Here is a 55,710-nt window from a genome sequence, read left to right on the forward strand (position 1 = left end):
CGTTCGCGCCCACCACCTCGTCGGGGTCGCTCAGCTTGAAGGCCCCGACCCTCGCCCCCTCGGCCCGGTACAGGGTCAGCAGGTCGGTCAGGTAATACTCGCCCGCCCGGTTGTCGTTTGTGATGCGGAGGGCCAGCTTGGGCGCGTGGCCGTCCATCACGTACACGCCGGAGTTGAACTCGCGCACGGCCTTTTCCGCCGGGGTGGCGGCCTTTTCCTCCACGATGCGCTCGACGTTTCCCGAGGCGTCCCTGAGAATGCGCCCGTATCCCGTCGCGTCGGGCAGCTCGCCCGTCAGGATGGTGAAGGCGTTGCCGTGCGCGCGGTGGTCGGCGATCAGCTCGCGCAGCGTCTCGATTCGCAGCAGCGGCGTGTCGCCGTACAGCACGAGGAGGTCGGCGCCCTCCGTCTCTCCCAGTGCCTGCGCCCCCACCAGAAAGGCGTGCCCGGTGCCCAGCCGCTGCTCCTGCCGGACGAAGCGCACGCCGGAGCCCGAGAGCGCGGCCTCCACCTGTTCGGCCCCGTGCCCGGTCACCACCACGATGTTGTGCGCCCCCAGCTCCTTCGCGGCCTTCACGGCCCACGCGACCATCGGCCGCCCGGCGACAGGGTGCAGCACCTTGGGCAGCGCGGATTTCATGCGGGTGCCCTGCCCCGCCGCGAGAATCACCACGTCCAGCGGACGTTCCGTATGTGTCATTCCAATCACCTGTCCGGGGAGCAGTGTAAGGGAAAGTGGTCAGCTTTCAGCGATCAGCCGTCAGAAGAACGCGGCGGGCCTGGGGTGGCCGCGCCGCGCGGGGTGGAGGTCCGGTTAATCGCCGGGAACGGGCTGCTCCGGGCGCGTGTCCGGCCGCCGCCGAATCCTGAGCAGCATCACGAGGCTGATGATGATCAGCGGAAAGCTGATGAGGTGCGTATCGGTCCACAGGCCGATGCCGGGCGCGTTCAGGCCCTGGTTGAGGTACGTCTTGAGGGGCAGGGGGTTGAGGCGGAAGGTCTCCTCGACCCCGGCACGCAGGATGGAGTACCACAGCCAGAACTGCCAGAAGGCCCACCCCGCCTTGCGCGAGCGCAGCCAGAAGTACGCGGCGACCGCGAGGATGATCCCGATGATCACCCCGTAAAGCTGGGTGAAGTGGACGGGCGCCGTCATCACGAGCTGGCCGCCGACCTCCCGGCAATATTTCGAGAGGTCCAGGTCGGGGTTCGGGTTGGGAATGCACATGCCCTCGTGGAAAGCGCGGGCCGAGGCGGGCCAGTGGAAGCCGATGGGCCAGCCCGTCACGCGCCCCACCGTATCGGTGCCGTTCATGATGTTGCCGATGCGCCCGCCGATGATGCCGAAGGCCACGCCGGGCACCGCCAGGTCCGCGTACTCGTAGAAGTTGAGCCGGTAGCGCCGCGCGAAATAGATCAGCGTGAGGACGCCGCCGATGAGTCCCCCGTGAATCGAGATGCCCCCCGCCCGCAGGTTCACGATGTCGAGCAGCACGCGCGGAAAGGGAATGTTCTCAAACAGGTGCCAGGAAGTCAGGACGAACACCAGCCGGGCGCCCACGAACCCCCAGAACAGCATCCACATGATCATCCGCTCGAAGAGGTCCACATCCAGGCCGCGCCGCCGCGCCATCCGGGTCCCCACCCAGATGCCGAGCACGATGCCGAGCGTGATGAGCACGCCGTACCAGGCAATCGTGAAATTGCCGATTTTCAGGAAGACGGGGTCCATAAGTCGTGTGCAGTCTATGCCGATTGCAGGCGGAACACGCCGCAAGAAAACTCCCGGCCTGGGTGGACCGGGAGCAGGCGTGAGGAAAGGGTCAGGTGCCGATGGCGGGAGCGTCCTCGCTGGGAACGATTCGGAAGATGCGCGAGAGCAGCACCCCCAGCTCGTACAGCGCGTACAGTGGCACGGCCACCAGGAGCATGTTGCCGGGGTCGGGCGTCGGTGTAATGACGGCGGCGGCGACCGCCACGAGGACGAGCGCGAAACGCCAGCCCTTGCGGAGCATCACGTGGTTCACCAGCCCGATCCGGGTCAGGATCACCGCCAGGATGGGCAGCTCGAAGGCCAGCCCAAACGACACCAGGAAGGTGGTCACGGTCCCGATGTAATCCTTGAGGTTCAGCAGCGGCGTGACGGCCCCGGCCAGGAAGTCGAGCAGAAACCCGACCATCGCGGGCAGCACGAGCTTGTACCCGAAGACCGCTCCGGCCAGGAACGAGAGCCCGGCCCCGATCACAAAGGGCAGCGCCCACTTCCGCTCCTGGGGGTACAGCCCCGGCGCGATAAAGGCCCAGACCTGCCACAGGATGAACGGCAGCGCCAGCGCCAGCCCTGACCAGAAGGACAGGTTGAGCGACAGGATGAACTGATCCGTCAGCCCCTGGGTCACGACCGTGACTTTCCCCCGCTGGAACTGCTCGGAGGCGTGCAGCGGCAGCTTGATCAGCTCGATAAGTTGCAGGCGGTACTGAAAGGCGACGACCAGACCGACCGCCAGGAAGACTAGGCTGATAATGATGCGCTTTCGCAACTCCTCCAGGTGGTCGAGGAGGGGCGCGCTCTTGAGATCCTGGGCCTGCGACATGCCGGGGCCTGCCCTACGCGCGGTGGTCGCGCTCGGTGACAGTCGGGGCGGGGCGCCCGTCTGCCGTGCGGGGCACCTCGGGCGTCACGGGGTCGAGGGGGCGGGCCTCCACGTCGGTTACGGCCGGGTCGCGGACCTCCTTCTTGTACTCCTTGATGCCCTGGCCCAGGCCCTTGCCCAGTTCGGGCAGCTTGCGCGCCCCGAAGATCAGGGCGATGACGGCGACGATCAGGATAATTTCAAGCGGTCCGAGCGACATAGTGACTCCTCCTGGCAGCCCCGCCCCCAGGCGGGAGTTCGGCTGACCCCAGCGTAGCGCCCACATATGAAGAAGTTTGGTACTCCCTCACCGGGCCCCGCTGTCCTGTACCTATGCGCCCGCGCCAGGACTGGATCACCGCCCACCCCCATCTCCCCTTAAGGTGGGGTGGTTCAGATACCCCAGCCCCCGTCCACCAGCACCTCCTGCCCGGTGATGTACCCGGCCTCTGGGGTGGCGAGAAAGGCGACCGCCGCGCCCACCTCGTTCGGCTGACCGAAGCGCCGGGCGGGGATGCGGGCCAGCAGGCGCTCGGCCTCGGCGGGGTCGGCGTGCAGGGCCCTCAGGCGGTCGGTGGCGGTGTAGCCGGGGGCGACCGTATTGCAGGTCACCCCCTGGGCGGCCACCTCCAGCGCCAGCGTTCGCAGGTGGTTCGTCACGGCGGCGCGCATGGCGTTGCTGACAGGGAGGTTCAGGGCGGGCCGCCCCACCGTCAGGCTGGTAATGGCAATGATGCGGCCCCAGCGCCGTTCCCGCATCCCGGGCAGCACGGCGTCCGCCAGCCGCACGGTCGAGAGGAAGGTCGTCTCGAAGCCGCGCTGCCACGCCTCCCCGGTTACCCCACTGGGGAGGCTGGGGGGCGGGCCGCCCGCGTTGCTCACCAGGATGTCCACCGCGCCCGCCGCCTCCACCGCCGCGCGGACGCCCTCCGGGGTGCTCACGTCCGCGACCACGCAACGCACGCCCAGCGCGTCCGCCGCCGTCCGCAGCGCCGCCTCCCCGCGCGCCGCGATGGTCACGTTGGCGCCCAGCCGCACCAGGGCGTGCGCCGCCGCCAGCCCAATGCCCTTGCTGCCTCCCGTGACGAGCGCCTGCCTGCCGTCCAGCCTGAAAAGACCCATGCGGGCAGCGTAACAGGCGGGCGCCCGGCTGCCCTCAGTTCGCCACGTACCGCACGAACGCCAGCATGGGGTTCACGCACGGACTCGCATCGTACTGGGTGCTGCTGGCGGTGATCGTCCGCAGGCGCCCCTCGTCACTCAGGTAGAGCTGGCTGATGCGGTACAGAACGCCCCCTTCCTCGTGCGTGTAGGCGGCCAGGACGCCCCAGCCTCCGGGGCGGTCCACCGGCTGCGCGACGACCCCGCTGGCCCCCCCGCGGCCCAGGGCGTTCTGGAGACGCAGGGCGAACTGCCGGGCTTCCTCCAGGGTGTTGAAGCCCGGAAACGCCTGATCGTGCCGCTCCTCGCGCACCAGGCAGGCCCCCTGCGGATCGGTCCAGAGGTCGGCGTTGCCGTTCACGGGCGTCCAGCCCTCCAGCGGCACGACGAGCGCCCGCGCGGGCGTGGCGAGCAGGGTCCCCGCCAGGGCGAGGGCGGCCAGCGGGAGGCGAGGCAGGCGAAGGGCACGCATGGGGGTCAGTGTACCCGGCGGGATGTGGCAAGCACGGGGCGGGTTCTCATCCCGCGGTCAGGAAGTGGCTGGTTCGGAAGCGCGCTCCAGCCGGGCCTGCAACCCGGCCTTCACGGCGGGCCACTCCCCGTGCAGAATGCTGAACATCACGCTGTCGCGGGCGTAGCCGTCGGGCCGCACCTGATATTGCCGCAGCGTGCCCTCGCGCACTGCTCCGAGCTTTTCCATCGCGCGCAGGCTGCGGGCGTTGCGGGCGTCCACCTTGAAGTGGACCCGGTTGGCCCCCAGCTCCTCGAAGGCGCGGGTCAGCAGCAGCAGTTTGGCGCCGGGATTGGCGACCTTGCCCTGGGCGGCGGGGACGAGCATCGTCCCGATCTCCACCCAGCGGTCAGGCGCCCGCACCTCGCTGTAGCTGATGCGGCCCACGGCCTGCCCGCCCAGCAGCACCGCCCAGTTCACCCGGGCGGGCAGGGCATTCAGCCGCCCGATGTACTCCGCCCAGCCCTCCACCGTGCGCTGCTCCGGGCCGCCGCGGGCGAGCAGCGCGTAGGTGTCCTCGTCGGCTCCCAGGTGCAGGTCGGCGGCGTGTTCCGGCGTCAGGGGCACCAGCGTCACGTGCCGCCCGGTCAGCGTGACGGGCCGCAGCCACTCGTCGGGCCCGGCGGGGGGGAGGGGGTTGGAGGTCACAGGGCAACGGTAGCCCAGCCGTCCAGGAAAGCAAACGCCCCACCGAGAGGGGCAGGGCGGAAGAGAGGGTGGGTGGGAGCGGCGCCCCATTCATCCTGTTCGGAAAAAGCACGGCAGGAACGAGGTTTTTCTCCCTCTCTCCTCGTGAGAGAGGGCCGGGGTGAGGGGGCGTGTGAGCAGCTTTGGCAACTTCAAGACAGCCTGCCTCGTCCACTGGCCGCGCCGCAGGGCGTGCCCGTTCACCCCCACCCAGCCTCCCCCTGAAGAGGGAGGGGCAAAAGGCGCTGTCGAGGACGTGCCTTTTAAGCTTTCCCGATTGTGCCTACGAGAGAACAGCTGCTGTTCTAATGCGCCGAGGACGTCGGGGCCGCCCCGTCCTGCTCGTCCTCGTTGCGGCGGCGGGGGGGAGGCGGACTTTGCTCGCTCACCCGCCGCCGTCCGCTCAGGGCGCGGCCCAGGGTCACCTCGTCGGCGTACTCCAGGGCGCCGCCCACCGGGAGGCCGTAGGCGATGCGGCTCACGTCCGCGCCCAGGGGTTCGAGCAGCCGCTGGAGGTAGAGGGCGGTCGCGTCCCCCTCCACCGTCGTGCCGGTCGCCAGGATGACCTCCATACCGTCCTGCACGCGCGGCAGCAGCGGGCGGATATGCAGCCGGTCGGGACCTACGCCGTTCATTGGGCTCAGGACGCCGTGCAGGACGTGGTACAGGCCGCGGTACTCGCCGCTGCGCTCTATGGCGATCACGTCACCCGGTTCCTCGACCACGCAGATCATGTTCTGATCGCGCGAGGGGTCGCTGCACACGTCGCAGCGCTCCGCGTCGGTGATGTTGAAGCAGATCGGGCAGGTGTGCAGGTCGCGCTTGGCCTCCAGCAGCGCCCCCGCCAGCCGCTCGATGTCCTCACGGGGCTGCTCGAAGAGGTGAAAGGCGAGCCGTTGCGCGCTCTTGGGGCCAATACCCGGCAGGCGCGACAGCTCCCGGATCAGCGCGACGAGGGAGGGTGGATACTTCATGGCCGCCCCCTCTGAACGCTAACCGCTGACTGCTGATCGCTGCTCATCAGAACCCGGGCAGGCCCAGCCCGCGCGTCGCCTCCTGCTGCAGCGCGTCGGCCTTCGCCGAGGCGTCCTGCAGGGCGACGAGCAGCAGGTCCTCCAGCGCCTCCACATCGTCCGGGTCCACCGCCTCGGGCTTGATCTTGAGCCCAGTGACCTTGCCGTGCCCGTTCATCGTCACGGTGACGAGCCCGCTCGCCGTGCCCTCCACCGTCTGCGCGGCGAGGTTCTCCTGAATCTTTGCGGCAGCGACCTGCGCCTGCTGCATCTGCTTCATGAGCTTCTTCATGTCCATAGCTCCGGCCATTCTACCGGGGGCCGGGGACAGGGAACGTGGGGGGTGGAACGGGGTGGCCTCTTAAAACCAGCCCCCTACAGCGCCGCCGCCTTGGCCCCCTTCGCCCGCCGGTAGAGTTGCGCCGGACGCCCTACGCCGCTGCGTCGCTCGCCGCTGGGGGCCAGGATGCCCTGCGCGAGCAGCCGCTTGCGGAAGTTGCGCTTGTCAAGCTGGCGGTCGAGGATCGCCTCGTACACCCCCTGGAGTTCGGGCAGGGTGAAGGTGTCGGGCAGAAACTCCAGGGCGAGGTTGGCGTATTCCAGCCGAATCTGCAGCCGCTTGATCGCCCGGTCGAGGATCAGGACGTGGTCGAAGGCGAGACGGGGTGGGCGGTGAGCCGGGAACCAGTCGGCCCCCAGGGTGTGCCCGCCGCCCGTCACGCGCACGGTGCCGTGGGGCAGCACGGCGAGGTGGGCGACCGAGACGATGCGCCCGCGCGGGTCGCGGCTGGGCTCGCCGAAGGTGTAGAACTGCTCCAGGTGCCGGGGTTCGAGCTCGACCGTCGTCTCGGTCCGCAGCTCGCGCAGCGCCGCCTCATGCAGGGCCTCGCCGGGCTGCACGAAGCCGCCGGGCAGCGCCCAGTCGCGCGCGTGTGGCAGTTCGCCGCGCTGCACCAGCAGCACCCGCAGTTCGCCCGCGTGCATCGCAAAGGCCGCCACGTCCACGGCCAGGCCGACCTGGGTGGCCTGCGGCGGAAGCGAGAGTGTCCCCATGACACAAACTGTAGACTTTGTGTTCCCGGAACGTCAAGGAGTAAGTGTAGGCAGGCTGGTGGAAGAAGTGGCTGCTACACGGACTCTTCTGTCGCTTTTGTGGTCTTTTCCACATCCCTTTCCGCCCGGCTGACCCGCACGTGGGCACGCAGGAGTTCGGCCACGCTCCAGGCTTGAAAGGGGCAGCCGCCTGGCTTCAGGCTGTCCCCCGCGAAGACCTCGCTGACGTGGCCCAGCCCCGCCTCCCAGACGTGCCCGGACAGGCCGGTCAGGGCGGCCCGCGCCCGGCCCACCTCGCCCCGTTCCAGCAGCAGGTCGACAAAGGAGCCCAGCGGCCAGGGCCAGACCGTGCCCTGGTGGTACGCGGCGTCGCGGAGCAGTTGCGGGCCGCCGTAGTTGCCGCGGTAGCGCGGGTCCCGCGGGCTGAGGGTGTGCAGGCCCAGCGGGGTGAGGAGCTGCGCCTCAACCTGCCGCACCAGGGCCTCCACCTGGGCCGGGGTGCGCGGCGTATCCAGCAGCGCCAGCGCGATGGCCGCGTTGGGCCGCACGCTGGGGTCGGGGGAGCCGTCCCCACCCAGCGCGTCCGCGAAGGCCCCGCTCTCCTCCTGCCAGAAGGCCGCGAAGCTCGCCCGCGCCCGCGTGTACGCCTCCCCGAACTCGGGCGGCTCGCCCAGACGTTCCGAGAGCCGGGTCTCCGCGCCCAGTGCCCCCAGCCACAGCGCCTGCACCTCCACCGGCCTGCCGTGGCGGGGCGTGACCACCCAGCCCTCCACCTTCACGTCCATCCAGGTGAGCTGCACGCCCGGTTCCCCGGCCAGGAGCAGGCCGTCTGCCGGGTCCACCCGAATCCCGTGGTCAGTGCCGCGCACGTGCCAGCCCAGCAACTCGCGCAGCCGGGGCAGCGCCTCCCGTGCGAAGGTAAGGTCCCCGCTCGCCGCCACGTACCGCTCGAGCGCCACCGCGAGCCACAGCGCCCCGTCCACCGTGTTGTATCCAGCCCCCGAGCCGTCGTCATGAAAGTTGTTCGGCGTCAGGCCTCGCCGTAGCGAGCGCAGGAAGGTGCCCAGCAGGCTGCGGGCGTCTTCATACCGCCCCGTCGTGAGCGTCAGGCCCGTCAGCGCGATCATGGAGTCGCGGCCCCAGTCGGCGAACCAGGGGTAGCCCGCGATCACGCTCACCCCCTCCGGCCTCGCCCGCCGCACGAGGTAGGCGTCGGCGGCGAGGGCCAGAGTGGCGGTCAGCTCGTCGTCCAGCCCCGTCGCCCCCACGGCCCGCCGGATCAGGTCGCGGCGCCGGGTGGCCTCCTCCGCGTAAGCTGCCCAGGGATCGTCCATCCTCACGCCCGGCAGCCCCGAGACCACGAGGGCCACCCGTCCACCCCCGGGCGGCAGGGTCACGCGCCACAGCGCCGCCCCCGTCACCCGCTCGTGGTTCGGCTCCCCGCGAGCCTCGTCGTGTCGGTAATAGACCCGCTGGGCGAAGGGCTGAGGGGTGAGGACTTCCACCCCGCCATCCGGGGTGTGCAGGGTCACCCACGTCTCCCGCTCGCCACGTATCCTGACCTGCCTTCCCCCAGCCTCGAAGCGCAACTCCGGCGCCTCCCGGTGGACGGCGTGCATGTCGCGGTCGGCGAAGAAGCCCCCCAGCGTCAGGGTGACCGAATCCCGGGCGTCCACGTCGTATAGGAAGACCACCGTGCCCATGTGCCGGGGGGTGAAGGAGCGCCGCCTGACCCGCACCCCGCGCACCCACTGCTCCCGTTCGGGCAGGAGGTCGTGCAGGGCCGCGCCCGCCAGATGCGTCAGGCCTTCGCCCTCGAACACGCCGGGGGCTATCTCCAGCGCGTGGAGAGGCACACGCTCGTCGCCCACCTCCAGCGCCTCCAGCGGCGAGACGAGATGCTGCCAGCGGCGCACCGGGGGTTCGTGGCTCACCGCCAGGCCTGAGTAGCAGCGGGTGGGCACCCCCGCGAGGCTGGTCAGGGCGAAGCCGCCCAGCCCGTCGGTGAGCAGCACCTCCAGGTCGGGATCACGGGCGGCGAGCGGCCCGAACGCGCGGGAGACTACTAGGCCGGTGTGTGAGGGGAATGTCATGGGACCCAGGATGCCCCAGCGCCGCGATGAAGAAAGCCATCTCCCGGGAGGTGTGCCCCGCGTGGTAAAATAACTTGTCATGCCCCAAGGGGTGTACGAGCCGCCGACCCGCCAGCGTGTGGGCGGCGTGCGGAGGTGATAGACATAGCGAAAGAACACAAGGTCAACGACCAGATTCGCGTCCGCCAGATTCGCCTGATCGGCGCGGAGGGTGAGCAGATCGGCATTATCGACACGCGCGACGCGCTGGCGATGGCACGCGAGAAGAACCTGGACCTCGTGATGGTGAGCCCCCAGGCCGTGCCGCCCGTCTGCCGCCTGCTGGACTATGGCCGGTTCCGCTACGAGCAGCAGCAGAACGAGAAGGAAAACCGCAAGCGGGCCCGCGCTCAGGAAGTCAAGGCGATCAAGTTCCGCGTCAAGATCGACGACCACGACTTCAACACCAAGACCGGGCACGTGCGCCGCTTCCTGGAGGAAGGCCACAAGGTCAAGGTCACCATCATGTTCCGCGGCCGCGAGCGTACCCACCCGGAACTCGGCGAGCGCATCCTGCACCGCGTCGCCGACACGCTGTCCGACATCGGCACGCCCGAGGGAATGCCCAGCATGATGGGCATGGACATGAACATGATTATGGCCCCCAAGGCGGGCGCTGCTCCCCGGCGCGAGGCCGCTCCGCAGGCCGAGGCGCCCCGGCCCGAAGCTGCGGCCAACGCCTGATCGTCCCCTAAAGCCAGACGGCCCGCCCCCCGGTGGGCCGTTCGCCTTGCCCTTTCGAGGACGGTGTGAGCCACTTCACCTCTTCCTTTGCTTTATTTTGTAAACTGTGTGTAGGAGGTCCACCCATGATCAAGATGTACACGACGAGCTGGTGCCCCGACTGTCACGCCGCCAAGCGCGCCCTGAGCAGCAAGGGGATCGCCTTCCAGGAGATCAACATCGAGCAGGACGAGCAGGCCGCCGAGTACGTGATGAGCGTGAATGGTGGCAGGCGCAGCGTCCCCACCCTGGTGAGCGGCGACGTGGCCCAGAGCCTCAGCGGCTTCCGCCCCCAGAAACTCGACGCCTTCCTGGCCCAGGCTGGGCTGTAAAGGTCTTCTTGAAGAGGCGGCCTCCGCGTGGGGCCGCCCTTCTTATGACTTGCGGACCGTCTCGGTGTGAACCTCGTGCGCCGTGCTGTCCTGCGAGACGGCAAAGGCGCGGACCGTCAGCGCGTCGCGGCTGACCTCCAGCCACAGAAAGCCGGGCTGGTCAAGAATCTCGAACGTCGTCGGGCGGGAGCCGCTGCGGCCCGGCTCCACCTTCCCCGCGGCCCCGCTCACCCACTGCCGGGTGCCGGGGCACTCCGGCTGCGGCGCGAAGCCCATCAGGACGTGATCGTGCCCGCTCAGGATCGCGTCCGCCTTTCCGCAGACCACGCTGTACAGGGCGCGCACCCTGTCCCCCCGTTGCCCGGGGAGGGGCAGGCCGTCGTACTGTCCCGCGTCCCCGTGCTTGCCATTGCTGAAGAGGGGATGGTGGCCCAGCACCAGCCGCCAGTGGGTCTGACTGCTCGCTAGGGCACCGGCCAGCCATGCCCGCTGCGCCCGGTCCCGGGGGCCGCCCGGCCTCTCGTTCGCCTGAAGCGGAGGCAGATAGGCGGCCAGGGGAGAGGTGTCCACCGCGAAGAACTCCACCAGATCGCCCACGGCGGCGCGGTAGCTGCGGGCGGGCATCACCCACTGCGGGTTCAGGCGGGCGTAGGCCACCTCCGCCTCCGCTCCCCGCGCGTCCGCCCCGTCCCCGCCCAGGAGCCACGATTCATCGTGGTTGCCGGGTACCATTAGAAAGGGCACGCCCAGCGGGCCGTAGGGCTCGGCAAAGCGTTCCCGGAAGAGGCTGGACGCCGGGTCACGTGGCCCCGCCGGGTAGAAGTTGTCTCCCAGCCCCACGCCCAGGTCGCAGCCCTCGCGCTCGCACACGGCGTGCATAGCCGCCGCCACCCGCCACTGCACCTCCGTCCCGGTGCCTTGGTCGCCCATGACGATGACTCGCACACGGGCTGCATTTGCCGGGAGGGGGAGGGGGGCCACCACATCTGGCAGTGTCGGGAAGGGTCCGGTTGAAATGGGCGCGCAGGCAGCCAGGAGCACGGCGAGGCCAGGGGGCAGGAGGGGACGCACGGGGGGATGCTACCCCCATCGGGGGAAGCGAATCCGCGCCGCATCTCTCTCACAGATTCATTAGGCTGGTCTCACGCGCTCAGGAGCCGAGCTGGGCGGGGGAGGGCCTATGAACGAATACTTGAACGTCATTCGTAACCACTACGCCGACTTTTCGGGGCGAGCCCGCCGCCGGGAATACTGGATGTTCTCGCTGATCAACGCGGTCGTCGTGATCTTGCTGGAGCTTCCCCTGTTGTTCAGTTCCATGGGTGCGGCGGTGGCTGGACAGGAGGACTGGAATCCCGGCGGCTTGGTCATGCTTAGCCTGGTCCTGACAATTCTCTATGCCTTGTTCGTCTTCGTGCCCAGCCTCGCCGCCACCATTCGTCGCCTGCATGACACGGGCCGCAGCGGATGGTGGTATCTGATCAACTTCGTGCCGTTCGTCGGCGGGCTGGTGCTCTTCATCTTTCTGGTGATGGACAGCCAGCCAGGCGCGAACAAGTGGGGGCCGAACCCCAAGGGGATGCAGAGCGCGGGCGCCCCCGCCTGGTAAGACGGAATTCGATGCTCAGACCCGGTCTCGGCTGGGTCTTTTTTCATTCCTGGGCCGTCCGGCGCATCCACCGCCGCTTTCCGCCGGGGAAACGGTGAGCCCTTTCACGGCGTTCCGGCGTATCCCGGCGCCCGCACCACCCACCCCCTGCGCGGGTCCTGAGCCTTTCGGCGGGTTGCCCCACGTCCACCCTGCCCGCTATCCTGGATTCATGAAGCCGCTCGCCCATCACTCCGGTCTGGTGATGTGTGGCGGGCTGCCGAGGCAAATGCCCCTTCCCGGCCAGGTCACGCGAACTCTCAGCGCCTGAGAAGTCCCCACGCGGCTCTCAGGCGTTTTGCTGGATTTGCGGCCAGACCGGGTCAATTTTGCCCTCAAGGAGTTATCCCATGCACGTCACCTTGCCCGACGGTAAACAACTCGACCTGCCCCAGGGCGCCACGGCCCTCGACGCCGCCCGGGCCATCGGCCCCCGCCTCGCCCAGGACGCCCTGGCCGCCACCGCGAACGGCGACCTGGTGGATCTGATGTCGCCGCTCCCCGAGGGCGCGAACATCACGCTCGTCACGAAGAAGAACCCCGCGGACGCCGCCGCCGTCTTTCGACACTCGCTCGGCCACGTGATGAGCCAGGCGGTGGGCGAGTTCTACAAGGCCAAGGGCTACGGCCCGCAGGACATCAAGCGCGGTGTCGGCCCGGCCATCGAGAACGGCTGGTATCAGGACTTCGACCTGCCCGAGCCGCTGCGCGAGGAGGACCTGCCGGAAATCGAGCGGATCATGCGCGAGATCATCGGCCAGGGCCTCGACTTCTCCCGGCGGGAGGTGAGCAAGGAGGAGGCGCTGGCGCAGTTCGCCTACGACCCCTACAAGGAGGAACTCATCCGCGAGCTGCCGGACAATGAGCCCATCACGCTCTACCAGCAAGGCGACTACGTGGACCTCTGCCGGGGGCCGCACTTTCCGAACACGGGCAAGCTGCCGCCCGCCTTCAAGCTGATGAGTACCAGCGGCGCGTACTGGCGTGGGAACGAGAAGAATCCGATTCTCCAGCGCATCTACGGCGTGGCCTTCGCCACCCAGAAGGAACTCGACGAGTACCTGGCGCGCCTGGAGGAGGCCAAGCGGCGCGACCACCGCAGGCTGGGCAAGGAACTCGAACTGTTCACCATCGACCCCCTCGTCGGCAAGGGGCTCCCGCTGTGGCTGCCCAACGGCACGATTCTGCGCGAGGAGTTGACCCGCTTCCTGCGTGAACAGCAGTTCCAGCGCGACTATCAGGGCGTGGTGACGCCGAACATCGGCAACCTGGACCTGTGGCGCACGAGCGGGCACTATCCCTACTACGCGGACAGCCAGTTCGACCCGATCACCGTGGACGACGAGCAGTACATGCTCAAGCCCATGAACTGCCCCTTCCACGTGCGGATCTACGCGAGCAAGCCCAGAAGCTACCGGGACCTGCCCGTGCGCCTGGCGGAGTTCGGTACGGTGTACCGCTATGAACAGTCGGGTGAGCTCAACGGCCTGACCCGCGTACGCGGCTTCACCCAGGACGATGCCCACCTCTTCGTGCGGCCCGACCAGCTCAAGAAGGAATTCCTGGATGTGCTCGACCTGACGGTGCTCGTGCTGAAGACCTTCGGCATGAACGAGGTGCGTTTCCGGGTCGGCGTGCGTGAGCCTGGCTCCGACAAGTACGTGGGCGACGCGGCGCACTGGGAACAGGCCGAGCGCGAGATCATCGAGGCCGCCGACGAGGTGGGCCTGCCGTACACGGTTGAACCTGGTGACGCGGCCTTTTACGGCCCCAAGCTCGACTTCGTGGTGAAGGACGTGCTGGGCCGCGAGTGGCAGCTTGGCACCATCCAGGTGGACTACAACCTGCCCGAACGCTTCGACATCACCTACGTCGGCGAGGACGGCCAGGACCACCGCCCCGTGATGATCCACCGCGCGCCCTTCGGCAGCCTGGAACGCTTCGTCGGCATTCTAATCGAGCACTACGGCGGCGACTTCCCGCTGTGGCTGGCGCCCCGGCAGATCGTGATCATCCCCATCGCTGACCGCCACAACGCCTTCGCCGAGACCCTGGCGAACGAGTTCAAGGCCGCGGGCCTGCGCGCCGAGGTGGACGACTCGACCAACCGCATGAACGCCAAGGTCCGCAACGCCGAGCTGTCCAAAATCCCCGTCATGCTGATCGTCGGCGACCAAGAAGAAGCGCGGCGCGAGGTCAGCGTCCGCGAGCGCACTCCCGAGGGGCACAAGGAGCGCAAGGGTGTGGACTTCGCGGAGCTGTTGAGGGAATTGCAGGAACGCTACCGCACCCGGGCGTAAACGGCGGGGGAGGGGAGAGGGGCCAGTCACGTCGGCTGGCCCTCCTTTCAACTTCCCGTCCCCTCCGCAAGCACAGCTTTCAGCAGGTCGGGCCGGTTGGTGATGATCCCGTCCACTCCCATCCCGATCAGGCGGCGCATCTCGGCGGGGTCGTCAATGGTCCAGACCTGAACGGCCACGCCACGTGCATGCATCGCCCGGACAAAGCTGGGCGTCACAATCTCGATACTCCCCGAGCGCACCGGCACCTGCGCCACCTGGCCGGGAAGGGGGGCCAGCCGGGCGAGCCCCACCTTGCTCAGCAGCACGAGGGGCCGCAACTCCTTCTCCGTCATGCTTGTCACCACTTCCGGACAGGCCTCGCGGAACCCATTCAGGGCCGCGTCACTGAAGCTGGCGACGATGACGCGCCCCGTCATTCTGGCGTCCCGCAACGTCTTGCAAAACGGCGCGGCGATGCTGGGGGACGCCTGCTTGATCTCGATGGTCATCGGCATGGTGGGGAAGGCGGCCAGCACCTCCGAGAGTTGCGCCACCCGCACGCCTCGCCCCCGGAAGGGAAAGGTGACGCCGCCGTCCGGGGTGAACGCATACCCGGCATCCGCCGCCAGCACCTCTGCCAGCGTGAGGTCGGCTATGCGTCCCTTGGTATCCGTCAGCCGATCCAACGTCTCGTCATGCGAAAGCACGAGGACACCGTCGCGGGTAGCGTGCATGTCCATCTCCAGCATGTCCACGCCGAGTTTGGCGGCGCCCCGGTACGCGAGCATGGTGTTGCTAGGTGCCAGCCCCTCGCCCCCCTGGTGCGCGATGTTCAGGGTTCGCTCCTGGATAAATGGATTGGCGGGCTGTGCGGCGGGCGCACATGCCCCCAGCAGCAGCGCCAGACCGGCGGGCAGCATTCTGTTCATGACGCCTCAACTCTACGGCTCCCGGCGGGCTTTTCGCCTGCTTTACAGCCCCGGGGGGGCGTGCTAACATTCCCTCCGCTGGCAGAGGTTGAGCCCCCCAGCCGCCCCAAGGCGAATACAGCGGCGCTGTAGCCAAGTGGTAAGGCAGAGGTCTGCAAAACCTCCACCACCGGTTCGAGTCCGGTCAGCGCCTCCAATACCCCATCTAGGTTCAGAACCGTAGCTCAGGGGTAGAGCACTACCTTGACACGGTAGGGGTCAGGGGTTCAAATCCCCTCGGTTCTACCAAAAAGCCCCCGCTTGACGGGGGCTTTTCTATTGTGTTTTGAAAAGTACGTCCTCCTGTACCTGCCTGTTCATGCGATTTGGCTGAGGAAGATGGGCCTTTGTGGTTGGGGCTGTTGTGGATCAGGCGCTGAGTACAGATGCGTGGCAGACGTCTCGCCGGGAGCATTGGTGCGGGTATCAATCTATGAAGTCAGAAAAGGACCACTGGGACGGTAAGAACCGGTTAAATTGAATCAAATACAGTGCAGGTCATTTCCGCTTTCCTCAAGCAGAGAGCCGGAGTTTATGCTTGCCAAACGACTGCTAGACGCCTAAACCACCCTCTTAGGAAGCTTATTTTTAGCTGGTTCTCATTTTTCTCAACATGAGAGATAGATTGGTCCATATACTGTCGGAAATTCCACATTATGCAGAGGGAGGTGAATGTGAGGTTTACCCCCGTATGACGTGTCTGCGGCTGTTTGAGGTCTTTCTTCCGGAGGTGGTGGAGGTTCGTTGTTCGACAAGCCCTGACTGAACATTATTGACGTAGCGCTGGTTATGTCGCCTGTCTTGGCTGGGATCAGGCGTTGGAGAAAATTTGCGTGGACAGCCCTCGGAGGGGGAGTTCCCGTACGGATCGAGGGCGACAAGACCGAATCCCGTGATTCGGATGCATAGGCAGCCGCTTTCCCACCATTTCATCGGTTCGTCGCATACGAGCACGTGAAGGACGTAATCGCTGCTTCATCGGCGTTTGCGGAGGTTCATCTTCGCGTCACGAGATACTTAGAACCTTTAGGGAGATAGAGCATGAAGGGACTCAGATACGTCGGATTGGCTTTGACCGGTGCCCTCACTCTCGCCGCCTGCGGTGGTACCAACGCACCAGCGCCTGACACCAACAAGCCAGGTCCCGTTGCCGGTGGCGGCGGCGGTGGAGGCGGTGGCGGTGGAGGCGGCGGACAGCCGAACCCACAGCCCGCTACCTGCGCCAGCATCACCGTCAACCTGCAAAACGTCGCACCCGTGCAAGGCGTGGTCATGGCGCCCGTCAGCGTCAAGAACTCTGCGGGCAAGGTCGTCTTCACGGGCACGGCGATTAGCGGGCAGAAGCTCTCGACCCTGTTCGAAGCGGGCAGCTACACCGTCACTGCGCAGGAGATGCAGGGGTACAAGGCCGAATCCAACACCCCGCAGTCTGTGACGCTGGACTGCTCGGCGAAGACCAACGGTCTGGTCACGCTGTCTTACCGCACGCAGCAGGCCCAACAGCAACAGCAGGTGAGGAGTATCGGGTTCACCACCGATCCTGCCGTCACCGACAGCGTGGGCCAGGCCCTGCCCTTCAGCCCCGAAGCGAACATCAACAAGGATGTGCGGTTGTACGCCTCCCAGACGGAGGAGCCCGTCCTGGTGCAGATGGTCGTGCGGGACGCGGCCGGGGCGCCCGTCGCCGGGGCGCGCGTGAATGTCTCGGCCGACAGCGACGACGTGAGCATCATTGCGGGCCATGTGCAGTCCGGCACCTCGGCGTCGCCTCTTGGCATCCGCGCCCAGGCTGTTGCGGCTACCGCCACCGCCTTCTCGGACGCGAACGGCATCGTCCGCTTTACGGTGTACGCCACCAGCGCCCCGTCTCAGGGCACTCCCGTGAAGTTCGTGGTCAGTGCGTCCGATGCGTCCGATGCCCCCACCAGCTCCGCCCTCGCCGAGTTCAAGGTGTTCTTCACCAACATGAGCCACCTGTACTACAGTGGCAACACGAACTTCGGGGACAGCGGCTTGATCGGCAGCGGCCAGCGCCTGAACGGCAATGTGGGCTCGTTCGAGAACAACTGGTTCGATATGAACCAGCGCATCCACACCTTCAACACGGTCGCCTTTACCAAGCAGCCCCAGACTGGGCCCGCCCCTGTCGGCGGCGGCCAGACCTCCGCGTTCCCCGGGTACGTGACGTACAGCATCACGGGCGGTACGGGCAAGCTGTTCCTCACCACGAATTCGGGCGCCATCAGCGGCTCGGGCAGCGTGACGGTCAATGACGGCTCGTCGGTCTACCTGCGGCCCAACCTGGACGTGAGGGCGGAGGATCTGCCCCTGACGGCCAACGTCCACGCCGACTACTACTACCAGGTCCGCTACGGCAACACGGTCTACGACTTCCTGCTGAAGAGCTACAACTTCACGAAGACCTTCAGCGGCGCGATCCTCCAGATTGAGAAGACGGGTCCAAACATTCTGACGTGGACCGGGTTCCAGCGAGTCAGCCCGAACACCCCCACGCACAACCCCTACGCACCCGACGACGTGAACCTGCCCCCGCGCCTCGACCGCGGCACCAGCACCGCGACGACCGAGGACAACTTCACGGTCGGCAAGACCTACACCTACACGATCCGCGTCCGCAACAGCTCGACCACGACGACGGCGCGCGACGTGACGGTGCGCGACGAGCTGCCCGCCGAACTGGGCTACGTGCTCGGCAGCGCCCGCATCGTGAACGCGGGCGGCACCCCCACGGGCGGCACGCTGGATGCCGACTACGACCTCAACACCCACACCATCGACTTCAACACGGTGGGTGACCTCGCCCCCGGCGCCGAGCTGCGGATTGCCATCGACGTCTACCCGCGCCACAAGCCCGGCTACGCCTGGAACGACAACAACCGCGACGGCAACGCTGATCCTGCCACGGACCTCCGCGGTGTGTACGGCATCACGCCTCCTGAGACCGTCGCCAACCTCAACGACGAGTACCAGGACCCGTACGACATCAAGAACCGCGCCAAGGCCACGGCCAGCAACGCTGCCGAAGTCGATGCGTACAAGTACATCAACATCGTGCGTCCGGTCGCCCGCATCACCAAGACGGCGCTCGACAACGAGGTCGTCACGAACCAGCAGGCTCGGTTCCGCATCCGGGTCGACAACTTCGACCGCTCGGGGCTCGGCGAAACCGACGCGCGCATCCGCCAGGCCTACGGCCGCCTCAAGACCCTCTTCCCGAACGAGTACCCGCAGGAAGGCTTCCTGTACAACGCCCGGATCGAGGACACCTACGGCCCGGCCTTCAGCGGCCCGACGGCGCGCGACGAGAACGGCAACCTCATCACGCTGGAGCGCTCCGACCAGACGAACGGCGACCGCCGCGTCGGCCTGAACCTCGGCACGCTGCTCAACGGCACCTCACGCACGATCACGATGTCCCTGCGCGGTGAGGTCGTGGGCAACCGCAACCAGAACTGCGTGCGGCTGTTCGCCTGGAACCTCAACCAGATTTACCGCGGCAACCCGAACGAGTACCTCCAGTTCGAGGGCCCGGCGGGCACGATGACCAACCCGTACACCCTCGACAACGGTCGCAACTTCCTGGAAGACTGCGCCTACGTCGACATCGTGGGCAAGCCCGCCTGGGGCCACGACCTGTGGGACGTTCCGGGCCTCGTCTTCACGGAGCTCCAGCAGGATCAGGGCACCGACGCCTTCCCGGTCGGTTCGCAGTACTCGTACGACATGTACTACCAGAACGAGGGCACGAACAGCGCGACCAACGTGCTGATCGACGCCGGGCTGCCCCGGATGGCGAACCTGATCAACGATTCGAGCATCTACGGGATCTTCTGGAGCAACTACCCGAACGGCGCGGTGCTCCACCAGTTCGATCTGCGCAACCCCGCGACCTGGACCTTCACTGTCGGCGACTCGACCGTGACACTGATCCCGGCCGACGATCACCGCAGCTTCCGGTTCCACATCGACAACCTGGAGCCCGGCGAGCGTTTCGGCACCGTGTTCGGCGTGGTGGCGAGCCAGAAGGGCGACGACTTCTTCACCACCTCCATGGTGTGGGATCAGGGCAACGGCCGCACTGTGGTGGACAACGAGCACACCTACATCACCGACGCCCCCAGCATCCCCTGAGCCCTCACACCTAGAAGAAGCCCCCGCCGAGGTGCGGGGGTTTCTCTTGCCCAGTCAGGATGTTGACCTGAAGAACTAAGGAAAGGGGGCCGGTGAAAGCCCCCTCGTCCCGTTCAAAGTTCAGCGCCGACCGAAGTCCTGCGTCCAGTAGTAGCGGTAACTGCCCCCGGCGTAGTAGCCGACGCCGAGGTCGCGGTACCCGGCGTTCATGATGTTGGCGCAGTGGCCGGGGCTCTGGAGCCAGCCCGCCACGACCTGCTCGGGCGTGGACTGTCCGGCGGCGATGTTCTCGCCTGCGGAGGTGAAGTTCGTGTACCCGGCCGCACGCATCCGGGCAAAGGGGTCCAGCCCATCGGGATTGGTGTGGCTGAAGAAGTTGCGGACCGCCATATCCTTCGAGTGGTTGTAGGCGGCGGTGCGGAGGGCAGCGTTGTAGCTCAGGGGAGCGGCGGCGGGGAAGAACTGACTGCCACAGGTGCGGCCCTGCGCTCGGGCCTGGTTGGTGAGCTCCAGGACCCGCTGCTCGAAGGCGCTGGGGCTGGTCGTGCCCGTCGCCGGAGTGGGCGCTGGGGCGGTCGCCGTCTTCGTGACGTTGACCGGGAAATCCAGGAAGGTGGCTGGGTTGCTCCGCAGCGCCACCCGCACTGTCACCGTTCCTGCCCCCCTGGCGGTGACCAGGCCATACTGGTCCACCGTCGCCACCCCCGCGTTGCTGCTCGTCCAGTTGACGAGGGCGGGCGTGACGGGCTGCCCCCCGTAGTACACGTTGACCTGGTACGTCTGCCCCACGGTAAGGGCGATGGGCGTGACGGCGAGTGGGGTAACCCCCGCCGCCTCGGGGGAGGTGGAGAGACGCTGTTCCGCCGTGGGGGTCGCCGCCGTGGTGTTGGTGGTTCCCGGCGTCTGTCCGCAGGCTGCCAGGAGCAGCGTGGCCGAGCCGAGGAGGATAAGAAGTGACTGTGATTTCACGTAACGTAGACTAAGAATTCAGTCAGATAGAGGGATGAACTGGGCCTGAGTTGTTGCGGCGGGCGCTCATAAAAGTGCCCCCGCCTAGCTAGGGTCAGGCGCTCCCACCTCTGAATAACTGGTGTCTTACAGCGTTTGGTCCTACTGAAGCTCGTGTTCTCCCCCAAACCTCCTGTCTGCTTTAGACGGACACCGGTACGCGCTTGAGCGATTCGTCATGGTCATCGGCGCAGCGCTCCACCCAGCGTATGCTGCCCTTCTCCATTTCCCGGAGCCGCACCTTCAGGAGGTTTGGTATGACACGCGATGATCAGAGGGGTCAGAAGCAGCACGCGGAGGGCGACTTCCCCGCCGACGCCGAGGGGACGGACCTGACCGACAAGGAGATCGTGGACCTTCACGCCCGCGAGGGGCGCGGCGCCCGTCAGGTTCCCGGCGCCGCGCCGTCGGACGAGTACGTTCAGGACCACATCGAGGGTCCGGACGAGCAGGGACCGACCCTGCTTGACCCGACGACGAAGGACTACAAGAAGCCGGGCTGAATCCTCCAGCCTCCGCTTAGAGCAGCAATGGCACAGGCCCGGACATCACGCCCCGGGCCTGCTGCGTGGGAGTTCGCTTTAGCCCTGCGGCACCGTCATCGTGTGCCCGACCCCCAGACCGTGCCGGTAGACGAGCTGCCCGCCCAGGAAAGCGCCCACGCCACCCAGGGCCAGGGCCGTGCCTGACAGCGCTTTGCCCAGCCCGCGCCGCCCCCGCCTGCGCGCCAGCAGGGAAGCCGCGTTGAGCAGGAAGGCGGTTTCGTTCAGGGCACCGTGGATCAGCCCGGTGCGGCGCGCCTGCCCGCGCGAGTTTGACCAGTCGGTCCAGCCCGCCGCAATCGTGGGGATGGCCCCCAGGGTGCCGATCAGGAGGGCCGAATCGGCGGCATGTTCCCTCTCCGGGCTGCCTCTGCCCGGCCAGAAGTCGAGGATGCCCCCGACGATCCAGCCCCCCAGCGGGAGGTGAATCAGGATGGGGTGCAGGGGATGGCCGATGGGCTCGCCGTGCAGCAGGCTGATCAGCCCGTCCGGCAGGGCCTCCTCCGCGTCCTTCAGCCAGCCTTGCAACTGCCCGGACAGAACCTCCAGCGAGGGGTGATCACTCAGCGCGTCCTCGATAAGGTCATTGATCTGTGAATCCATACCCGCTCCTTGCTGTGCTTCCTGTCCACCCTAGGCAGTGCTGCCCCCTCCTCAGTGAGCCCGGCTTGCCCACCCCTTAAGACACCCGATGTGGGGGCGTGCTCCGTCATCCGGCGGAGGCATGGGGTGAGGTGGGGCCGCTACGCTCGGGTCGTGACCTCCGTGGCTGCTCTCGACGCCCTAGACGCCCGCATCCGCGCTGCCCTTGTGGTTGAGCTGGGGGTGCGTCATGCCCTCGCCTACGGCAGCCGGACCCAGGTGGGGCCGGACGGCATGCCCACGTCGGACGGGTGGAGCGACCTGGAATACTGGGCCTTTCTGGAGCCGGGGGCGACGCTGGACGCCCTCGCCTTCCTGCGGCCCCTGATGCCCATCGCCCTGGCGGTGGTCAATCCCTACGGCACGCCGAACGTGGTTACCCCCGACCTGATCCGGGTCGAACTACACATGGTTCCCGAGGATCAACTCGCCCAGGTCTCGACCTGGCCCAACGTCGGAACTTCACCCGACCGGATGCTGATCAAGGACGCGGATGGGCGGTTGCGAGCCCGGTTGGAGGAGGTCGCCGCCCACCCCCCCTTCGCGGCGACCCTGCCCGGCGCCCAGGCTCTCTACGATGGGGTGCTGAACGACCTGGTCTTCGGCTCGGCGGTTCTCGCCCGGGGCGAGGAGCTGCGGGCCTGGGAGCTGCTGACCCCGGTGCGCGGCGGCCTGCTGCGTCTAATCCGCGTGCTGGAGGGTCTGCCGCAACCTCCCGCTCCCACCCGCCGGGCGGAACGCGAGGTGCCGGAGGGATGGCGGGTCGCCCTGCGGGGAACGGTCTCGGGCGGGGCGGCCCTCGCCTACGGGCAGGCGCTCACCCTCTCCCGCCGACTGGGCATGGCCCTGCGCCTGGAGGAGCGGGCCGCGCTTCAGGAGGCGTTGGCGGATCGCCTGCGGGTCCTGTCCGGGCTGGACTCCCCGGCGCGGGATTCGGGTGGCGGGTGTTAAGGAGCGAGCGGGAGCAGAGGAGGGCATCTCTGAGGACGGGCCCACCCTCGCCCCTGGCGGGAGAGGGTCAGCGCTGGGGACAGGGGACACGCAGGCGGGATGACTGATCTTCACCCGCAGGCTCTGAGCCGGGCTCAGCCCTGATTGGAGCAGGCCCGGGCGGGGGTATTCCCGCATCCTTGGAAGCCCCCCGCCGTAAAAGGCTTCACAGCGGGCGCTAAAGGGGCGGGCGTATGATCTGACTCGTGGTCAGTGATCCCCCCCGTCCCGCCCGTGCCCGCAGCCCCGAGGAAAAGGGCCAGCGGCGCGACGACATCCTCCGCGCCGCGGAACGGCTCTGGGCCCATACCCCCTACGCCGACCTGAGCATGAACCAGGTGGCGCGCGAGACCAAACTCGCCAAGGGCACCCTCTACCTGTATTTCGACACCAAGGAGGAGCTGTACCTGGCCCTGCTCACCGAACACCTGGGGCGCTGGCTGGACGAGGTGACGGCCCTGCTCGACGACCGTCAGCCGAAGACGCCGGGCGAGGTCGCCGACGTCCTCGTCGCCTCCAGCCGCGGGCACGAGGCGTTGCGCCGACTTCTGATTCTGCTGGGCACCGTGCTCGAACACAACGTCGGCTTGGAACTGACGCTGAGCTTCAAGCGGGAGGTCCGCACCCTGCTTCAACCGGTGCTCGACCGGGTGCCCCTGCCGCAGGGCATCATGCTGCGGCTCCTGATGCACCTGTACGCCCTGTCGGTGGGCTGGCAGCACGTCACCGAGGAGTTGCCCTCTACCGGTCACCTGCGCCGTCAGCCCGAACTCGCCTTCATGTTTCCCTCCTTCGAGAAGGAACTGTCGTTCAGCCTGCACGCGGTCGTGGACCGACTGGTCGCGGAAACCGTCAAAGTCTAGGTCCGGCAAAAAGGAGGAGGCCCCGGGTACGCCCCCGGGGCCTCCTCTTTGGGGTGGAACGCGGTCTATTCCTTCACGCCACCTGCCACGGCCCCGCCCACGAAGTAGCGCTGGAAGCCGTAGAACAGCGCCACGATGGGGATTGCGCCCAGCGTCGCGGCGGCGGCGAAGACGCCCCACTTCGTCGAGAACTGGCCGCTGGTGAAGCTCAGCAGCATGATGCCCACTGTCCACTTCTCCACGCCGGTCAGCAGCACGTTCGCCAGGATGAACTCGGCGTAGGTGCCGATGAACTGGTTCAGGAAGATGAACACCAGGATGCCGCCCGACAGCGGCAGCACCACCCGCTGGAACGCCTGCCAGCGGGTCGCGCCGTCCACCATCGCGGCCTCCTCCAGCGACTCGGGCAGACTCTCGACGTACCCCTTGAAGATCCAGGTGTTGAACGCGATGGCCCCGCCCGAGTACGCCAGGATCAGGCCGGTGAAGGTGTTGCTCAGGCCCAGCAGCACCATCAGCGTGTACACGGCGACGAGCGCGAGAAAGACCGGGAACATCTGGATGAAGATGAAAAACAGCAGGGTCTGGAAGCGCCCGGGGAAGCGCAGCCGCGCCATCGCGTACCCGGCGGTTGTGGAGAGCAGGATCGCCAGGGCGCCTGTCAGGCCGGAGACGAACAGCGTGTTGCGGACCGACAGCAGGAATTTGCTCTCGTTCGTGCCGCCCGTGAACTGCGCCGGGGTCATGAAGATGATCAGGATCGCCAGCGCGGCCAGCAGGATGCGGGTGATCCAGGTGCGGGTGCGGTCCAGCCCCGCGCTCTCGCGCCCGAAGCGTTGCAGCAGCAGCAGGATCAGCATCGCCGCCAGGCCCGCCCCCACGATGCCCGCGAGCAGTACCTGCCAGCCGGGCATGGAGAAGCCCTCGAACAGTTGGCGGAAGTTGTCGTAGCTCAGGCCGCTGAGCTGGGGCAGCAGCCCCGTCTTGTAAAAGATGTTGGGATTCCCGAAGTCGGGGAACGCGAACAGGCTGTTGTTGGGGTCGAAGGCCGCCAGCAGCACGTAGAAGAGCGGATAGATGGCGATGAGCACCACCAGAATCAGGAACAGGTGCGTGAGCTGGTCGCCCAGCACGGCCAGGTAGCTGATGCGCCGTCCGGTGCGGACCTGACCGATCCGCTGCCCCACCAGGCTGGTGAGGGCCAGCAGGCCGCTCGCCGCAAGCAGGAACAGCAAGAAGCGCTTCCAGCCCCCCTCCACGAAGTAGATCGTGAAGCTCTTCTGGCTGTTCGCCAGGCTGCGAACCAGGAAGTAACCCAGGACAACCAGGCCGACCACCAGGGCTGCCAGGACCAGCCAGGGGAGCGCCCGGCGCAGCGGCCCGGGTTCCCGGTGGACGTACCCCCCCGGCGGCAGGGGTTGCGAGCGCGGAACGCCGCGCGGCGTCTGTGGATTCTGGGGAGCGACGGTCATCTGCGGGCCTCCTCGAACACGCCTGCGGCCTTGAAGTTCACCAGGCTAATGGCGAGCGTCAGGAAGAAGATGATCAGCGCGATGGCGCTGGCGAGCGCGAAGTTCTGCCCACCGCTGCTGGCGAAGGCCGTGTTGTACCCCCACGACAGCAGGATGTCGGTGCTCTGTGCGGTCGCCTCGCGGCCCTCCTGGGTGGGGCCGCCCTTGGTGAGCAGGTAGATGATGCCGAAGTTGTTGAAGTTGAAGGCGAAGCCCGAGAGCAGGATCGGCGTGAAGGAGGTCCGCAGCAGTGGCAGGGTGATGTTCTGAATCTGCTGCCAGCGGCTGGCCCCGTCGATGCTGGCGGCCTCGTACAGGTCCTCGTTGATGGTCGAGAGCGCGCTGATGGTGGCCGTCATCATGTAGGGAAAGCCCAGCCACAGGTTCACGAGCAGGATGCTGATCTTGGCCCAGAGGGGGTCACCCAGCCACGGAATGGCCGTGATGCCCAGCAGCCCCAGCGTCTTGTTCACGATGCCGAACTGCTGGTTGAAGAGCGCCACCCACATCTGCACGCTGATGACGGCGGGAATCGCCCAGGGCAGGAACAGCAGGGTGCGGTAGATGTTGCGGCCCTTGAGGCGCTTGTTGTACAGCAGGATGCCCAGGATCAGCCCCGCGACAGCGTTGATCACCACAGTCGAGAAGGCGAAGATCACGGTCCAAAGAAAGACCGGCCACAGCGCCCGGCTCGCCTTGGCGAAGATCTCGCGGAAGTTCGCCAGGCCCACGTACTCGTAGCGGTTGAGCCGGGTGGCGTTCGCCACGGCGAGCCCGGCGGGAGCGGGGGCGGCCAGCGTCACCTGATTGCCGCTCACGCTGGCGATCCTCGCCCGCACGGGGACGGCGGCCTCCTCGTCGAACAGGACGAGGGTGTCCCCGGCGCAGGTGGCCGTGCGGCACTTCAGGTACTCCTGAACGGTGTTCGCCTGTGGGATCTCGGCCAGGGTGACGACCCGGCGGTCGGGGCTGAGGGTGGCTGCCGTCCGCACCGCCGAATCCGGGCTGCCGCTGTTCACCGCGCTGTAGTTGGTGAAGGCGTAGTTCACCGTCAGCACGACGGGCAGCACCGTGAAGGCCGCCAGAAATACGATGGCGGGAAAGAGGTAGTACCAGTTCGTGATCCAGGGAACCAGCCGGGCGGTGAGCGGCATCAGCACCAGCAGGGCGCCCAGCGTGTAGACCAGGATCAGGTAGGGCGGCGCCGACGGCAGGAGGCGGGCGGTCACGCCGCTCAGGAGCCAGCCGATCAGCACCGAGACCCCCATCAGCAGCAGGAGGACCAGCACCGCCAGCATGACCCCACCCGCCCCCTCCGGTGGACTGGCCGAGCGCGGAGCAGAAAGACGCGGGGAGGCGGTCACAGTCATGGGTGGGGCTCCTTTCGGGCTGGGTTGTCCGCTGGCAATTACATCATGCTACGCCGTTCTGTCAACGGGAACCCTTGAGTGTTTGAACAGGTGGGGACCGGTGCGGTGCGGGAGTGCCGGGTGACCCGGGCCAGACGGGAGCGGAAGGAAAGGGGAGACGGACGGGAACGCCGCCCCGTCCGTCTCCACCGTTCAGGCCACGCCCCGCACGGCTTTTACTTGATGTTGCTGTTGATTTCCTGCACGGCCTTGTCGAGGATCTGCGTGTAGTTCTGGTTGGGCTTCTGTACGCTCTGGGCGATGGCGTTGCTCCAGGGGCCCCACACGGCGCCCATCTGGGGCACGTTGGGCATGGGGGTGCCCACGCTGATCGTCCGGCCGAAGCCCGCGACCACCGGGTCCGCCTTGAGCTTGGTGCGCGCCGAGAGGCTGACCGGGATGCGCCCGCCCGCCTTGTTAAAGGCGACCTGCGCGTCCGAGGAGGTGATCTGCTTGGCGAAGGCCGCCGCCGCCGCCTTGTTCTTGCTGTAGGCGTTGATCAGGGTGCCCTGCACGCCGACGAAGGGGCTCCACTTGCTGGTCGCGCCGGGAGGCGTGGGGAAGGGGACGATGCCCACGTCGAGGCCCGCCTTCTTGATGTCGGACATGTCCCAGGGACCCGTCAGGAACATCGCGAGGCGCCCTTGCAGGAAGGCGCTGCGCGCCGCGTCACCGCTCACGCCCTCGGGCACGAGGTTGTACTTGTAGCGCAGGTCGTTCAGGAACGCACTCGCCTTGTCCGCGCCGGTGTTCGCCAGGCCGATGTCCTTCGTGTTCAGGGTACCGCCGTTGTTCTTGAACACGTACCCGCCGTAGGCGTTGATGAACCCGTAGCCCATGTAGGCGTTACTCAGGTCGTACAGGAAGCCGAACTTGCCGTTGCCGGTGTTCGCCTGCGCGGTCTTCAGGAACTCGGCCCAGGTGGTGGGCGCCTTGGACACCAGCTTCTTGTTGTACACCAGCGCCACGGACTCGGCGAACATGGGGAGGCCCAGCAACTTGCCCTGGTAGGTAAAGGCGCTCACGGCCGTCCGGTCGAAGTCGGTGGTGGTGGTGACGTACTTGTTCAGCGGCTCGACCACGCCCGCGGCGGCCATCTGGCCCAGGCGATCCTGGGGCAGCGTGACGATCACGTCGGGACCCTGACCCTTGGGGGCGCTCTGGATGAACTTGTCGGGAATCTGGTCGAAGGGCACGCTGACGACCGTGACCTTGTTCCCGGTCTTCTGCTCGTAGGCCTGCGCCTGGCTCTTGAGCCACGCGAGTTCGCCCGTGCCGAAGTGGGTCCAGACCGTCAGGTTGGCGGCGCTGGCGCTTCCCAGCAGGGCGAGGGACAGAACGGTGAGAGCTTTTTTCATGCTTACTCCTTGGGGCGCGGCTGTTGAACCGCTTCCAGAGATTCGATACCCATCGGGCAGGACGAGCCGCACCGCCTCAGCGGGGTCGTCAGGCAGGGCTTCCACGGTGGGGAGGGACCCGGCAGACGGCATCTTCTCGTTGGCTCGCCTGCAAGTATAGGAGGCCGCAAAAACCTTGACAATCCCCTGCTACAAAGCTCTTTTTCATCCCCGGATCAGGTGACCCCTATCCGGCGGCCCCAGTTGCCGTGGCAGCGGCAATGGCCTCGTGTCCCTCCCCACCTACATCCGTCCCTGACCGATCGGTCGGGCGGGGGGTAGACTGGGGGCATGAGCGCCGCAACCCCTCCCCGCCGCGGGAGTCCCAAACTGATCCTGTTCCTGACCATTTTCGTCGCCATGCTGGGACTGAGCGTGCTGTTCCCGATCATCGCGCCGCTGGGGCGGCAACTGGGCCTCAGCGAGACGCAGATCGGCTGGTTCTCCACCGCCTACAGCCTCGCGCAATTCGTGTTCGCCCCGATCTGGGGCAGCCGCAGCGAGCGCACCGGCCGCAAGCCCATCCTGATTCTCGGCCTGGTCGGCTTCTCCCTGAGCTTCGGGCTGTTCGGGGTGCTCGCCGCCCTGGGGGTCAAGGGCGTGCTGGGCGGGACCGCGCTGTTCGTGCTGCTCGTCGCCGCCCGGCTGATCGGCGGGATGCTCTCCAGCGCCACCCTGCCCACGGCCCAGGCGATGATGGCCGACCTGACCGCCGAGAAGGACCGCGCTGCCGCAATGGGCTTGATTGGCGCGGCCTTCGGCTTGGGCGTGGTGTTCGGCCCGGCTCTGGGGGCCCTGCTCTCGGGCTTCGGGCTGACGGTACCCGTGTTCTTCAGCGCGGGGCTGGGCCTGCTGACCGCGCTTGCGGCTTTCCTCACCCTGCCCGAGACGCGCCGGGCGGGCGCCGGAGCGGTCCCCCGGGGCGAACGCCGCGCCCTGCTGCGGCAGCCCACCATCCTGCTCTTCCTGGCGGTCAGCGCCCTGTACACGCTCGCCTCGGTCGGGATGGAGCAGACCATCGCGTTCTACGTGCAGGATACCCTGCGCCTGGGGGCCGCCGAGACGGCCAAGGCGGTCGGTGGAATGCTCGCCGTGTTCGGCTTCCTCGCTGCTGCGGTGCAGGGAGGGGCAATGCGGCCCCTGAGCAAGAAGGTGGCGCCCGGCCCGCTGATTAGCCTGGGCCTGCTCGTGATGGGCGCGGGGATGTTCCTGCTGCCCCAGACACACACCTTCTGGGCGATCACCGCCGCGCTCGCCGTGATCGGCGTGGGGAGCGCCATTCTCGGCCCCAGCCTGAGCGCCGCGCTCTCGCTGAGCGCGGGGGCGGGTGGGCAGGGGGCCGTTGCGGGCCTGAATAGCAGCGCCCTCGCGCTGGGGCGCATGACCGGCCCGCTGCTGGGCACCGGCCTGTACCAGACCGCCGGGCACGCGGCCCCCTACCTGCTCAGCGGGGGCGTCCTGAGCGCGCTCCTGGTGTGGACCCTGATCGCGCGGCCCCAGGTGCGGCCCGCGGGGAGGGACGGGGGAGCGGTCAGGAGCTGACGGAACCTTTTTCCATCGGCCCGGGTCCTGCCGTTTTCCCCAGACGGCGAGCCCGGGCCGCTTCTGTCCCCGCCTCCGGCCTTATCCTGCCCCGGTGACTGCCCCCCGCCCCACCGCCAACCCGGCCCGCGTGCTGGCCGCACGTGTCCTGACGCGCGTGCTGGCCGGTGAAACCTTTGCCGCCCCCGCACTCGACGCGGCGCTGACGGAGGCGCGTCTCGCCGCCCGGGACGCGGGCCTAGCGACCCACCTCGTGTACGGCACCCTGCGCCACGCCCTCCGGTTGGAGGCGGCCCTCACGCCCCTGCTGCGCGGCGAGACGCATCCCAAGGCGCGCGCGCTGCTGCTCGCCGGGACCTTCGAGAAATTGGTTCTGGGTACTCCGCCCCACGCGGTGGTCAGCGAGTACGTGAACCTGGCACGTCTGGCTCGGCTGGCCCCGCCCGGCCTGGTGAACGCGGTCCTGCGCCGGGTGGAGCCGCCCGCCGAGACGGACGAGACCCGCTCCGCCCTTCCCGGCTGGCTGATCGAGGTGTTCCGCACGGCCTACGGCGAGCGGGCGGACGCCGTGCTGGCCGACCAGCTCCAGCCGCAACCCCTCTGGCTGAGCCTGTCGGACGCCGGGATCAGGAGCCTGGAGGCTGAGGGCAGCGCCGTCGAGCCCGGTCCGAACGGGGTGGACCGGGTAGCCCTCGCCCGCCCCTTGCGTGACTCCGCCGCATACCGCCAGGGGCAGGCCCAGCCCATCAACCCCGCCAGCCTCGCCGCCGTGGACGCGCTGGGCGACGTGGAGGAGGCGCGGGTCCTGGACCTCGCCGGGGGGGCGGGCGTGAAGGCTGCCATGCTGGCGGCACGGGGAGCGCGAGTGACAAGTGTGGATGTCGTCGCCCGCAAACACGACGCGGCGCGAGCGAACCTGAGAAGGCTGGGATTGCACGCCGATTTCCTGACCCATGACCTGACCACGCCGCTGCACCTGCCTCCCGCACCGTTTGTCCTGCTGGACGCGCCCTGCACCGGCACGGGCACCCTGCGCGCCCACCCCGAGATCAAGTTGAGGTTGACAAAGGAGACGGTGGGAGAAATGGCGGCCCTCCAGGCCCGGATGCTGCCGAATGCCGCCGCACTCGTCGAGCCCGGCGGTCTGCTCGTCTACAGCGTGTGCAGTGTTACTCCGCAGGAGGGGCCGGAGACTGTGCGGGATTTCCTGACCGCACACCCGGAGTTCACCCCTGAACCGCTCCCCGACTTGGACCTGCCCACCGTACCCGCCGGAGAGGGCGTGCTGACGGTGCCGGAAGGTGGCCTGGACGGCTTTTTCATCGTGCGCCTCAGGAGGGAGCGGGGGGAGTAGGCTGGGGCATGACGTCCGTCCCGCTCCGCTCGCTGCTTCCCCTGGCCGCTCTGCTCGTTCTCAGTGCGGCGCGGGCGCAGACACCCGCCAATTGCCCCCTCGCCAACGCGGTGGACGCGACCAGCTACGACCGCCTGACCATCGATCTGTGGAGTGAGGCCGACCAGGATAACGCGAGCTACAACTGGGCCGAGTGTCGAGCGGCGAAGTTGAGCGCGAGCCTGGCCGGGATGCCACAGCTGCGGGCGCGGATCGCCACGTTGCGGGGGCAGTTTCGCGAGTTGCGGGACCTGGAGAGTGAGCTGGCGGGCATCCGGGCGGGGGGCGGCACGATGTACAGCCACGCCGTTCCCCGTAGCTTCGCGCCCCTGGAAGATCAGCTTGCCAGTCTGGCCGCGCTCGCCAGCGGCCGCCTGGGCGCTCAGACGGGGCAGCAGTACGCCCGCACCGTCCAAGAGGCCCGGCAGAACAATGCCGAGTACATCAAAACCTTGCGGGCCTACAAGCCGGGGGCGGACGAGACGTACGGCCTGTACGATCCCAAGGAATGGGCCCGGATGGTGAACCGGTACGAGACGCTGAGCAAGGCGGTCATGCTCACGCTGGGGTCGCGGGGGGATGCGGCGACGGCGTTGGGGTACAGCATCTTGGTCGATCAGGTGTTCCCGGCGAAGGGGGAGTGAACGCGAGTGTTTATGGGGCAGGGGGTCTTGCTGCGGTTGGCCCCCACCCCCTCAGCCCCCTTCCTCCCAGACTCGCAAAGCTACGAAGCCGAGGGGGCAGGGGGGAGCGGCGCTGCGCTAGGCGAGGTCCCTACCCGTCGCGCCCGTGGCCGCTCTTTTTAACGCGCAAGGTTTGATCTTGCTGTTCTCTCAGTCACCCGCCCACCGTCTCGCTGCGCGAGCAAGGCGGCGTGAAGGCCGTGCGAGTGCGAGCTGAGGGGTAGAAATGGGCCGTTCACCAAGGACGGTTTTAATGAGCTAAAGCTTTGGCGCTCTTCCTCCTCCCCCTTGTGGGGAAGGTTGGGAGGAGGTGGCCGCCACTGGCCTGGCTTCCACAGGCTGGGACAGCCACACTTCACAGCAACGGGGTATGACCCGGTGTCGCCTTCAACCCCAGTCCCTACCCCCCTACAGCCCCAGGGCCGCATCCAGCGCGACCTCGATCATCCCGTTGAAGGTGGTCTGGCGTTCCTCGGCGGTCGTTTCCTCGCGGGTGACGAGGTGGTCGGAGACGGTAAGGATGGTCAGGGCCTTGACGCCGTGCTTGGCGGCGAGGGTGTAGAGCCCGGCAGCCTCCATCTCGACGGCGAGGACGCCGTAGGCTGCCCAGAGTTTGTACTGGTCGAAATCGTCGTGGTAGAAGGTGTCGCTCGACATGATGTTGCCGACGTGGGTGGTAAAGCCGCGTTCCTGCGCGATCTGGTGGGCGCGCAGCAGCAGGCCGAAGTCGGCAATGGGGGCGAAGTTTTTGGCCCCGAAGCGGATGTTGTTGATGTTGGAGTCGGTGCAGGCGGCCTGGGCCAGTACGAGGTCGCGCACATGCACGTCCGGCTGGTACGAGCCGCAGGTGCCCACCCGAATCAGGTTCTGGCAGCCGTAGTCCTGGATCAGTTCGGACACATAGATCATTGAGGAGGCGATGCCCATGCCGGTGCCCTGCACGCTGACGCGCTGCCCCTTGTAGGTGCCGGTGTAGCCCAGCATCCCGCGCACAGAATTGTGCTGCACGGGATGCTCGAAAAAGGTCTCGGCGATGTGCCGGGCGCGCAGGGGGTCGCCGGGCAGCAGGACAGTCTCGGCGATCTGGCCGGGTTCGGCATTCAGGTGGACACTCACGCGGGACAGGCTAGCAGGCGGGCGCGAACGCTGTCCCGCCATAGGGATACGCCGAGATGAAGGCGAATTCAACGGCCAGCCCCGATTTTTGCTCACGCTTCTCAGTAAGGGTGGGGCAGGAGGTCTCACCATGAATGAGGACGCTGTTAGAGAGGCCATCACCCGCGGGTACGCCGACCTGGAGGTGATCGAGTCGTCGGGCAACTTCTTTTTCCAGGTCCGGTCTGGACAGGAGGCTGGCCCTGACCGCTGGCTGCCCTTCGCCACCCTGGTCACGAACGACCTGTATGACCAGGCCTCCCGGCTTGACCGGCCCTCGGTCTTTCGGCTCAACGTCGGGGTGAGTCCGGAAACCTACCGCTCGCTGTTCGGGGCAGTGCCCCGCGGCAACGGGGCGTCCGTCATAGACACCGGGCACGACTACACGGCGCTGGACCGGCTCATGCCGCACCCCCTGTACGCGCCGATGGCCTGGGTGTGTGTGCTCAACCCCAGTGAGGCGACGTTTCAGGCGCTCCAGCCCCTGCTGAACGAGGCCTATACGCGGGCGACCCGTCGTGAGGCCACACGGGCGGAGCGCCGGGATAGGTAGGGTCCGGCAGTCATCCGGCCACCCAGTCCCCCGCCACCCACGCCGCGTGCGGCATCCCCGAGGCGAGGATTCCCCGCTGCACCTCCCCCACGCTGTAGGGGACGGCGCGGAAGATTACCTGCCAGCCTCCGCTCGTCTGATCGAGGAGCAGGTACTCGGCGCGGGCGAGGTTGACGTACTTTCCGTTCCGGCGTTCGAAGGGCAGGCCCACGCTGCCGGGATTGAGGAGGGTCCAGCCGTCCAGCGTTCGGAGCAGCGGCTTGTGGGTATGACCGCCCACCCAGGCCCCCTGCTGTCCGTGCGCGGCCCGTAAGTCCTCCAGTCGGTCCTCTGGTGTTCGCGCTCCCAGTTCCTCGTCATCCCGCGCCGGGCTGCCGTGGAAGCACAGGAGGTCGGGGAGGCTGACGGTCGGCGCGTAGGTTCGCAGCACGTCCCGGTCCACGTTCGTCAGTTGCGTGCGGCTCCAGTTGCCGATCTCCCACAACTCCCGCTCGTCGGGAAGGCCGCGTGGGGTGAAGGGGCCGGGCGCTTCCAGCATCTCCCAGTCCGCATTGCCCCGCACGACCGGACAGCCCAGCGCCGCCACCTCCGCCACGCACTCGCGCGGCCAGACGCCGTCCATCGCCACGTCGCCCAGGCACACGAACGCCTCCGCCCCCTGAGCCCGCATGTCCACGAGGGCCGCCCGCAGCGCCGGAAGGTTGCCGTGGATATCGCCGAACACCGCGATTCGCATGCCTCACTGTAGAGGTGGGCCCGGGTATCAGGCAGGATGGGGCATGACGGACCTGCCCGGCTCGGCCTTCCCGACGACCCGTGAGACGGCCCGGACGGAGCCCGTCATCACGCGGGTCAGCACGCTGGAACTGTTTCTCGACCTCGTGTTCGTCTTCACGGTCACGCAGCTCACCAGCCTGATCGTGGGGGCGCGGAACGGGGCGGATTACCTGAAGGCCGCCCTCGTGTTCATGACGATCTGGTGGATCTACAGCGGGTACGTGTGGCTCACGAGCAACGTGGGCACCGAGCGCACGAAGCACCGCCTGCTGATGTTCGCGGGGATGGCGGGCTTTCTGGTGATGGCGCTCGCCATTCCGACCGTGTTTGGTGCGGGTGGCGTGGCCTATGGGGTGGGGTTACTCGTCGTGACGCTGGTTCACGCTGGGCTCTTCACCCAGGCGCGGACGGGGAGCGCGCGGGCCATCCTCGGCATCGCCCCCTTCAACCTGGTCTCGGCCGGGCTAGTGCTGCTCGCCGGGTTCGTGAACCCGCCGTGGGACTGGCCCTTGTGGGTGGCGGCGGTCGGGGTGGTCGTGTCCAGCTCCTTTTTCGGGCGCGAGCGGGGCTTCACGCTCAGCCCGGCGCATTTCGTGGAGCGGCACGGGCTGGTGGTCCTGATCGCGCTGGGGGAGAGCATCGTCGCCATCGGCACGGGGGCACGTGGATTGCCGCCGAATGCCACGCTGGTCACGGCGGCGGCACTCGGGCTGGCCCTCGCCGGGGCGCTGTGGTGGACCTACTTCGACCGCGACGACCAGCGGGCCGAGCGCCGGATAGACGCGCTGCCGGACAGAGACCGGGCGAGGCTCGCGCTCGCCGGGTTCGGCTACGGGCACTACCTGATGCTCGCGGGCATCATCGTGCTCGCGGCGGGCATCAAGGGCGTGGTCGCGCACCCGGTGGGACACGCGACTCCACACGATGCCTGGTGCCTGGGAGGCGGCCTCGCCCTGTACCTGGCCGGGGATGTGCTGTTCCGGCGGTTGATGGGGCTGGGTCCGGGGCGCCTGCGCCTTCTCGCGGCGGTGGGGGCGCTGCTGACGGTGCCCGTCGCCCTTGTCGCCGGGGGCCTGGTGCAACTGGGCGGGTGCGTCGCGCTGCTTGTCGTCCTGCTCCTGGTGGAGGCGGGGCGCCGGGCGCAGACCGTTAAGCCCGGCCGGGGTTGACTTCGAGTGTACTCGAAGGCGTACGGTGCCCCTGTGCCCGATGCCTTCCCTCTGCCGATTCAAGAGGCCGCCGCGCTCCTGGGCGTCAGCACCCACACCCTCCGCTACTACGAGCGCGAGGGCCTGCTGACAGTGCCCCGCGCGGCGGGCGGAGAGCGGCGGTACACCGAGCGGGAACTGGAGATGCTGCGTTTCCTGCTGCGCCTGCGCGGCACCGGCATGGGCATGGCGGGACTGCGCGAGTACGTGGCCCTCGTCCGGCAGGGGGACGGCACCGTCGCCGCGCGCCGGGAACTGCTCGTCCGGCATGAACAGGCCGTCGTTGCCCGGCTGGAGGCCCTTCGGGCGGACCTGAACGCCATTCGCCACAAGATCGAGAAGTACGACCGGCAGCATTCCCCCGTGCTGCACAAGGAGACCGCATGACCACCACTTCCCTCCCCACCCGGCACCTGCGCGACCTCGCCGTCTCCGCCCTCGGCCTGGGCTGCATGGGCATGAGCGAGTTCTACGGCGGGGCGGACGACGCCGAGAATTTGCGAACGCTCGACCGCGCCCTCGAACTTGGAGTCACCTTCTACGACACCGCCGACATGTACGGCGTCGGGCGCAACGAGGAACTGCTGGGCCGCTGGCTGGTGGGCAAGCGGGACCGGGTGGTCCTCGCCACGAAGTTCGGGAACGTGCGCGGCCCGAACGGCGAGCGGCTGGGGATTAATGGCCGCCCCGAGTACGTGAGGTCGGCGTGCGAGGCCAGCCTGCGGCGGCTCGGGGTGGACCACATCGACCTGTACTACCAGCACCGGGTGGACCTCAACACGCCCATCGAGGAGACGGTCGGCGCCATGAGCGAACTCGTGCAGGAGGGGAAAGTCCGCTTCCTGGGGCTGTCGGAAGCCTCCGCCGAGACGCTGCGCCGCGCGAACACCATGCATCCCATCACCGCCCTGCAAACGGAATACAGCCTCTGGACGCGCGATCCCGAACAGGGCATCCTGCAAGTCTGCCGGGAACTCGGCGTGGGCTTCGTACCGTACAGCCCCCTGGGTCGCGGTTTCCTGACCGGGCAGATCAAGAGCCCTGAGGACTTCGCCCCGGACGACTTCCGCCGCCACAGCCCGCGCTTTCAGGGCGAGAACTTCCAGAAAAACCTCGATCTCGTGCGCGAGGTGGAGCGCCTGGCCGCCGAGAAGGGCTGCACGCCCTCGCAACTCGCGCTCGCCTGGGTGCTGGCGCAGGGAGAGGACCTCGTGCCCATCCCCGGCACCAAGCGGGTGAAGTACCTGGAGGAGAACCTGGGAGCGCTGGACGTGACCCTGACGCCGGAAGACCTCGCGCGGATTGACGCCGCCTTCCCGGTGGGTGCGGCGAGCGGGGAGCGCTACCCGGATATGAGCAGCGTGAACCGCTGAGCCCCTCCCTACACGCTCACCAACCCGAGCTGAATCCCCCGTGCCACCGCCCCTGCCCGGCTCTGCACCCCGAGCTTGGAATACACGGCCTGCACGTGGAACTTGATGGTGCTCTCGGTCACGCCGAGTTCCCGGGCGGCCCGCTTGTTGCTCAACCCCTCGGCGAGCAGGGCCAGCACGTCGCGCTCGCGGGGGGTGAGGGTTACGTCGCCGGTGGGAAGGGCGTTCTCCGTGTCCTCCCCGGCCTGACTTACCGGAACCGGGATGAGCGCGGGAGGTAGCACCGCCAGGCCCGCCGCCGCACCCAGCACCCCGGCGAGGAGTTCGGCGGGCGTGGCGTCGAGCGGGAGGGACGCCCAGCCGCCCGGCGCGAGTTCGGCCAGCACCCCGGCCCAGGTGGGCGAGCCGACCGCGACCACCCCCATCCCCTCCGGCCACATGTCCGCCAGGGCGTCCGGGTCGTCCAGCCAGCCATCGTCGAGGACAAGAACCTCGCCCCCCTCGGCCACCACGGGCAAACCCGACGCGAGGAGCAGGGCGCCCAGGCCCGCTCCCAGCAGCGGTGACCGGGCGCTGACCTGCACGCTGGGGAGCGAGGAGGCCGTCATGCCCGATGCTACCCGCCTTGCAGCCGGAACTGGGGCGGGTGAGTCCTGCCCACCGCCCCGCTCCGGCCTCCCGGTGGTGTTCAGCGGGTCCCCACCGTCACGGTGAGGTCGAGTTCCTGCCCGCCGCGCAGCACGCGCAGGCTCAGCATCTCCCCGGCCCGTTCGCGCACGCGCTCCAGCAGCTCGCCCGGGTGGCGGATGCTCTCGCCGTCGAGCGCGAGCAGCACGTCCCCGACGAGCATTCCGGCCTGTGCGGCGGGACTGCCCTCCTCGACCTGCACGACGGCCAGGCCGACGCGGCCACCGTCCCGCGCCCATCGTCCGTAACGGCCCCGGCGTGACCCACGCTCCGGCTCGGTGCCCTCGTTCGCCGGATTGGGGAAGCGCACGGGCTGCGTCGCCACGCCCAGGAAACCGCGCGGCACGCGGCCCTGGGCGGCCAGCGTCTCCGCCACCTTCAGGGCACGTGAGGCGGGCACGGCGAGCAGGGTGCCCCGGCTGACCCCTGCGTTCAGCACGCCGACCAGACCGCCCCGGGCGTCCACCAGCGCCCCGCCCGACACGCCCCGGAAGGGCGCCGCCCCCGCCTCCATCCACCCGCGCAGCGGCCCCCGCTCCGGCACACCCTCGCGCTCCATCAGGCCCAGGCCCACCCGCACGCCGTGGTTCGGGCGCCCCACCGCGAGGAGCAGTTCGCCCACCCGTGCCCCCACGCTGGGGCTCAGCGGCGGCACGCTCAGGCCCTTCACCCGCACAAGCGCGAGGTCCGTCACCGGGTCGCGGCCCGCCACCGTGCCGGGCAATTCGCGGCCGTCGGGGGTCCGCACCGTCACCTCGTCTCCGTGCAGGACGTGGGCGGCCGTCAGCACCTGTCCGTCGGCGACCACCGTGCCGCTCACCGGACGGCCCGCCTGCACCGTCACCACGCTCTGTCCTGCCGTTCGCACGGCGTCCGCCATTCCTGCCGAAAGGTCTTGAAAGGTTGTCATGGCCCCAGGGTGCGCCGCGGGCACCGAAAAGACGCCAGGCGAACGGAGGGGGACGTCCCCCTGACCGAACGGGGGGGAAAGGGGTTAGCCGGGTCGGTCCAGCCCGTACCGCACCACCTCCACCACCCTGCCCCGGTACACTTCCGGCTCGCCGCGCCCGACCTCGCGGAACCCCAGGCGGCGCATCAGGGCGTGAGAGCGGAGGTTGGGCGCGTGGACCTCGGCGGTCAGGGTGCCCAGTCCGAGGGGGCCGAAGGCGTGGGCCAGCAGCAGCCCTCCCGCCGCCGTGCCGATTCCCCGGCCCCACAGCGTCCGCTCCCCGATCTCGATGCCGAACTCGCCGCAGGTCCGGGTCAGGCCCGCCAGGTCCACATAGCCCACCAGCCGCCCCTCCCACTCGACGCCCAGCCGCAGGAAGTTCGGTCCCAAACTTGCCGCGACGCGCTGCCAGTGTTCGCGCACCTTGCGCGGGGCGAGCCCCACCGTCCACCCTGCCGCGAGGCAGAACTCGGGGTCGGCGGCCCAGCGCACGGCCGCCTCCTCGTCGCCCCGGCGCAGCGGGCGCAGGGTTACCCGTCCCATAACCCCGCCAGAAGCTCCGCCGCCGTGCCCGCCCGCCCGCGCCAGACCCCCTCGCCCGCCCAGAGGCTCAGGAACTCGGGGCGGTGCGCTCTGACGGCGGCTGACCGCAACTCGCGGGTCAGCGCGTTTTGCAACGGGTAGGGGAGGGGCCGCTGCACCTGTGCCGTCACCCGGTTGGCCAGGCCGCGGGCCATCCGGCCACTGAAGGCCCAGGTGAGCGTCGTTTGCCCCGGCCCCGCCGAGGCGAGCGCCCCACGGTAGGGTGCGGAGGTGCCCGCCTCGGCTGCCCGCAGAAAGGCCGTGCCGCACTGGGCGAGGCTGGCCCCGGCCTCCAGCGCGGCACGGACATCCGCCGCGTCCATCAGGCCGCCCGCCGCGATCACCGGGAGGTCCACCGCCGACGCAACCGCCCGGATGAGCGCCAGCGTGTCGGCCAGTTCGTCGTGTAGCCAGCCGCCCCGGTGCCCGCCCGCCGCGCCCCCTTGGACGACCACGGCGTCCACCCCGTCCAGCGCGAGGAGCCGGGCCTCCTCCACACCCGTCGCGGTGCCGATCACCAGTGTTCCCAGGCTCCGCAGGACGCCGATTTCCCTGATCCCTAGCCGTCCGAAGGCAAAGGAGAACACGGCGGGCCTGAGCTCCAGCACTGCCCGGAACTGCGCGCCGAAGTCCTCGCGCACTTGCCCGGGCAGTGTGGGCGGGGGCAGTCCCAGCTCCGAGTGGAGCGGCGCGAGTTCGGCCATTGCCGCCTCCACCTCCGCGTTCGTGACCTCTGGCAACGGTTCGGGGATGAACAGGTTGACCCCGAAGGGCCGGGTCGTGAGCGCCCGCACCGCCGCCCCCGCCTCCGTAATCTGACCGGGTGTCAGGTACGCCGCGCCCAGGCTGCCCAGGCCGCGCGCCTCGCTCACAGCCGCCGCGAGTTCCGGCGTCGAAGGTCCCCCCGCCATCGGGGCCTGAACCACCGGTGCCCGCAGGCCGAGCCGCTCCATCAGCGCGTTCATCCCGGAAGTGTACGGGAGTAGACCCCCCGGCCCCGACCTCAGCGCGTGGCGCGGTCGGCGCTCACCAGGCCACCGCCGAAAGCCTGCTTCTGCCCGATCTTCTCGGCCGTCGCCTTCAGGTGGGCGCGCAGCCGTGCGGCGTTCCAGTTCGGGTGCAGCGCCTTGACCAGGGCCGCGACCCCCGCCACGTGCGGGGCGGCCATGCTCGTGCCCGACAGGTAGACGTAGCCGGCGCTGCCGTCCTCGTGGATCATGCTGGAGAGGATCATGTAACGGTAGTGGTCGTCGGGAAGTTGGTAGGCGTTGCCGCTGGGCCCGTCGCACCAGCTCAGGTTGTTGTCCGGGTTGGTGCCGCAGTCGCCCCCCGGCGCGGCGAGGTCGGTGCTGGGACCCCAGTTGGAGTAGTAGGCGAGAACGTCCTGCCCCTTCGGCCACAGGGTGCCCTGCCCGTCGCCCTCCAGGTGGGTGGTGCCGGTCGCCGAGACCGACATCACGGCCGGGAGGTCGGAGGGCAGGTGCGCCAGCTTTCCCCTGGAACTCTCGGCGCTGTTGCCCGCCGCCGCCACGATCAACGCGCCTTTCCGTGCCGCGTAGTTCGTCACCCGGCTCCAGGCGTGCCACATGGCGTTGTGCTCCTTGTTCGAGCGGTCGAGCGTACTCGTCATGCTCATGTTGATGACCGCTGCGCCCCGGTCCACGGCGTCCAGGATCGCCGCGAAGACCGGCCCGTCGAACGCGCCGAGCTGGTCCTGTCCGTCCGCCGAGCGGTAGCGGTCGAAGACCTTATAGGCCGCGATCCTCACCCCCGGCGCCACTCCCGTGATGCCCTCCCCGTCCGCCCGGCCCCCGAGAATGCCCGCCACGTGGGTCCCGTGCCCCTCGTAGGTCGGGGTCGCCCCCTTGGTGCAGGCGTCGGCGGAGGGACCGCCGGGCGCGCCCGGGTCGAGGTAGGTGCGGTAGACCGGGTAGCCGCTCGCGCCACTCGGCCCGCCCGTCTCCCGGCAGTAGTTCGTGCCCACATTGAGGGCGAGGCGACCGCGCAGCTCGGGGTGGTCGTCCATCACGCCGGTATCGAGCACGGCCACAAGCACATCCTTTTGCCGCGCGCCTGCCCGGGCCGCGCCCACCCCGGCCCCGATGCGCCGCATGTCCCACTGCTGCCCCGAGAGGTCGTCGCTGCTCCTCGTCCCGGTGGACGTGACCTCCTGCACGGCGGGCAGGCTGAGGTGGCCCTCCGGCCCGACGGCCAGCACCTCGGCGTCGGCGGCCATGCGGCGCCCGAAGGCCGCGTCCCCGGTCGCGGTCAGCACGCCCACCCCGCTCAGGTTGCGGCCCAGCCGCCCCCCGGCCCGGGCCACCCGCCCGGCCGCGTCGGCGGGTCCTCCCTCGGTCTTGAACACCACGATGTACCGTTCGCGCCGGGCCGCCTGCGCCTGAAGGTCGGCGGAGGGGCCGGAGGCGGCGGGAGGTTGATCCCCCGTTGAAAGTTGGCCGCAGGCCAGAAGAGATGACGAAATCATGATGACGGCGAGCGACTTTTTGAGCATCCGGTTCTCCCACCCGCGCAAGTGCACAGCGAGCTGACCGCAGGGTAACTTTGGGGCTGTGATGCATCTGTGTGGGGTTGATGGGTGTGGACTGGCCGCATGTGAGAGGATTCAGGGCGGCCGATCGGCGGTGTCCTTTCTCTCGTGACTTCCACCTTTCCCCGCGCTTGGACGGCCTTTCGCCGCGCGGCTTACCAGGCTGGACCCCCACCCCGGCGCCAGTTCCTTCCCCGCGAGTTCCTGGAGGCGCTGCTCGTGGGGGCGGCCGCCCGGCTCCCGCTGCTCGACGCTCCCCGGCTGGACTGGGTGGACGCCGAGCGGGTGCATGACCCCGCCTACCTCGCCCGCTGGCGCCGGGGGGAGGTGACGCGGGCGGAGGAACGCGCCCTGGGTTTTCCCTGGAATCCGGCCGTGGTGGAGCGGGGCCTGCTCTCCAGCGGGGCGACGCTGGCGGCCACCCGCGACGCCCTCGCTCATGGCCTGGGCATCAACCTGGGCGGCGGCACCCACCATGCCTACCGCGACCGGGCCGAAGGATTCTCCTTCCTGAACGACGTGGTCATCAGCACGCGCTGGCTGCTCGACCAGGGCCACGCCCGTCGCGTCCTGATTCTCGACCTCGACGTGCATCAGGGGAACGGCACCGCGGCCCTGCTTCAGGACGAGGCACGGGTCTTCACCGTCAGCGTCCACGGCGCGAACAACTATCCCTTTCAGAAGGAACGGAGCGGTCTGGACCTCGCCCTGCCCGACGGCACGGGGGACGAGGTGTATCTCGCCGAGTTGGATGAAGTAATTGCTCCCGCTGTTGCCGACTTTCGGCCCGATTTCGCCTTTTACCTGGCGGGGGCGGATGTGCTGGAGGGGGATCAACTCGGGCGGCTGGCGCTGACGCCGGAAGGGGTTCGGTTGCGGGACGACCGGGTGTTTCGCTGGGCGGCCCGGGCGGGGACGCCGCTCGTGACGGTTATGGCTGGGGGATACAACCGGGACCCGCAGAAGCTGATCGAGACGCGGCTGGGGACGTTGGATGCGGCGCTGGCGGCTTTTGGGTGAGGAGTGGGAGGAGGCCGGGGCAGGAGGTCTTGCTGCGGGTTACCCCCACCCCCCAGAGAGGGCAAGGGGCGCGGCGCTGCGCTAGGCAAGGGGCTCGGCCCATCTCGCCTGTGGTCGCCTTCCTCCACGCGCAATGTTTGATCTTGCTGGGTTCTCAGCCGCGTGCCCACCGTCTCGCTGCGTGAGCAAGGCGGTGCGAGACCGAGCCATGTGTGGGAATCGGTCGTCAACCATTGACGGTTTTAGGAAGCAGGAGCTTTGGCGCTCTTCCACCTCCCTCCTTGGGGAGGTGGGGACTTGTAGAGCGGCTTGCAGAGGGGGTTGGTAAACAGCGCTTGCTCATCTCTCTTTCCACCCACGCGCCCAGAACGCCCCGCCCCCTCCTCTGCGCTATCATGACCGGATGACGCACCTCCTCCCGCCCCCGTAGCGCGAGTCGCAGGTGCCGCGTTTTGCTCTTTCATCAACCCATCGGGCCGCCGCTCCGGCCCGCGCAGGAGTTCCCATGACCACCCCCACCGCTTCACTTGAACACGAGATCGCCCGCAGGCGGACCTTCGCCATCATCTCCCACCCGGACGCCGGGAAAACGACCATTACCGAGAAGCTGCTGCTGTATGGAGGCGCCATTCAGGAGGCGGGCTCCGTTACTGCCAAAGAAGGCCGCTCGCACACCAAGTCCGACTGGATGAGCATCGAGCAGCAGCGCGGCATCTCCATCTCGTCCTCGGCGCTCACGTTCGAGTACGCCGGGCGGCACATCAACCTGCTCGACACCCCGGGCCACCAGGACTTCTCGGAGGACACCTACCGGACGCTGACCGCCGCCGACTCCGCCCTGATGGTTCTGGACGCGGCGCGCGGCGTCCAGTCGCAGACGGAGAAGCTGTTCGCGGTGTGCCGCAACCGGGGGATTCCGATCCTCACCTTCGTGAACAAGATGGACCGCCCGGCGCAGGACCCCTTCGAGCTGCTCGCCCAGGTCGAGGGCACGCTCAAGATCACTGCCGTGCCGCTGACCTGGCCCATCGGCGACGGCCCGGATTTCAAGGGCGTGTACGACCTGGGGACCGGGCAGGTCCTCGCCTTTGAGCGCACTTCGGGGGGCAAGCACCGGGCGCCCGTGCAGACGGCGGGGTTGGACGATCCCCGGCTCGTGGACCTCGTCGGCCCCGACCTTGCCGCCAAGCTGCGGGAGGACGTGGAACTCATCCAGGGCGCGATGCCGGAGTTCGAGCCGGAGGCTTTCCTGAACGGCGAACTCACGCCCGTCTTCTTCGGTTCGGCGATGAACAATTTCGGGGTCGAGCACTTCCTGGGCCACTTCGTGGACCTCGCGCCGCCGCCCGGCCCAGTGGAGACGAACGTGGGCGAGCGTGACCCGAATGCGCCGTTCGCGGGCTTCGTCTTCAAGCTCCAGGCCAACATGAGCAAGCAGCACCGCGACCGGACCGCCTTCATGCGGGTGATGAGCGGGCACTTCGAGCGGGGTATGGACGTGACGCACACGCGCACCGGGCGCAAGCTGCGGCTCTCGCAGGCCCACACCCTCTTCGCCCAGGACCGCGAGAAGGTCGAGGAGGCGTACCCCGGTGACATCGTCGGCCTCGTCAACCCCGGCGTCTTCCAGATCGGCGACGTGGTGAGTGTAGACCCCAAGGTAATGCTGCCGAGCTTCCCCCGCTTCACCCCGGAAACCTTCGCCACCCTCTCCCTCAAGGACGTGGGCAAGCGCAAGGCGTTCATGAAGGGCCTGACGCAGCTCGCTGAGGAGGGCGTGGTGCAGGTCTTCTATCCCACGGATGGGGCGCGTGACCCCTACCTGGGCGCGGTCGGTCCCCTCCAGTTCGAGGTGTTCCAGGCCCGCCTCGCCGAGGAGTACGGGGTGGAGGTGGAGATGCACGTGACCTCCTACCAACTCGTCCGCTGGCTGGCGGGCGACCCGGGCAGCGTGGCCCGTTTTGCGCGGCACGTGGAGGACGACCAGGGCCGTCCGGTCATGCTCTTCCGCTCCAGGTACGATCTCGACTACACCGCCGAGCAGCACCCCGAGATCGAGTTCCTGCCGCTGCCGCGTGACCTCACCCGGGTGTGACCGGATGCGGCTGGAGCGCGTCCCCCCCACCTTCTTTTCCATGCCCGCCGTCAGCGCGGCGTTGAACCTGAGCCCCAAGGCGGTCGGTGATCTGGAACTCACCCGCACCCGCTTCGGGTTCAAGGGGCAGTCGCAGGTCAAGGAGGACGGGCGCATCTACCGCCAGAACTTCCTGCTGAACGAGGCGGGCATCTTTACCGGCGGCGAGTGTGGTTGCGGGCGCAAGGGGTGCCCGCACCTCGCCCGGGTGCTGCTGAGCCCGGCGCTGGAGAGGGCGCTGGAGCAGGCGGAGGGGGAGACGGTGGAGGCGGCTCCGGCAGAAGTTCCAACCTCCCCGGAGGAGGACGCCCCCCTGCCCCCGCTGGCGAGCCCGCTGCGCGCCTGGTTGAGTGGGGCGGCTGACCTGGGAGGCTCGGCGGCCCGTCGGGAGGAGGAGCGGGAGACGCTGCGCTTCGACCTCAGCGTGACGGTGAGACCCCGTTCGGGCCGCGAGGTCCTCGCCTTGCGGGTGCGCCGAGCCGCCGAGCGCCGGGGCGAACTGCGGGGAGGCCCCACCTTCCCCCTGCCGCACACCCTGCGCTGGGCGGGGGGGCTGGCCGACCCCAAGGTCCTGCCCCGCTATGCCCGCCCCGACCGCGACCTGCTCCACCTCCTCGCGCTGGGGGCCGAGAGCGGCGTGCAGGGGGGCGAGGAGACGTGGTTCCTGGGCACCCACCCCCTCACTGACACGCTACTGGCCCGTCTGCTGGACACTGGGCGGCTGTACTGGGTGGGTGGGCGCGAGCCGCTGCGGCCCGGCCCTGGGCGCCAGGTCAGCTATGACTGGGAGATGGACGCGAGCGGGGTACAGCGGCCCGCCGTCACGCTGCCGGAAGGGGTGCGGGTCCTCCCGGTCTCGCCCCGCTGGTACGTGGAGGAGAAGGGGGGAGTGCTGGGCCGCGTCACCTCGGCGCTGCCCCCGGCGCTGGAGCACGCTTTTCTGGGGGTGCCCCCGGTGCCCCCCGCCCAGGCGGCCAGCTTCGCGCGGGCGCTGCGGCAGACCTTCCCCGACCTGGGGGACGCGCTGCCCACGCCCAGGCCCGTCCGCACGGTCCGCACGCCCCTGGAGTACCAGCCCGTTCTGACCCTGCGCGAGGAGGCCGTGGAGGTGAGCCGCGCCCAGGGCTGGCGGCGGACGACTGCGGTGGAGCGGCTGGGCGTCGCCCACCTCACCCACCTCTACGACGGCCTGCCGCTGGAGACAGGGCGCCAGCACTACGAGGACGGCGTCCTGCACCTCGCCTCCCGCGACCCGGCCGCCGAGAAAAGGGCCAGTGGGCAGGTCACCCGCACCGGCCTCAGGCGTCTCCAGACCCTGCAACCCCGCGGCGACCACATCCGGCACCCCGAGGCGAACGCACTGTACGCCTTTCCGCAGGAGGGCGACTGGCAACGCTTCCTGACCGAGGAGATCCCGAGGCTGGAGGCCAGGGGATTCCGGGTGGAGGTGGACCCCTCCTTCCCCTACCGCTTTGCCTCCATCGAGGATTGGTACGGCGAGGCCGAGGAGGAGGGCGGCTGGTTCACCCTCGAACTCGGGGTGGTCGTGGACGGTGAGCGCCACAGCCTGATCCCCATCCTCGTCTCGCTGATCGCCGAGCACCCGGACCTCTTCACGCCCGAGGCCCTGGCCGCGCTGGGGGACGAGGACATCATCAGCGCGCGGCTTCCCGATGGCCGCCGGTTGCCGCTCCCCGCCGGACGGGTGCGGGCGATCCTCAGCGTGCTCGTCGAGCTGCATCTGCGCGACCTGCCCGAAGGCCCATTGAAACTGCCCCTCCTCGACGCCGCCCGCCTGGCGATGCTCGACGAGGCGTTGCACGCGCGCTGGCTGGGGGCCGAACGACTCCTTGAACTCGGGCGCCGCTTGCGGAACTTCGCGGGCGTGAGGGAGGTTCCGCCGCCCACGGGGCTGAACGCCGACCTGCGCCCCTACCAGCGACAGGGCCTGAACTGGCTGCAGTTTCTGCGCGAGTACGACCTCGGGGGGATTCTGGCGGACGATATGGGGCTGGGGAAAACGCTCCAAACTCTCGCCCACCTCCAGATCGAGAAGGAGGCGGGCCGCGCCGACCGACCCAGCCTCGTCATCGCGCCGACGAGCGTGCTGGGCAACTGGCGGGCGGAGGCGGGCCGCTTCACGCCGGGCCTGAAGGTGCTCACTCTGCACGGCCCGGGGCGCAAGGCCGACTTCGGGCGCATCCCCGACCACGACCTCGTTCTCTCCACCTACCCGCTGCTGCCACGTGATATCGACCTTCTGCGTGAACACGAGTTCCACCTCCTCGTGCTCGACGAGGCGCAGAACATCAAGAACCCCAGGAGTGCCGCTGCCAAGGCCGCCGGGGCACTGAAGGCCCGGCACCGCCTGACCCTCACGGGCACGCCGCTGGAAAACCACCTCGGCGAGCTGTGGTCGCAGTTCAACTTCCTGACGCCGGGGCTGCTACACGATGAGAAGACCTTCCGGGAGCTGTACCGCGTGCCCGTCGAGAAACAGGGGGACCGCGTCCGGCAGGCCGCCCTCGCTGCCCGGGTCAAGCCCTTTATCCTGCGCCGCGAGAAGCGTGACGTGGCGCACGAGCTGCCGCCCAAGACCGAGATCCCGGTGCGCGTGACCCTAGACGGCGACCAGCGCGACCTCTACGAGACGGTGCGCGTGACCATGCTGGAGCGGGTGCGCGAGGAGCTGGACGCCCGGGGCCTGGCCCGCTCCACCGTCGCCATCCTCGACGCGCTGCTCAAGCTGCGGCAGGCCGTGACCGATCCCCGGCTGGTGAAACTCGACACCGCCCGGGGGGTGAAGGGCAATGCCAAGCTCGACTGGCTGACGGGGAACCTCCCCCAGATGGTCGAGGAGGGCCGCCGGGTCCTGATCTTCTCCCAGTTCGCCACCCTGCTGGGATTTCTGGAGGACACGCTGGTGGGCCTCGGGATCGGGTACGCCAAGCTGACGGGGCAGACGAAGAACCGGGCGGCGCAGATCGAGCGGTTCCAGGGGGGCGAGGTGCCCGTCTTCCTGGTCAGCCTCAAGGCGGGGGGCGTGGGTCTGAACCTCACCGCCGCCGATACGGTGATCCACCTCGACCCCTGGTGGAACCCCGCCGCTGAGGCGCAGGCGACCGACCGCGCCTACCGCATCGGGCAGGACAAACCCGTCTTCGTCTACCGGTTGATCGCGGCGGGCAGCGTGGAGGAGCGGATTCTCGACCTCCAGAACCGGAAGGCGGCGCTGGCAAAGGGCGTGCTGGACGGCGGCCTGACGAGCGCGACGCAACTGACGACGGGGGACCTGGAACGCCTGTTCGCCCCGCTGGAGGAGGACGAGCCGGAGCCCGTGCCCGGCTGACCTTGCACCCCCGTAACCCTTCCGTCAGAGGGGCTGGGGCATGCTGCCCGCGTGCGTTTTCTGCGTCCTCTCCTCCTCGCTGCGCTGCTCGGCGGTGCACAGGCGGCCCCGGCCCCCGCTCCGGCGGGCTACGTCCTCTCCGGCGTCCCCCTCGTCCACCAGACCTACAACGCCTGCGGCCCGGCGAGCCTCACGCAGGTGCTGGGGTATTTCGGGATCAACGTTCCCCTGGCCGACGTGAGCCGCCTGACCCGCCCCACCGAGCGGTCCTACATGACGGCCCAGGCCATCGTGGACTTCGCCCCGAAGGTCGGGATGGAGGCCCGGCTGTTCCGCGGCGGCTCGCTCCAGACCGTACGCGCGGCGATTCGCGCCCGGTTGCCGCTGATCGCCCTGCAATCGCACATCACTGAGACGAAGGTTATTCCCCACTGGCGGGTCGTGACGGGGTACGACGACGCCCGGGAGCAGGTCTACCTGATGGACCCCCTGCTGGGCTACGTCCTGATGAGCTACGCCGACTTCACCCGCGTCTGGGCCGACCATCAGGGGGAGTTCGCGGTGATGTACCCGCCGGAGTGGAGGGGAACAGTGCGGAAGGTGATCGGGTAGGCGGCCCTCAGCGGGGCCACTTCAGCGCCAGCAGGGCCTCCACCGTCTCCCCGCCGTTCTGCCCGGCGCTATCCACTATCGCCCACCCGGCCTCGCGGTAGGCCTCCGGCGACATCTGCGAGTGCAGGCCGTCGATGAGGGAAACCAGCGTGCGGGTGTCGTAGGACTTGTTCGTGCGCGCGCTGTTGCGGTCCTGCGCTACGGCCAACCCCGGCGCGAGTAGCACCGGGCGCACGTCCAACCCGGCCCAATGGGGGGCGAACAGTTCCAGATCGGTCGCCCACAGCACGTCGTCCACCGCCACCGTGAAGCCCGCGTCCGCGTACAGACGGGCCACCTGCGCGGCGGCGGTGCGGGCCAGCGCGAACTGCCGCACGGCCTCGGGTGGGTGGTCCAGCCGGGGCGGCGCGTGCCCCGACACCACGAAGTCGCGCAGGTCGTCCACCGGCAGATGCAGCCCCAGCGGAAAACGGCGCAGCAGGGCGCGGGCGGTCGTGCTTTTGCCCGCCCCGGGCAGGCCCGACAGCACCCAGACAGTTCTGTGGGAGTCGCCCATCAGCCGAGGAACTGCCCCCCCTCCTGCATCACCTCCCCGTCTAGGCTCAGGCGCCCGTTCCCGCGAAGATCGGTGATGAGGTCCCAGTGAATCGCACTTGTGTTCACCCCGCCCGTCTCCGGGTAGGAGCGGCCCAGGGCGAGGTGAACGGTCCCGCCTATCTTCTCGTCGAAGAGGATGTTTCCGGTCGGTGTCTGGATGCCGTAGTTCGTGCCGATGCCGAGTTCCCCCAGCCGCCGCGCGCCGGGGTCGGTAGCGAGAGCCGCGCGCAGCACATCCTCGCCCTCCTCGGCGCTCGCCTCCACGACCTCGCCTGCACGGAAGACGAGGCGGGCGCCGCGCACGACCCGCCCGCCGTATTCCGCCGGAACGGTAAAGGTCACCACGCCCTCGGCGCTGTCCTCAATCGGTCCGGTGAACACTTCTCCGCTGGGCATGTTGCGCTTGCCGTCGCTGTTCGCCCAGCTTCTGCCAGCCACACGCAGGGTAAGGTCGGTGCCGGGCGCCTCGATCCGTACCCTGTTCGCCTGGGTCAGCCGCTCGATCAGCCGGGCCTGCATCTCGCGTACCTCACCCCAGGCGGCCACTGGATCGGGGCGGTCGAGGAACATCGCCCGCATCACGAAGGTGCCGAATTCGGCCTCGGTCATCCCGGCCTGCCCGGCGGCGTGCGCGGTCGGGTAGAGGGTCAGGCTCCACTTCTTGCGGCTGCGAATCGCGGCGATCGGGGCACGGGCGGCCGTGAGGCGGGCGCGGCGCGAGGCGTCCCCCTCGGCTCCCGGCTCCGGCGTCAGAATCCGCAGGCTGCCGTCAAGCGCTTCCGCGTCCGCCAGGTCGGCAGGGTGGGCCTGGTCGAGCACCGCGTCGGCGGCGAGGTCGGCGAGGTCGTCATCCTGGCCGGGGTACTCCAGACGCACCACCGGGCGGGCGCCGCGCGACAGCAGGGCGCGGGTCACCTCGCGCACCAGGGGGGTGGCCGCCGTGCCGCCCGCGACGAGCAGCCGCTCGCCTTCCCCCGCACTGAGGCAGTAGTCGGCGAGCAGGGCGGCGTGGGGGAGGGGATCGTAGATCACGGGGAGGCCGGAGTCAGTGGTCTGCACGCCTCCGAGCCTACAGGGTGCCCAGCCGTTATCCTGCCCCGACATGACGGCCCCGTCCCTTTCCCCCAGACTCGACCCCCTGAACACCGCCGTGCTGACCATCACCTGCCCGGACCGGGGCGGCATCGTGGCGGCCGTGTCGCAGTTTCTGCACAACCACGGGGCCAACATCATCCACTCCGACCAGCACTCCACCGATCCCTCGGGCGGCACCTTTTTCATGCGGATGGAGTTTCACCTGGAGGGGTTGGACCTTGCCCGCGAGCCCTTCGAGCGCGCCTTCGCCAACGTCGTCGCCGCCCCCTTCGGCATGGACTGGCGGCTGAACTACACCACCGAGCCCAAGCGGATGGCGATTCTGGTCAGCAAGTACGACCACTGCTTCCTCGATCTGCTGTGGCGCAAGCGGCGGGGTGAGCTGAATGTGGAGATTCCCCTGGTCCTCAGCAACCACGAGGACCTGCGGCGCGACGCGGAGATGTTCGGTATCCCCTTCCACGTCGTCCCCGTCACGAAGGAGAACAAAGCGGAGGCCGAGGCCGAGCAGGTCCGGCTGATGGGGGAGGCGGGGGCCGATTTCGCCGTCCTCGCGCGGTACATGCAGATCCTCAGCGGGGACTTCTTGACGGGTTTCGGGCGGCCCGTCATCAACATCCACCACTCGTTCCTGCCCGCCTTCGTGGGGGCCAACCCCTACCGGGCGGCCTTCCAGCGCGGCGTGAAGCTGATCGGCGCCACCAGTCACTACGTCACCGAGGAACTCGACGCCGGGCCGATCATCGCGCAGGACGTGATTCCCGTGACGCACCGCGAGACACCGGAAACGCTGATGCGCCTGGGCCGCGACGTGGAGCGGCAGGTGCTCGCCCGCGCCGTGAAGGCCCACGTGGAGGACCGCGTTCTGGTCCACGGGAACAAGACGGTGGTGTTCTAGGAAATATTGTGTGGGCTGGATGGCAGAGGCCGCAGTACGCCGTTTCCCGCATGTACCCTGCCCGGAGCCCCCATTACACTCCGGTCCGAGGTGATGTCTGTGACGAACTTCAGACGACATAACGAACGACTTGCAGGAAAGTGGCTCCGGCCCAACCTGTACGCCGGGGGTCGTCACGAGCAGGGCGAATGCCTCCCAACCCTCGATTCCCTGAATCCACGAAGTCGCTGACGGCGTAGCCAGCCCCACCCGGCCTGCCTCAGCACGGGCCGGTTTTTTATGGTGGTGGTCGTCCAAAGGTAGGACGCCGCGCTGTGGCCGCGGAAATCCAGGGTTCGAGTCCCGGCCGTCACCCCAAATATTCTGGGGGCAGTTGCTTCGGGCCGAAGATCGACGGTTACCCTTTTACCCAAGGCTAAACACCCGTCGGTCACCCCTTGCCCGGAGCTCCACGGCTCCGTCGTTCAGTGGCATAGGACACCCGGTTGTCTCCCGGAAGATGAGGGCAGGGTTCCCTTCGGGGTCGCCAGTTGGTGCGGGGGCTGGAGGTTCAGGGTTACCTGTACGAGAGGAACGCACCCTGGGCCACCCCCTTGTCCCACTCCTCTGAATCGGTAGCGAGAGCGCCGGTCCGCGAAGCTGGAGGTCGCTTCCCTCGATTCCTGCCCGATTCGCCAAGCTCCTTCGGGCCGAAAGCCCAGGGTTATCTCACCAGCCAAGGCGCAGGAGCGTCCCGAAGGGGACGATGAGGGTTCGACTCCCTCCACCCGAGGTGGCGCCGATCCTGAGCAGCCCTTGCCCGTAGGTCCCCTCTTTTCCCACGTTGGACCGACCGTTCACGGTTCTCTTTTCCTGGTTGAACTGTCCCGCATTCGGGGCAGGGGGTTCGACTCCCCACGGCCGCAAAGCCACTCCGTGAACTCCCCTTGCCCACCCATCCCCTCCTGCCATCGTCCAGCGGTCAGGACCCCCGGCTTTCAACTGGGAAACGCCGGTTCGATTCCGGCTGGCAGGACCGACGCAGGTTTCGTCCAACAGCAAGACGCCGGTGTGCCACGCCGGAGATGAGGGTGCGAGTCCTTCAACCTGCTCCAACGCTTCGGTATCCCAATCGGCAGAGGAATTGCGTCGAGAGCGCGAGCAGTGCGGGTTCGAGTCCCGCCCGGAGCATCACGCGCCCGTATCCCAATCTGGCAGAGGAACGCGGTTCAGAGCCGCGACAGTGCGAGTTCGAGTCTTGCCGGGCGCATTCAACACGTGGGGCGGTAGCTCAGCGGCAGAGCAGGAAAAACATCCTCGGCACCCTTGCCCGCCGGGCCGAAGCCAGAGGGTTATCGACTCCTCATCGCCAGGTCGCCGGTTCGAATCCGGCCCGCCCCACCACCGCCGCTTCTCGCGGCAGCACGCGACCTGGGAACGGTGGCGGAGTGGTCAAACGCAAATGCCGCCGCTTGTCGGCGATCCCTCGGCGCCACCTCGCCTCCCGGGCCGACTGTTCGAGGGTTCTCGGATCATTCCTCGCAAGAGTTGGTGGGTTCGAATCCCACCCGTTCCCCTCCCTATGGGGGTGGTTTGCCCACCTGGCGGGCAGCAACCCTTCGGCACCCTTGCCCCCCGGGGCCGACACGCGAAGGTTCTCAGGTTCGACTCCTCGCCACCCCCCACTTCCGGCTGTTCGCGGCTCAGACCGCTCGGCAATCTCGCCCCGCAAAGGAGGGCAAGGCGCATGAAGAACTACCTCAAGGCGATTTCAACGAAGCACGCCACCCAGCGCGAGCGCCTCCCCGGGCGGCGCGATCAGGTCCGCAACCACGCGGGCGGCTTCGTGTTCGAGGTGAGCGAGGAGACCCGTTTCCTGCGCTTCCTGATCCTCGGCACCGAAGGCGGCACGTTCTACGCGGACGAGCGGGCGCAGACGAAGTTGGAGACGGAATTCGTTCAGCTTTTCGCCGTCGTGCACGGCTTGCGCGCCGTGGAGCTGATCGTGGACGTGGCGGAGCGGAACCGCGCCCCCAAGCCGGGCCCCTCGCTGCTCGCGCTCGCGGCGGTTGCCAAGCTGGGCGATCTGGAGGCCCGCAAGGCCGCCTGGAACGCACTGCCCCGGGTGGCGCGCACGGGCACGCACCTCTTCCACTTCCTCGCCTTCGTGCAGGAGTTCGGGGGCTGGGGTCGCCTGACCCGCGAGGGTGTGGCGAACCTGTACCTGAACGCCCCGGTGGAGCGGCTGGCACTGTGGGCCGTGAAATACAAGGCCCGCGACGGCTGGACCCACGCCGACGCCCTGCGCCTCGCGCACCCCAAGACGGAGGACGTGCGCCGCAACGCGGTCTTCAAGTTCATGGTGGACGGCGTGATGGGCGAAGGTGAGGCGACCGACGAGGCGCTGCGCCTGATCCGGGGTCACCTGCTGGCCCTGAGGGCGACGACCGACACGGACGCCGCGGCCCTGATGCGCGAGTACCGCCTGCCCATCGAGGCCGTGCCCACCCATGTGCGCGGCGCGGAGGTCTACCGCACGGCGCTGGAGACGAACGGCCTGACCTGGACCCTGCGCAACCTCGGCAACCTCGCCCGGGTCGGCCTGCTCGTGCCCGGCCAGTGGGACGTGATCTCGCGGGTCGTGGAGCGGGTGACGAATGGGGAGGGGCTGCGGAAGGGCCGCATCCACCCCGTCGACGTGCTCAAGGCCCTGCTGGTCTACCGCACGGGTCGCGGCGTGCGGGGCAGCGGCGAGTGGAAGGTCGTCCCGCAGGTCGTGGACGCGCTCGACCGGGCGTTCGCGCTCGCCTTCGGGGCGGTGGAGCCCGCGAACAAGCGCTTCGTGCTGGGCCTCGACGTGTCGGGCTCGATGGACGCGGGGCTGGTGGCGGGTGTGCCCGGTCTGACCCCGCGCCTGGGTACGGCGGCGATGAGCCTGGTGACGGCGCGCACCGAGCCGCGGTACACGGCCCTGGCGTTCTCGGCGGGCTCGGGGGGCTACGGCGGGCAGTGGGGCGGGGGCGAGCCCGGCCTGACGCCCCTGACCTTCTCGGCCCGCACCCGGCTCGACGACGCGGTGGACACCATGCGCCGTGTGCCGATGGGCGGTACCGACTGCGCCCTGCCGATGCTCTGGGCGGCGCGCAACAAGGTCGAGGCCGACGTGTTCGTGGTCTACACGGACAACGAAACGTGGGCGGGCCAAGTCCAGCCGGTCGTCGCGCTGCGCGAGTACCGCGAGAAGATGGGCATTCCCGCGCGCCTGATCGTGGTCGGCATGACCGCCACGCGCTTCACCATCGCCGACCCCACCGACGCGGGCATGCTCGACCTCGTGGGCTTCGACACGGCGGCCCCGCAGGTTATGACGGAGTTCGCGGCGGGCCGGTTCTGAGGAAGAACAGTTTGGGGAGCGGGGCGCCGGGGAGGACCTGGCGCCCCGCTTGCTGTTTTGCCTTTGTCAAGGTAGAGGAGAAGAGCGTGTAGAGCGATAAAAACTCCTCCCTCTTGAGGGGGGAGGTTGGGACTCGTAGGGCTGCTTGCAGGGGGGTGGGCGGGTATGGCGTCCCAGGGCCAGCCCGAATGTCCATGCTCTCTTGTGGCAACAGCCGTTCGGGCCGGTCACACGCTCCCTCACCCCAACCTCCTCCTGTGAGGGGAGAGGGAGTAACAGAGCGTCACTCCGCCGCCGAAAGTCGAAATCTACTCCTCCAACACCATAAATCGCAGGTCGAGATCGGGCAGCAACCGCACGAACTGATGCAGCAACTCCAGTGCCCCCTCCAGGTCGCGTTCGTCCAGCACCTCGACCGGGCTATGGGTGTAGCGGTTGGCAACGGACACGGCGCCCGCCGGAATCCCCTTGCCCGTGTGCTGCAACGCCCCGGCGTCCGTGCCGATGCCCCGCAGGAGTTCGTGTTGAACGTCGATTCCTCCCTCCTGCGCGGCGGCGAGCAGACCGCGGCGCACGGCGGGGTGCGACAGCGTCGAGAAGTCCATCACCTTGATCGTGGGGCCCTGTCCCAGCCGCAGATGCCCGCCATTCACTTCCGGCGTGTCGTCGGCGGCCGTCATGTCGAGCGCGAGGGCCACGTCCGCCTCATGGGCGCGGGCAACGGCCGTGGCGCCCCGCAGACCTACCTCCTCCTGCACAGTGAAGGCGACGATCAGGGTGACAGGGGGCGGCTCGTCGCGGTAGCGCTCCAGCAGGGCGAGCAGAACGGCGCACCCGGCCCGGTCGTCCAGCGCGTGCCCGGTGTAGCGCCCGCTGTCCCGCCCCAGCTCCGCGAGGTCGCCGACGAAGCCCACCGGGTCCCCGACGCGCACGCCCATGCCCGCGGCCTCGTCCGCGCTGCGCGCCCCAATGTCCACGTACAGCTCCGGGTACGGCACGACCCGCCCGCGGTCGGCGTCGGTCAGGAGGTGGGCGCTTTTCGTGCCGATCACACCCAGCAGCCGGTCCTTCTCCGTGCGGACCCACACGCGCTGGGCGGGCAGGATGCGGTCGTCCGTCCCGCCGACCTTTTCCAGCCGCAGGAAACCGCCTGGCCCGATCTGCCGCACCCGGAACCCCACCTCGTCCAAGTGGGCGGCGAGGATCAGGCGCCGGGCGTCCTCTGTCGCCTGACGAACGGCGATCACGTTGCCGAAAGCGTCCACCTCCACCCGGTCGGCCAGCCCGGAGGCGGCGCGGAACACGGCGCGCACGATGTCCTCCTCGGAGCCGCTGGGGCCGGTGAGGCCGACGAGGTGGCGCAGGTGGGCGATGACGGCGTTCTCGGCAGCTGACATGGGGACAGGATAGGGGGTGCCGACCCGCGCAACGGGGTTGTGATGGCCCCATGCTACGTTTCAGGTCCCCACCCACTGCAGGAGGTCCCCATGCGAACTCTCATGACGTTGACGCTCACGCTCGGCGC

The 55,710-nt window shown here is 68.6% G+C and carries 50 protein-coding genes and 10 tRNA genes (2 of these 60 running past the window's edge); 32 read left to right on the forward strand and 28 right to left on the reverse strand.

The window, feature by feature from the left end; genetic code table 11:
- From glmU to F784_RS0112285, 11 genes are all read right to left on the reverse strand, one after another.
- Positions 1–700, reverse strand: partial view of a bifunctional UDP-N-acetylglucosamine diphosphorylase/glucosamine-1-phosphate N-acetyltransferase GlmU gene (glmU, locus tag F784_RS0112235; protein WP_019587023.1) — the beginning only. The gene continues 749 nt to the left of window position 1, outside the view; 700 of the gene's 1,449 nt are visible here — the first part of the coding sequence; the start codon lies at positions 698–700; its stop codon lies beyond the left edge, outside the window.
- A 114-nt stretch (positions 701–814) separates the two neighbouring features.
- Positions 815–1,732, reverse strand: a complete 918-nt coding sequence (locus F784_RS0112240) for a prolipoprotein diacylglyceryl transferase (RefSeq protein WP_019587024.1) — start codon at positions 1,730–1,732, stop codon at positions 815–817.
- A 91-nt stretch (positions 1,733–1,823) separates the two neighbouring features.
- Positions 1,824–2,594: a twin-arginine translocase subunit TatC gene (gene tatC / locus F784_RS0112245; RefSeq protein WP_019587025.1), complete on the reverse strand. Its 771-nt coding sequence runs from the start codon at positions 2,592–2,594 to the stop codon at positions 1,824–1,826.
- Positions 2,595–2,607: 13 nt separating this feature from the next.
- Positions 2,608–2,853, reverse strand: coding sequence for a twin-arginine translocase TatA/TatE family subunit (locus F784_RS0112250; RefSeq protein ID WP_019587026.1), 246 nt, complete (start codon positions 2,851–2,853; stop codon positions 2,608–2,610).
- A 173-nt stretch (positions 2,854–3,026) separates the two neighbouring features.
- Complete coding sequence (locus F784_RS0112255) at positions 3,027–3,755, reverse strand: SDR family oxidoreductase (protein WP_019587027.1); 729 nt, start codon at positions 3,753–3,755, stop codon at positions 3,027–3,029.
- A 34-nt stretch (positions 3,756–3,789) separates the two neighbouring features.
- Positions 3,790–4,266: a hypothetical protein gene (locus F784_RS0112260; protein WP_019587028.1), complete on the reverse strand. Its 477-nt coding sequence runs from the start codon at positions 4,264–4,266 to the stop codon at positions 3,790–3,792.
- A gap of 57 nt (positions 4,267–4,323) precedes the next feature.
- Complete coding sequence (locus F784_RS0112265) at positions 4,324–4,953, reverse strand: GNAT family N-acetyltransferase (protein ID WP_019587029.1); 630 nt, start codon at positions 4,951–4,953, stop codon at positions 4,324–4,326.
- A 344-nt stretch (positions 4,954–5,297) separates the two neighbouring features.
- Positions 5,298–5,966 carry a recombination mediator RecR gene (recR, locus tag F784_RS0112270; RefSeq protein ID WP_019587030.1) on the reverse strand — a complete coding sequence of 223 codons (669 nt, stop codon included), beginning with the start codon at positions 5,964–5,966 and terminating at the stop codon, positions 5,298–5,300.
- A gap of 46 nt (positions 5,967–6,012) precedes the next feature.
- The gene (locus F784_RS0112275; protein ID WP_019587031.1) at positions 6,013–6,303 is read right to left on the reverse strand and encodes a YbaB/EbfC family nucleoid-associated protein; all 291 of its coding nucleotides are present in this window, start codon (positions 6,301–6,303) and stop codon (positions 6,013–6,015) included.
- 77 nt (positions 6,304–6,380) lie between these two features.
- A complete protein-coding gene (locus F784_RS0112280) occupies positions 6,381–7,058 on the reverse strand; it encodes an NUDIX hydrolase (RefSeq protein ID WP_019587032.1) in 678 nt (225 codons plus the stop codon).
- A 74-nt stretch (positions 7,059–7,132) separates the two neighbouring features.
- A complete protein-coding gene (locus F784_RS0112285) occupies positions 7,133–9,151 on the reverse strand; it encodes an amylo-alpha-1,6-glucosidase (protein WP_019587033.1) in 2,019 nt (672 codons plus the stop codon).
- A gap of 135 nt (positions 9,152–9,286) precedes the next feature.
- Between F784_RS0112285 and infC the strand changes: the two genes are divergently transcribed.
- Positions 9,287–9,874 (forward strand): translation initiation factor IF-3, encoded by a 588-nt coding sequence (gene infC / locus F784_RS0112290; protein ID WP_019587034.1) that lies wholly within the window; start codon positions 9,287–9,289, stop codon positions 9,872–9,874.
- 125 nt (positions 9,875–9,999) lie between these two features.
- Positions 10,000–10,245: a glutaredoxin domain-containing protein gene (locus tag F784_RS0112295; protein WP_019587035.1), complete on the forward strand. Its 246-nt coding sequence runs from the start codon at positions 10,000–10,002 to the stop codon at positions 10,243–10,245.
- 42 nt (positions 10,246–10,287) lie between these two features.
- Here F784_RS0112295 and F784_RS0112300 read toward each other — a convergent pair whose 3' ends face one another.
- A complete protein-coding gene (locus F784_RS0112300; RefSeq protein ID WP_245557853.1) occupies positions 10,288–11,229 on the reverse strand; it encodes a metallophosphoesterase in 942 nt (313 codons plus the stop codon).
- A gap of 196 nt (positions 11,230–11,425) precedes the next feature.
- Between F784_RS0112300 and F784_RS0112305 the strand changes: the two genes are divergently transcribed.
- Both F784_RS0112305 and thrS read left to right on the forward strand, forming a co-directional pair.
- Positions 11,426–11,854, forward strand: coding sequence for a DUF805 domain-containing protein (locus tag F784_RS0112305; RefSeq protein ID WP_019587037.1), 429 nt, complete (start codon positions 11,426–11,428; stop codon positions 11,852–11,854).
- 389 nt (positions 11,855–12,243) lie between these two features.
- Positions 12,244–14,193: a threonine--tRNA ligase gene (gene thrS, locus F784_RS0112310; protein WP_019587038.1), complete on the forward strand. Its 1,950-nt coding sequence runs from the start codon at positions 12,244–12,246 to the stop codon at positions 14,191–14,193.
- A 47-nt stretch (positions 14,194–14,240) separates the two neighbouring features.
- On the opposite strand, the gene F784_RS0112315 is transcribed toward thrS, so the two are convergent.
- Positions 14,241–15,104 (reverse strand): glycerophosphodiester phosphodiesterase family protein, encoded by an 864-nt coding sequence (locus F784_RS0112315; protein ID WP_019587039.1) that lies wholly within the window; start codon positions 15,102–15,104, stop codon positions 14,241–14,243.
- A 122-nt stretch (positions 15,105–15,226) separates the two neighbouring features.
- Between F784_RS0112315 and F784_RS0112320 the strand changes: the two genes are divergently transcribed.
- The 3 genes from F784_RS0112320 to F784_RS0112330 all read left to right on the forward strand — a co-directional run bounded on the left by F784_RS0112320 (position 15,227) and on the right by F784_RS0112330 (position 19,295).
- Positions 15,227–15,300: transfer RNA gene (locus F784_RS0112320), tRNA-Cys, on the forward strand.
- 17 nt (positions 15,301–15,317) lie between these two features.
- Positions 15,318–15,392, forward strand: a tRNA-Val gene (locus F784_RS0112325).
- Between the two features lie 1,023 nt (positions 15,393–16,415).
- Positions 16,416–19,295 carry a DUF11 domain-containing protein gene (locus F784_RS0112330; protein WP_019587040.1) on the forward strand — a complete coding sequence of 960 codons (2,880 nt, stop codon included), beginning with the start codon at positions 16,416–16,418 and terminating at the stop codon, positions 19,293–19,295.
- A 120-nt stretch (positions 19,296–19,415) separates the two neighbouring features.
- On the opposite strand, the gene F784_RS25350 is transcribed toward F784_RS0112330, so the two are convergent.
- Complete coding sequence (locus F784_RS25350; RefSeq protein ID WP_019587041.1) at positions 19,416–20,264, reverse strand: CAP domain-containing protein; 849 nt, start codon at positions 20,262–20,264, stop codon at positions 19,416–19,418.
- Between the two features lie 296 nt (positions 20,265–20,560).
- Here F784_RS25350 and F784_RS0112345 point away from each other — a divergent pair, with 296 nt between their 5' ends.
- Positions 20,561–20,806 (forward strand): hypothetical protein, encoded by a 246-nt coding sequence (locus tag F784_RS0112345; RefSeq protein ID WP_019587042.1) that lies wholly within the window; start codon positions 20,561–20,563, stop codon positions 20,804–20,806.
- Positions 20,807–20,884: 78 nt separating this feature from the next.
- Here the strand turns inward: F784_RS0112345 and F784_RS0112350 are convergent, their stop codons facing one another.
- Positions 20,885–21,448 (reverse strand): DUF2231 domain-containing protein, encoded by a 564-nt coding sequence (locus F784_RS0112350; RefSeq protein ID WP_019587043.1) that lies wholly within the window; start codon positions 21,446–21,448, stop codon positions 20,885–20,887.
- A gap of 153 nt (positions 21,449–21,601) precedes the next feature.
- Between F784_RS0112350 and F784_RS0112355 the strand changes: the two genes are divergently transcribed.
- Together F784_RS0112355 and F784_RS0112360 are read left to right on the forward strand one after the other, a co-directional pair.
- Positions 21,602–22,438 carry a hypothetical protein gene (locus F784_RS0112355; RefSeq protein WP_019587044.1) on the forward strand — a complete coding sequence of 279 codons (837 nt, stop codon included), beginning with the start codon at positions 21,602–21,604 and terminating at the stop codon, positions 22,436–22,438.
- A gap of 245 nt (positions 22,439–22,683) precedes the next feature.
- Positions 22,684–23,340, forward strand: a complete 657-nt coding sequence (locus F784_RS0112360; RefSeq protein ID WP_019587045.1) for a TetR/AcrR family transcriptional regulator — start codon at positions 22,684–22,686, stop codon at positions 23,338–23,340.
- 65 nt (positions 23,341–23,405) lie between these two features.
- Here F784_RS0112360 and F784_RS0112365 read toward each other — a convergent pair whose 3' ends face one another.
- From F784_RS0112365 to F784_RS0112375, 3 genes are all read right to left on the reverse strand, one after another.
- Complete coding sequence (locus tag F784_RS0112365; protein ID WP_019587046.1) at positions 23,406–24,812, reverse strand: sugar ABC transporter permease; 1,407 nt, start codon at positions 24,810–24,812, stop codon at positions 23,406–23,408.
- Entirely contained in the window at positions 24,809–26,149 is a 1,341-nt protein-coding gene (locus F784_RS0112370) for an ABC transporter permease subunit (RefSeq protein ID WP_019587047.1), read from the reverse strand. The genes F784_RS0112365 and F784_RS0112370 overlap by 4 nt, the downstream gene beginning before the upstream one ends.
- Positions 26,150–26,436: 287 nt before the next feature.
- Positions 26,437–27,618 (reverse strand): sugar ABC transporter substrate-binding protein, encoded by a 1,182-nt coding sequence (locus tag F784_RS0112375; RefSeq protein ID WP_019587048.1) that lies wholly within the window; start codon positions 27,616–27,618, stop codon positions 26,437–26,439.
- Positions 27,619–27,948: 330 nt separating this feature from the next.
- Here F784_RS0112375 and F784_RS23090 point away from each other — a divergent pair, with 330 nt between their 5' ends.
- The 3 genes from F784_RS23090 to F784_RS0112390 all read left to right on the forward strand — a co-directional run bounded on the left by F784_RS23090 (position 27,949) and on the right by F784_RS0112390 (position 31,236).
- Positions 27,949–29,199: an MFS transporter gene (locus tag F784_RS23090; protein WP_019587049.1), complete on the forward strand. Its 1,251-nt coding sequence runs from the start codon at positions 27,949–27,951 to the stop codon at positions 29,197–29,199.
- Positions 29,200–29,293: 94 nt separating this feature from the next.
- Positions 29,294–30,553, forward strand: coding sequence for an RsmB/NOP family class I SAM-dependent RNA methyltransferase (locus tag F784_RS0112385; RefSeq protein ID WP_019587050.1), 1,260 nt, complete (start codon positions 29,294–29,296; stop codon positions 30,551–30,553).
- Positions 30,554–30,561: 8 nt separating this feature from the next.
- Complete coding sequence (locus tag F784_RS0112390) at positions 30,562–31,236, forward strand: hypothetical protein (protein WP_019587051.1); 675 nt, start codon at positions 30,562–30,564, stop codon at positions 31,234–31,236.
- Positions 31,237–31,683: 447 nt separating this feature from the next.
- Here F784_RS0112390 and deoD read toward each other — a convergent pair whose 3' ends face one another.
- Positions 31,684–32,391, reverse strand: coding sequence for a purine-nucleoside phosphorylase (deoD, locus tag F784_RS0112395; RefSeq protein WP_019587052.1), 708 nt, complete (start codon positions 32,389–32,391; stop codon positions 31,684–31,686).
- A 130-nt stretch (positions 32,392–32,521) separates the two neighbouring features.
- Here deoD and F784_RS0112400 point away from each other — a divergent pair, with 130 nt between their 5' ends.
- Positions 32,522–32,983 carry a DUF6194 family protein gene (locus tag F784_RS0112400; RefSeq protein WP_019587053.1) on the forward strand — a complete coding sequence of 154 codons (462 nt, stop codon included), beginning with the start codon at positions 32,522–32,524 and terminating at the stop codon, positions 32,981–32,983.
- A 10-nt stretch (positions 32,984–32,993) separates the two neighbouring features.
- Here the strand turns inward: F784_RS0112400 and F784_RS0112405 are convergent, their stop codons facing one another.
- Positions 32,994–33,719: a metallophosphoesterase family protein gene (locus tag F784_RS0112405; RefSeq protein WP_019587054.1), complete on the reverse strand. Its 726-nt coding sequence runs from the start codon at positions 33,717–33,719 to the stop codon at positions 32,994–32,996.
- Positions 33,720–33,762: 43 nt separating this feature from the next.
- On the opposite strand from F784_RS0112405, the gene F784_RS0112410 reads away from it, so the two are divergent.
- Genes F784_RS0112410 through F784_RS0112420 form a run of 3 tightly spaced genes read left to right on the forward strand, consistent with a single transcriptional unit; the run spans position 33,763 to position 36,341 of the window.
- A complete protein-coding gene (locus tag F784_RS0112410; RefSeq protein ID WP_019587055.1) occupies positions 33,763–34,929 on the forward strand; it encodes a low temperature requirement protein A in 1,167 nt (388 codons plus the stop codon).
- Positions 34,930–34,962: 33 nt separating this feature from the next.
- Positions 34,963–35,355 carry a MerR family transcriptional regulator gene (locus tag F784_RS0112415; protein ID WP_026332444.1) on the forward strand — a complete coding sequence of 131 codons (393 nt, stop codon included), beginning with the start codon at positions 34,963–34,965 and terminating at the stop codon, positions 35,353–35,355.
- On the forward strand, positions 35,352–36,341 hold the full coding sequence (locus F784_RS0112420; RefSeq protein ID WP_019587057.1) for an aldo/keto reductase: 990 nt from the start codon (positions 35,352–35,354) through the stop codon (positions 36,339–36,341). Before F784_RS0112415 ends, F784_RS0112420 begins: the two co-directional genes overlap by 4 nt.
- 8 nt (positions 36,342–36,349) lie before the next feature.
- On the opposite strand, the gene F784_RS0112425 is transcribed toward F784_RS0112420, so the two are convergent.
- From F784_RS0112425 to F784_RS0112445, 5 genes are all read right to left on the reverse strand, one after another.
- The gene (locus F784_RS0112425; RefSeq protein WP_019587058.1) at positions 36,350–36,949 is read right to left on the reverse strand and encodes a helix-turn-helix transcriptional regulator; all 600 of its coding nucleotides are present in this window, start codon (positions 36,947–36,949) and stop codon (positions 36,350–36,352) included.
- 80 nt (positions 36,950–37,029) lie between these two features.
- On the reverse strand, positions 37,030–37,938 hold the full coding sequence (locus F784_RS0112430) for a S1C family serine protease (protein WP_040383101.1): 909 nt from the start codon (positions 37,936–37,938) through the stop codon (positions 37,030–37,032).
- Positions 37,939–38,022: 84 nt separating this feature from the next.
- Positions 38,023–38,520 carry a GNAT family N-acetyltransferase gene (locus F784_RS0112435; protein ID WP_019587060.1) on the reverse strand — a complete coding sequence of 166 codons (498 nt, stop codon included), beginning with the start codon at positions 38,518–38,520 and terminating at the stop codon, positions 38,023–38,025.
- Positions 38,508–39,524 (reverse strand): NAD(P)H-dependent flavin oxidoreductase, encoded by a 1,017-nt coding sequence (locus F784_RS0112440; RefSeq protein ID WP_019587061.1) that lies wholly within the window; start codon positions 39,522–39,524, stop codon positions 38,508–38,510. Before F784_RS0112440 ends, F784_RS0112435 begins: the two co-directional genes overlap by 13 nt.
- A gap of 38 nt (positions 39,525–39,562) precedes the next feature.
- Complete coding sequence (locus F784_RS0112445) at positions 39,563–41,071, reverse strand: S8 family peptidase (protein WP_019587062.1); 1,509 nt, start codon at positions 41,069–41,071, stop codon at positions 39,563–39,565.
- Between the two features lie 144 nt (positions 41,072–41,215).
- Between F784_RS0112445 and F784_RS0112450 the strand changes: the two genes are divergently transcribed.
- The 4 genes from F784_RS0112450 (at position 41,216) to F784_RS0112465 (ending at position 48,222) form a co-directional block, all read left to right on the forward strand.
- On the forward strand, positions 41,216–42,127 hold the full coding sequence (locus tag F784_RS0112450; RefSeq protein ID WP_019587063.1) for a histone deacetylase family protein: 912 nt from the start codon (positions 41,216–41,218) through the stop codon (positions 42,125–42,127).
- A gap of 505 nt (positions 42,128–42,632) precedes the next feature.
- Positions 42,633–44,222 (forward strand): peptide chain release factor 3, encoded by a 1,590-nt coding sequence (locus F784_RS0112455; protein WP_019587064.1) that lies wholly within the window; start codon positions 42,633–42,635, stop codon positions 44,220–44,222.
- A gap of 4 nt (positions 44,223–44,226) precedes the next feature.
- Positions 44,227–47,610 (forward strand): DEAD/DEAH box helicase, encoded by a 3,384-nt coding sequence (locus F784_RS0112460; protein WP_019587065.1) that lies wholly within the window; start codon positions 44,227–44,229, stop codon positions 47,608–47,610.
- 51 nt (positions 47,611–47,661) lie between these two features.
- Positions 47,662–48,222 (forward strand): C39 family peptidase, encoded by a 561-nt coding sequence (locus tag F784_RS0112465; protein WP_019587066.1) that lies wholly within the window; start codon positions 47,662–47,664, stop codon positions 48,220–48,222.
- A gap of 7 nt (positions 48,223–48,229) precedes the next feature.
- On the opposite strand, the gene F784_RS0112470 is transcribed toward F784_RS0112465, so the two are convergent.
- Both F784_RS0112470 and F784_RS0112475 read right to left on the reverse strand, forming a co-directional pair.
- Positions 48,230–48,778: an AAA family ATPase gene (locus F784_RS0112470; protein WP_019587067.1), complete on the reverse strand. Its 549-nt coding sequence runs from the start codon at positions 48,776–48,778 to the stop codon at positions 48,230–48,232.
- Positions 48,778–49,878: an aminopeptidase gene (locus F784_RS0112475; RefSeq protein ID WP_019587068.1), complete on the reverse strand. Its 1,101-nt coding sequence runs from the start codon at positions 49,876–49,878 to the stop codon at positions 48,778–48,780. Before F784_RS0112475 ends, F784_RS0112470 begins: the two co-directional genes overlap by 1 nt.
- A gap of 43 nt (positions 49,879–49,921) precedes the next feature.
- Here F784_RS0112475 and purU point away from each other — a divergent pair, with 43 nt between their 5' ends.
- From purU to rsr, 10 genes are all read left to right on the forward strand, one after another.
- Positions 49,922–50,812, forward strand: coding sequence for a formyltetrahydrofolate deformylase (purU, locus tag F784_RS0112480; RefSeq protein ID WP_019587069.1), 891 nt, complete (start codon positions 49,922–49,924; stop codon positions 50,810–50,812).
- A 282-nt stretch (positions 50,813–51,094) separates the two neighbouring features.
- Positions 51,095–51,169, forward strand: a tRNA-His gene (locus F784_RS0112485).
- Between the two features lie 96 nt (positions 51,170–51,265).
- Positions 51,266–51,341: transfer RNA gene (locus tag F784_RS26225), tRNA-Asp, on the forward strand.
- Between the two features lie 414 nt (positions 51,342–51,755).
- Positions 51,756–51,827: transfer RNA gene (locus F784_RS0112490), tRNA-Glu, on the forward strand.
- A 5-nt stretch (positions 51,828–51,832) separates the two neighbouring features.
- Positions 51,833–51,906: transfer RNA gene (locus F784_RS0112495), tRNA-Gly, on the forward strand.
- Between the two features lie 2 nt (positions 51,907–51,908).
- Positions 51,909–51,982: transfer RNA gene (locus F784_RS26230), tRNA-Leu, on the forward strand.
- Positions 51,983–51,986: 4 nt separating this feature from the next.
- Positions 51,987–52,061 (forward strand) — tRNA-Leu (locus F784_RS0112500).
- A 10-nt stretch (positions 52,062–52,071) separates the two neighbouring features.
- Positions 52,072–52,195, forward strand: a tRNA-OTHER gene (locus F784_RS26235).
- A 30-nt stretch (positions 52,196–52,225) separates the two neighbouring features.
- Positions 52,226–52,367 (forward strand) — tRNA-OTHER (locus F784_RS26240).
- Positions 52,368–52,538: 171 nt separating this feature from the next.
- A complete protein-coding gene (gene rsr / locus F784_RS0112505) occupies positions 52,539–54,185 on the forward strand; it encodes an RNA-binding protein Rsr (protein ID WP_019587070.1) in 1,647 nt (548 codons plus the stop codon).
- A gap of 308 nt (positions 54,186–54,493) precedes the next feature.
- On the opposite strand, the gene F784_RS0112510 is transcribed toward rsr, so the two are convergent.
- A complete protein-coding gene (locus F784_RS0112510; protein ID WP_019587071.1) occupies positions 54,494–55,582 on the reverse strand; it encodes a M42 family metallopeptidase in 1,089 nt (362 codons plus the stop codon).
- A 90-nt stretch (positions 55,583–55,672) separates the two neighbouring features.
- On the opposite strand from F784_RS0112510, the gene F784_RS0112515 reads away from it, so the two are divergent.
- Positions 55,673–55,710, forward strand: the beginning of a protein-coding gene (locus F784_RS0112515; protein WP_245557855.1) for an extracellular catalytic domain type 1 short-chain-length polyhydroxyalkanoate depolymerase. Its footprint extends 991 nt past the window's final position; only the first 38 of its 1,029 coding nucleotides appear in the window; the start codon lies at positions 55,673–55,675; its stop codon lies beyond the right edge, outside the window.

The organism is Deinococcus apachensis DSM 19763 (assembly GCF_000381345.1).
GTDB classification, from domain to species: domain Bacteria; phylum Deinococcota; class Deinococci; order Deinococcales; family Deinococcaceae; genus Deinococcus; species Deinococcus apachensis.

Excerpts from the sequence above, each read along its gene's own strand:
- F784_RS0112255 (WP_019587027.1), bottom strand. The coding sequence starts at position 3,755 with ATGGGTCTTTTCAGGCTGGACGGCAGGCAGGCGCTCGTCACGGGAGGC.
- F784_RS0112250 (WP_019587026.1), bottom strand. The coding sequence starts at position 2,853 with ATGTCGCTCGGACCGCTTGAAATTATCCTGATCGTCGCCGTCATCGCC.
- F784_RS0112295 (WP_019587035.1), top strand. The coding sequence starts at position 10,000 with ATGATCAAGATGTACACGACGAGCTGGTGCCCCGACTGTCACGCCGCC.
- F784_RS0112275 (WP_019587031.1), bottom strand. The coding sequence starts at position 6,303 with ATGGACATGAAGAAGCTCATGAAGCAGATGCAGCAGGCGCAGGTCGCT.
- F784_RS0112240 (WP_019587024.1), bottom strand. The coding sequence starts at position 1,732 with ATGGACCCCGTCTTCCTGAAAATCGGCAATTTCACGATTGCCTGGTAC.
- F784_RS0112305 (WP_019587037.1), top strand. The coding sequence starts at position 11,426 with ATGAACGAATACTTGAACGTCATTCGTAACCACTACGCCGACTTTTCG.
- recR (WP_019587030.1), bottom strand. The coding sequence starts at position 5,966 with ATGAAGTATCCACCCTCCCTCGTCGCGCTGATCCGGGAGCTGTCGCGC.
- rsr (WP_019587070.1), top strand. The coding sequence starts at position 52,539 with ATGAAGAACTACCTCAAGGCGATTTCAACGAAGCACGCCACCCAGCGC.
- F784_RS0112285 (WP_019587033.1), bottom strand. The coding sequence starts at position 9,151 with ATGACATTCCCCTCACACACCGGCCTAGTAGTCTCCCGCGCGTTCGGG.
- F784_RS0112330 (WP_019587040.1), top strand. The coding sequence starts at position 16,416 with ATGGCGCCCGTCAGCGTCAAGAACTCTGCGGGCAAGGTCGTCTTCACG.
- F784_RS0112425 (WP_019587058.1), bottom strand. The coding sequence starts at position 36,949 with ATGACGGCCTCCTCGCTCCCCAGCGTGCAGGTCAGCGCCCGGTCACCG.
- F784_RS0112445 (WP_019587062.1), bottom strand. The coding sequence starts at position 41,071 with ATGCTCAAAAAGTCGCTCGCCGTCATCATGATTTCGTCATCTCTTCTG.
- F784_RS0112390 (WP_019587051.1), top strand. The coding sequence starts at position 30,562 with ATGACGTCCGTCCCGCTCCGCTCGCTGCTTCCCCTGGCCGCTCTGCTC.
- F784_RS0112470 (WP_019587067.1), bottom strand. The coding sequence starts at position 48,778 with ATGGGCGACTCCCACAGAACTGTCTGGGTGCTGTCGGGCCTGCCCGGG.
- F784_RS0112350 (WP_019587043.1), bottom strand. The coding sequence starts at position 21,448 with ATGGATTCACAGATCAATGACCTTATCGAGGACGCGCTGAGTGATCAC.
- F784_RS0112345 (WP_019587042.1), top strand. The coding sequence starts at position 20,561 with ATGACACGCGATGATCAGAGGGGTCAGAAGCAGCACGCGGAGGGCGAC.
- F784_RS0112260 (WP_019587028.1), bottom strand. The coding sequence starts at position 4,266 with ATGCGTGCCCTTCGCCTGCCTCGCCTCCCGCTGGCCGCCCTCGCCCTG.
- tatC (WP_019587025.1), bottom strand. The coding sequence starts at position 2,594 with ATGTCGCAGGCCCAGGATCTCAAGAGCGCGCCCCTCCTCGACCACCTG.
- F784_RS0112405 (WP_019587054.1), bottom strand. The coding sequence starts at position 33,719 with ATGCGAATCGCGGTGTTCGGCGATATCCACGGCAACCTTCCGGCGCTG.
- F784_RS0112315 (WP_019587039.1), bottom strand. The coding sequence starts at position 15,104 with ATGAACAGAATGCTGCCCGCCGGTCTGGCGCTGCTGCTGGGGGCATGT.
- F784_RS0112400 (WP_019587053.1), top strand. The coding sequence starts at position 32,522 with ATGAATGAGGACGCTGTTAGAGAGGCCATCACCCGCGGGTACGCCGAC.
- F784_RS0112510 (WP_019587071.1), bottom strand. The coding sequence starts at position 55,582 with ATGTCAGCTGCCGAGAACGCCGTCATCGCCCACCTGCGCCACCTCGTC.
- thrS (WP_019587038.1), top strand. The coding sequence starts at position 12,244 with ATGCACGTCACCTTGCCCGACGGTAAACAACTCGACCTGCCCCAGGGC.
- F784_RS0112420 (WP_019587057.1), top strand. The coding sequence starts at position 35,352 with ATGACCACCACTTCCCTCCCCACCCGGCACCTGCGCGACCTCGCCGTC.
- F784_RS0112410 (WP_019587055.1), top strand. The coding sequence starts at position 33,763 with ATGACGGACCTGCCCGGCTCGGCCTTCCCGACGACCCGTGAGACGGCC.
- F784_RS23090 (WP_019587049.1), top strand. The coding sequence starts at position 27,949 with ATGAGCGCCGCAACCCCTCCCCGCCGCGGGAGTCCCAAACTGATCCTG.
- F784_RS0112455 (WP_019587064.1), top strand. The coding sequence starts at position 42,633 with ATGACCACCCCCACCGCTTCACTTGAACACGAGATCGCCCGCAGGCGG.
- F784_RS0112280 (WP_019587032.1), bottom strand. The coding sequence starts at position 7,058 with ATGGGGACACTCTCGCTTCCGCCGCAGGCCACCCAGGTCGGCCTGGCC.
- F784_RS0112375 (WP_019587048.1), bottom strand. The coding sequence starts at position 27,618 with ATGAAAAAAGCTCTCACCGTTCTGTCCCTCGCCCTGCTGGGAAGCGCC.
- F784_RS0112430 (WP_040383101.1), bottom strand. The coding sequence starts at position 37,938 with ATGACAACCTTTCAAGACCTTTCGGCAGGAATGGCGGACGCCGTGCGA.
- F784_RS0112440 (WP_019587061.1), bottom strand. The coding sequence starts at position 39,524 with ATGAACGCGCTGATGGAGCGGCTCGGCCTGCGGGCACCGGTGGTTCAG.
- purU (WP_019587069.1), top strand. The coding sequence starts at position 49,922 with ATGACGGCCCCGTCCCTTTCCCCCAGACTCGACCCCCTGAACACCGCC.
- F784_RS0112435 (WP_019587060.1), bottom strand. The coding sequence starts at position 38,520 with ATGGGACGGGTAACCCTGCGCCCGCTGCGCCGGGGCGACGAGGAGGCG.
- F784_RS0112460 (WP_019587065.1), top strand. The coding sequence starts at position 44,227 with ATGCGGCTGGAGCGCGTCCCCCCCACCTTCTTTTCCATGCCCGCCGTC.
- F784_RS0112370 (WP_019587047.1), bottom strand. The coding sequence starts at position 26,149 with ATGCTGGCGGTGCTGGTCCTCCTGCTGCTGATGGGGGTCTCGGTGCTG.
- F784_RS0112365 (WP_019587046.1), bottom strand. The coding sequence starts at position 24,812 with ATGACCGTCGCTCCCCAGAATCCACAGACGCCGCGCGGCGTTCCGCGC.